Below are 56,932 nucleotides of genomic sequence, written 5' to 3' on the forward strand. Positions count from 1 at the left end.
ACCCACGCCCCACGCAGGTGGCCCGCAGGGCGGCCGTGCATCTGGCTCCGCGCATCGGAACCAACGTGGCACTGCTCAACGCGCTCCTGCACGAGATCATCCGCACCGACCGCGTCGACCACGACTACGTCGCGGCCCGCACCGTCGGTTTCGAGGAACTGGCGTCCCGGGTGAAGGAGTGCACCCCCGAGTGGGCGGCCCGCATCTGTGACGTGCCGGCCGCGCGCATCGGCGAGGCCGCGGAACTGCTCGGCACCGCCGACCGACTGCTGTCGACGGTGCTGCAGGGGGTCTACCAGTCCCACCAGGCCACCGCGGCCGCCGTGCAGGTCAACAACCTGCACCTGATCCGCGGCATGCTGGGGCTGCCCGGCGCCGGTGTGCTGCAGATGAACGGGCAGCCCACCGCGCAGAACACCCGCGAGTGCGGCGCCGACGGGGACCTGCCGGGCTTTCGCAACTGGCAGAACGACAGCCACGTCGCCGACCTGGCGAAGGTGTGGAACGTCGAACCGAAGACCATCCCGCACTACGCCCCGCCGACCCACGCCATGCAGATGTTCCGCTACGCCGAGCAGGGCTCGATCCGCATGCTGTGGATCAGCGGCACCAACCCCGCGGTGTCCCTCCCGGAGCTGTCCCGCATCCGCTCCATCCTCGGACAGGACCGCCTCTTCACCGTCGTGCAGGACCTGTTCCTGACCGAGACCGCGCAGCTCGCCGACGTGGTGCTGCCCGCCGCGACCTGGGGCGAGAAGACCGGCACGTTCACCAACGCCGACCGCACCGTGCACCTGTCCGACAAGGCGGTCGAACCGCCCGGCGAGGCGAGGCCGGACCTGGTCGTCTTCCTCGACTACGCGGCCCGGATGGACTTCCGCGACAAGGACGGCGGTCCCCTGATCACCTGGCACGACCCGGAATCCGCGTTCGAGGCGTGGAAACGGTGCAGCGCCGGCCGGCCCTGCGACTACACCGGCCTCACCTACGACAGGCTGCGCGGCGCGAGCGGAATCCAGTGGCCGTGCAACGAACAGGCCCCTGACGGCACACCACGCCTCTACACGGACGGCGTCAGCTGGGCGCATCCCGACGTCTGCGAGAGCTACGGCAAGGACCTGGTGACCGGCGCGACGGACGACGTCGTCGAGTACCGCTCCCTCAACCCGGACGGCAAGGCCGTGATCAAGGCGGCCGGCTGGCTGCCCCCGCACGAGATGCCCGACGAGCGGCATCCGTTCCAGCTGACCACGGGCCGCACCCTCTACCACTTCCACACCCGCACGAAGACCGCCCGGGCGCCCCAGCTGAACGCGGCGGCCCCCGACGTATGGGTGGAGGCGTCCGCCGCCGACGCGGCCGCACTAGGCCTGCACGAAGGCGACCTGGTCGAGGTCGGCACCCCGCGCGGCGCCCTGCGGGGCCGACTGCGGGTGACCGACATCCGTCCGGGACTGCTGTTCGTCCCCTTCCACTACGGCTACTGGGACACCGAGGCCGGACACGGCCCCGGCGGCGACACGCCCGGCCGGGCCGCGAACGAGACGACCGTCACCGACTGGGACCCCGCCTCCAAACAGCCGCTGTTCAAGACCGCCGCAGCCGCGCTGCGCCTCGTGGAACGGGGAGACGGTAGCCCCGCGCCCGCACCGACCACCACCGCGTCCGCGCCGTCGCGCGCCGACGCCGTACCGCCCACCGAGGGCGGAACGTCCGCGCTCGCGACGCAGACGCGCGCGACGCGGGCGGTCGACGCCGGCCGTGAGGAGGCCGCCGAGTGAACGGCGTCACCCTCACCCTTCGCGCGCTCCACCACGGCGAGCGGCGCCTCGCCCAGCAGCTGACGACGGTGGCCGAACGCCACCGCACCGACCACGAGATCCACCACGTCGCCACCGACCTCGCCGACTGGTCCCGCGAACACGTCCGGCGCCTGGCCGACACCGGTCACGCCCACGGCGTCGACCTCGACGCCTCCATCGCGGAGGCCGGTCCCGGGGTCCTCTCGACGCTGCGCGAGAGAGCCGCCGAAGTTGTCGGCCATCGCCCCGAACCCGGCCTGCTGCTCCTGCGCGACCTGCGCGAGCTCTATCTGGACGCCGCCGAGAACTCCCTCCACTGGGAGATGCTCGCCCAGGCCGCACAGGCCTCCGGGGACGACGGACTCCTCGCCGTGGCCTCCGCGTGCCACCCGCGGACACTCCGGCAGCTGCGCTGGACCAACACCATGATCAAGGTCCTCTCGCCCCAGATCCTCACGAGTTGAGCGACGCAGCGCCTCATACGCCCGGCACGCCCGAAGACCCGCCCGACCCGGTGGGACCTTCCGACCCGGTGTGACCGTCAGCCGACCCGGTAGGGCCGTGCGCGCTCGGCGTCGAGGGCGATGCCCAGGCCGGGCGTACCGTCGGCGCCGGGGGCGAGGGCGCCGCCGGCGGGGGAGAGGACGCCGTCGAAGAGGATGCGTTCGATGCGGACGTGGTCGTGGAACCACTCCTGGTGGCGCAGGTTGGGCACCGCGGCGGCGGCGTGCGCGTGGGCGTGCGGGGCGCAGTGTCCGGAGATCTCGATGCCGTGTGCCTGGGCGAGAGCGGCGGCACGCAGCCACACGGTGATGCCGCCGCAACGGGTGACGTCGGCCTGGAGGCAGTCCACGGCTCCGGCGGCGAGCATGTTCGCGAAGTAGGGCAGGGTGTAGCCGTACTCCCCGGCCGCCACGTCGGGGCCGACCCGGGCGCGGATTTCGGCGAGGGTGGTCAGGTGGTCGGAGGAGACGGGCTCCTCGAACCAGGTGACGCCTTCGTCGGCGAGTGCCCCGGCCACGCGTAGGGCCTGCTTGGCGGCGTAGCCGCCGTTGGCGTCGACGTACACGGCGGTGGTGTCGCCGACGACGGCCCGGGCCCTGGCGACGCGCCGCCGGTCGCGTTCCTCCTCGCGCCCCCACGACTGCGCGATCTTGATCTTCACGCGGGGGATGCCCTCGTCCTCGACCCAGCCGCGCAGTTGGCGTTCCTGCCGGCTGTCGTCGTAGGTGGTGAAGCCGCCGCTGCCGTAGACCGGCACGTCGTCGCGGGCCGCGCCCAGCAGGCGGACGAGGGGCAGGTCGAGCAAGCGGGCCTTGAGGTCCCACAGCGCGATGTCCACGGCCGCGATGGCCTGTGCGGCGACGCCCGGCAGCCCCGCGTTGCGCACCGCACGGTGCATGGCCTCGTTCGTCCGCGGCACGTCGAGGGCCGGCGAACCGGTGACCACGTCGGCGAGCAGGTCCTCCACGACGCGGGCCGCGGCGGCGGGCGAGTAGGTGTAGCCGAGGCCGGTGACGTCCCCGCAGCGGACGGTGGCCAGGACGAGGGTGGTGCTGTCCCAGCCGAGGGTGCCGTCCGCCTCTGGGAAATCGGTGGGCACGGTGAACACGGCGGTGTCCACCCCTGCCACGACCGGGGTGCCGCTCATGTCCCGCTCTCCGTACCGCTCATGTCCCGCCCTCCGTCCCGGGCCGGTCCGTGCGGTGGTGGTGTCCGGGCAGGAACTCCTGCACCTTGGCCTTGAAGCCCTGACGGACCATGCCCGCACGGTCGCTGTCGCCCTTGAGGACCGAGGTCGCGGCGGCCTCGATCTGGTCGAGGGTGGCGTGCGGCGGGATCGGCGGAACGGCCGGATCGGTCACGAAGTCCAGCACACAGGGCCTGTCGGCGGCCAGCGCCGTCTCCCAGGCACCCCGCACGTCCTGCGGCTTCTCGACGCGCAGACCGTCCAGACCGGCCAGGCGCGCGAAGTCGGCGTAGGGGAAGTCGGGCAGCGACTGGGAGGCGTCGAACCGGGGGGCGCCCTCCATGGCGCGCATCTCCCAGGTGACCTGGTTGAGATCCCGGTTGTTGAGGACGGCCACGATCAGCCGCGGGTCCTCCCACTCCCGGTAGTACTTGGCGATGGTGATGAGCTCGGCCATGCCGTTCATCTGCATCGCCCCGTCGCCGACGAGGGCGATCGCCGGCCGGTCGCCGTACGCGAACTTCGCGCCGATCGCGTACGGCACACCGGGCCCCATGGTGGCGAGCGTGCCGGACAGCGAGCCGCGCATGGCGCCGCGCAGCTTCAGGTGCCGGGCGTACCAGTTGGCGGCCGAGCCGGAGTCGGAGGACAGGATCACGTTCTCCGGCAGCAGGTCGTTCAGCGCGTGCACGACGTACTCGGGGTTGACCGGGTCGGCGTCGACCGCGGCGCGCCGCTGCATGACCTCCCACCAGCGGGCGGTGTCCTTCTCGATCTTCTTGCGCCAGCCGGTGTCCTCGGCCGCGTCGAGCAGTGGCAGCAGCCGGGCCAGGGTCTCGCGGGCGTCGCCCACCAGGTTGACCTCGAAGGGGTAGCGCAGACCGACCATGTGCGGGTCGATGTCGATCTGCACGGCCCGCGCCTGCCCGAACCCGGGCAGGAACTGGGTGTACGGGAAGGAGGACCCGATGACGAGGAGCGTGTCGCAGCCGGTCATCAGCTCGTACGACGGCCGGGTGCCCAGCAGGCCGATGGAGCCGGTGACGTACGGCAGGTCGTCGTCGAGGGCGTCCTTGCCGAGCAGCGCCTTCGCCACTCCCGCGCCCAGCCGGTCGGCGAGGGCCATGACCTCCTGGCGGGCTCCGCGCGCCCCCTGCCCGACGAGGATCGCGACCTTCTCGCCGGCGTTCAGGACCTCGGCTGCCCGGGCGAGATCGGCTTCGGCCGGCACGGGCGCGTACTGCGACATGCCGAGGCTGGAGGGCACCATCTTGAAGGCGTGCCCGGGCGGCGAGTAGTCGAGTTCCTGCACGTCGGCCGGGACGATCACGGCCGTGACGGACCGGCGGGCCATGGCCGTGCGCATGGCCCGGTCCAGCACGTTGGGCAGCTGCTCGGGGACGGTGACCATCTCGCAGAAGTCGGAGGCGACGTCCTTGTACAGGCTCAGCAGGTCGACCTCTTGCTGGTAGGAGCCGCCCATGGCGCTGCGGTTGGTCTGGCCCACGATCGCGACGACGGGCACGTGGTCCAGCTTCGCGTCGTACAACCCGTTCAGCAGGTGGATGGCGCCGGGCCCCGAGGTGGCCGCGCACACGCCGACCCGTCCGGAGAACTTGGCGTAGCCGACGGCTTCGAAGGCGGCCATCTCCTCGTGGCGGGCCTGGATGAAGCGGGGGTCGTCCTGCGCCCGGCCCCAGGCCGCGAGCAGCCCGTTGATGCCGTCGCCGGGGTAGGCGAAGACGTGCTCCACTCCCCACTCGCGCAGCCGCTCGAGGATGTGGTCGGAGACCTTCTTCGACATGTTCCAGAACCTTTCCTGGTGGGGTGTGCTCTTCCTGTGGGCGTGCCTTCTCCTGGTGGGCGTGCGATCGGTGACTACGCGCGGCGCAGCGCGCGCAGGGCCCCTCTGCCGGCTGCCGTGGCGGCGCCGGTCGCGGTGACGGCGGCGGCCGCCGTGATCGCCCAGCGGACCGCCCGGGAGGGCCGTGCCGGGCGCGTGGCCGACTGCTCGGGGTGTTCGCCGGGCAGCGGGCCGTCGAGGCCGAGGGCCAGTGCCTCGGCCAGGTGCAGGGCCCTGCGGCCGGTCCCGCCCTGTTCGATCTGGGTGCGGCAGCTGAAGCCGTCGGAGAGGACCAGGCTGTCGGGGGACGCGCCGCGGACGGCGGGCAGGACGCCCAGTTCGGCGACGGCCATGGAGACCTCGTGGTGGCCGCTCTGGAAGCCGAAGTCGCCGGCCAGCCCGCAGCAGCCCTCGTCGAGGACATCGGCGTCGAGGCCTGCGCGGCGCATGAGTTCACGGTCGGCGTCGAACTTCATGACGGCGTGCTGGTGGCAGTGGGTCTGCACGGTCGCGTGCCGGGCGAGCCGGGGCGGATGCCAGCCGTCGGGCGCGTGGTGGACGAGCTGTTCCGCGAAGGTGCGGACCTGCCCGGCCAGCCGCTGCACGTCCTGGTCCTCGGGCATCAGCTCGGGTGCGTCGGACCGGAAGACGGCGGTGCAGGAGGGTTCGAGGCCGATGACCGGGGTGCCGGCCTCCAGGTAGGGGCGCAGCACGTCGAGGGTGTGGCGCAGCACCTTCTGCGCGCGGGGCAGCTGGCCGGTGGAGATCCAGGTCAGGCCGCAGCACACCGGCCGGTCGGGCACGGCGACGCGGAAGCCGGCGTCCTCCAGGACGCGGACGGCCGAGATCGCGATCGCGGGATGGAAGTAGGTGCTGAAGGTGTCGGGCCACAGCACCACCGTGCGCGGGTCGGCCGGATCGGGTTCGTCGACGCCGCGGGCCCGCCACCACTGCACGAAGGACTGCCCGGCGAACACGGGCGCGGCGCGGGCCGCGTCGACGCCGGCCAGGAGTTTGCCCGCGCGGGCCAGTCCCGGCGCGTGCAGCGCCGAGTTGACCAGGTAGGGCGCGATACGGGACAGACGCGCCCATACGGGGAGCCAGCCCATGGAGTAGTGGGCGGCGGGACGCAGCCGGCCCTCGTAGTGGTGGGAGAGGAACTCCGCCTTGAGGGTGGCCATGTCGACCCCGGTCGGGCAGTCGGACTTGCAGCCCTTGCAGGCCAGACACAGATCCAGCGCGTCGCGCACCTCGGTGGAGTGCCAGCCGTCCGTGACGGCCGAGTCGGCGTGGCCGTCGAGCATCTCGAACAGCAGCCGCGCCCGGCCGCGGGTGGAATGTTCCTCCTCCCCGGTGGCCCGGCAGGAGGGACACATGACGCCGCCGGAGTGGCCGCGGCAGTTGCCGATCCCGACGCAGCGCATCACCGCACGGTTGAAGGAGTGGTCGTCCTCGGGGAAGCCGAAGTGCGTCGCGGGAGTCGCCGGGCGCCAGGCGGGGCCGAGGCGCAGCTGCCCGTCGACCGGATGGGGGTGCACGACCTTGCCCGGGTTCATCCGGTTGCCGGGGTCGAACAGCGCCTTAAGTTCGCCGAACGCGGTCACCAGCCGCTCGCCGAACATGCGGGTGAGCAGTTCGCCGCGGGACTGGCCGTCGCCGTGCTCGCCGGACAGGGAGCCGCCGTAGGAGGTCACGAGGTCGGCGGCCCGCTCCACGAAGCGGCGGAAGCCGGCCACGCCCTCGGCGGTCCTGAGCTCGAACGGGATGCGGGTGTGGACGCAGCCCTGCCCGAAGTGGCCGTAGAGGGACGGGTGGTCGTAGCCGAACTCCGTGAACAGTTTCCTCAGGTCCCGCAGATAGTCGCCGAGCCGCTCGGGCGGGACGGCCGAGTCCTCCCAGCCCTCCCACGTCTCCCGGTCGTCCGGCGGGCGGGCCGTGACGCCGAGCCCTGCCTCGCGTGCCCTGAGCATCCGCTGCTCGCGCTCGGGGTCGTCGGAGAACGCGACGTCGGCGTCCTTCTCGGTCCGGCCGACGGCGCGCAGCAGCGCGTAGGCCTGCTCGTCGACCTCCTCCTGGCTGTCGCCGCCGAACTGGAGCATCAGCCAGCTGTCGCCCTCCGGCAGGGCGTCCAGGGACTCCAGGTGGGCGTTCTCCTCGCGCATCAGCTGGGCCATGCGCCCGTCCAGTGCCTCCAGCTGTCCGGGGGCGCAGTGCTCGAGCAGGCGGGTGACGTCGTCGGCGGCCGCGCAGATGTCGTCGTAGCCGAGGACCAGCAGCGACTGATACGCCGGCACGGGCACCAGGCCGAGCTCGGCGTGCAGGACGGTCACCAGCGTGCCCTCGCTGCCGACCAGCGCCCTGGCCACGTCGAAGCCGTTCTCGGGCAGCAGCGAGTCGAGGTTGTAGCCGGAGACCCGGCGCGGGATCTTGGGGTAGCCGCGCCGGATGTCGGCGAGGTATTCGGCCACGAGACGGTCCAGGCCGTCGTACAGCTCGGCGCGCCGGCCGCCCGCCGCGGCGATCCGCGCCCGCTCGGCCCGGGACGTCGGCCCCACCCACATCCGTGTGCCGTCGTAGGTGAGCACCTCCAGGCGGCGCACGTTGTCGACGGTCTTGCCGTACGCCTGCGCGGACGCGCCGCACGAGTTGTTGCCGATCATGCCGCCCAGGGTGCAGTGGCTGTGCGTCGACGGCTTCGGGCCGAACTGCAGGCCGTGGTCGGACAGCCGCCGGTTGAGCTCGTCCAGGACGATGCCCGGCTCGACCACGCAGGTCCGTGCGTCGGGGTCGACGGAGATCAGCCCGTGGCAGTACTTGCTCCAGTCGACCACCACGGCCGTGTTCGTCGACTGTCCCGCGAGGCTCGTGCCACCGCCTCGCGACAGGACAGGGGCGCCGAAACGGGCGCAGACCCGCACGGCACGAGCCCCGGCCTCCACCGAACGGGGCACGACGACGCCGACGGGCATCTGACGGTAGTTCGAGCCGTCGGTGGAGTAGGCCCCCCTGCTGCCCGCGTCGAACCGGACCTCGCCCGCCACGGCCTCACGCAGCGACGCCGCCAACTGGGCCGTATCCGCTCCGGAGGCGTCGAAAGGGGGGTGGGTCATCGGAGCGACCGCCTTCCTGAGCCGTTGACCGTGCGCGACAGCCACTCTCGTCGGCTCTGGCTCTCGCCGCCGCTGCCGCCGCCCCGCCCGGGTACCCGGCCTTGCAGAGTGCAAGAGCGCATCGGGCGGGATTTTCCGGGCCCGGCTCCGAGGCCGCTGTGACCTGCCCGGGTCAGACGGGTCCGTTGCTCTTCGGGCGGCGGCGTCCTCCCTGGGGTGGGTCCGGCGGGGCCGGGTTGAGCGGGTCGTCGATGAGGCCCTGGACGCGACGGACTTCGTCGAGGGGGTCCACGGCCATTTCGTCGGCGGCCAGGGTCAGCGCTCTGAGGGCCGGTACGAGAGCCGCGCGCGCTTCGGCGGGCAGCCGTTGGACGAGGGCGCGGATCTCGGTGCGCCGGTGGGCGAGGACGCGCTCCACCAGGTCCTGCCCGGCGGGCGTGAGGCGCAGGACGACCTCGCGCCGGTTGTCGGGATTGGTCCGGCGGTCCATGTGGCCGGCGGACTCCAGGCGTTCGACCATGCGCAGGGCCGTCGAGGGGTTGACTCCCAGGGTCGCGGCCATGGCGGCGAGCTTGACGGGCCCGCAGGTGTTCAGCACGACCAGGGCGCGCAGCTGGGGCAGGGTCAGGGTGTCGTCGGTGGACGCGAGCGCGCGGGCGGAGATCGCCACGAGCAGCCTGGACGCCGCCATGACGGTGAGTGTGACCTCCTCGGCCTCCTGGTCGAGTTCCGCAGGGGAGGCCGGCGGCTCGGCTGCGGGCTCGAGCCGATGGGGTTCCTGCCGCGTCATCGTGTCCGTTCCGCCTCTCGATCACAATCATTGCAGAGTGCAATGTTAGGCTGGGTGTGACCAGTCTCGAGCCGCGCGGCGCGACGAGTGCGGGACAAGGGCGTGATCACGATGAAGGTCCAGCCGGTGCATGAAGCCTATTCGTTCGTGTGTCTGCGCTGCGGGCACGCCTGGGAGGGCGCCTACGAGATCCGGCACTCGGTCGACTGCCAGGGCCGCGTACGCGCGGACTACTACGTGCACGGCTTCAAGGTCCCGTCACCGCTGACGGCCAACCGGTGCCGCACGTGCCGCGGCTCCCGGATCCGGATCCTCCGGCCCGGGCGGGTGAGCTCGGCCAGCCCGCTGCTGGACTGACGACACCGTCGGGGCAGCCGCACGCGCTGGGTGCCGAGGTCCGGGAAGCACGAGGGCGCCGGGGGCGTGCCACGCACACAAGGCGCTCGTATTCCCAGCGATGCTCAGCCTGCGGCTTCACCACCCCCGGCAGCCGAGAGACCCGAGAGAAATTCGTGTGCAAGAACCCCGACTGCGGCTTCGTCGGTAACGCCGACTGGAACGCGGCCCGGAACATCTTGCGGCTCGACAGGCGAGATACGGCAGCGACGGGCACTCGTCACCTAGAAGCCCGGACGCTATGTGATCGAGCCAGTAGCTCACGACATCGTCACGGGGGTTGTCGTCGTTGCGCGGAATGCCGGTGATCGCGATGCCCCGCAGGAAGATCAGCAGCACGTCGAATGCCATACGGGTCTGCGCCGGGTCCGTCTGTGCGGTGGCTTTCTCGAAGATCTGACGCAGGGCGCGGCCCAGTCGCCGTTCCGGGGGGATCAGTGCGGCACGCAGTTGTGGATCGGTGCGGGCGCTGATCCAACAGTTCAAGCGCGGCCAGAAAGGGAGGCCCGGACATCGCGGATTGGATCACTGAGACCACTTGGGCCAGTGCGTGCGGCCCCGGCTCGATTCCGTCGGCCGCCGACCGCAGCAGTTCCAGGCGCTGATCGGCGATGTGATGGGTGGCGGCGACCGGCAGGTCCGTCTTTGAGGCGAAGTGGTGCGACAGGGCACCCCGGGACAGGTTGACCCGGTCCTGGATCCGCTGGGTTGTCGCGTTGGCCAAGGCCGGAATCATCCCGCCGCGCGCCAAGGGGGACAAAGGACTGGCCATGGGAGGCAGCGCCGAAGGACGGCTTCCACGCCCCGCGGCACACATACGCCTCCATCATGCCGGAGGCCGGAGAATCCGTCGTGACCCTGGCGCGGTGGCTCGGGCATTCCTCGCCGGCGATCACCCTCGGTTACTATGCTCACTTCATGCCGGAGGCCGGAAGCAAGGGGCGGACGGCCATCGACGGACTGCTGGGGAGGCAGGGCGATCTGCATGCCGTTCGAAACTCCCCAGATTCTCCCCAGGGCTGCTGACGGGCGTTTTCCGCTGTTTGAGGCCCCGAAGCCGGTCGTGGATTACAAGGCCGAAGAGGCGGGTGACCTGAGGAAATGTTGAGAGAGGTCGCTGCGACCCACTACATCGAACCCCTGCGCTCCGGCGGCTCCGTTCCCGGCGTCGTCGAGGCCGACGACCTGGGCACGTACGTCGTGAAGTTCACCGGTTCCGCGCAGGGCCGCAAGGCGCTGGTCGCCGAGGTGATCGTCGGCGAGCTGGCGCGGGCGCTCGGGCTGCGCTTCCCCGAGCTGGTCCTGGTGCACTTCGACCCGGCGCTCGCGGCGCACGAACCCCACCAGGAGGTGCGCGGCCCCCTCGACGCCAGCCACGGCGTCAACCTCGGCATGGACCTGCTGCCGGGAGCGAAGGACTTCACCCCGCAGGTCGCCGAGTCCTTCGCCGTGGACCCGTTGGAGGCCGGCCGGATCGTCTGGCTCGACGCGCTGACCGTCAACGTCGACCGGACGGTCCACAGCTCCAACCTGATGCTCTGGCCCACGTTCGGGACGGTGCCGCCGCGGCTGTGGCTGATCGACCACGGGGCCGCCCTCGTCTTCCACCACCGCTGGGACGCGTCCGCGCCGGACAAGGCCTACGACTTCCGCCACCACGCCCTCGGTCACTACGCCCCCGACACCCGCGCGGCCGACGCCGAGCTGGCCCCCCGGGTCACCGAGGAGCTGCTGCGCGCGATCGTGGCGGAGGTCCCGGACGCCTGGCTGACCCTCGAGGAGGGCTTCGCGACGCCGGACGCCGTCCGCGAGGCGTATGTGCGCTACCTCCACGCGCGCGTGAAGGCGTCAGCGGCCTGGCTGCCCACCGGCTTCCCCACCCGGGAGGAACGCGCCGCCGAGGAGGCCCTGCGCGCGGCGAAGACCCGTCAGGGCCGTCCGAACTGGCTCAAGCAGGTTCCCGACCTGCACGGCGAACCGGCGGCGGAACAGGATTGGTCGGTGCACCTCGGATGACCCACGCCGTGCAGATCGAGTACTGCACCCAGTGCCGCTGGCTGCCCCGCGCGGCGTGGCTGGCACAGGAGTTGCTGACGACCTTCGAGGCGGAGCTCACGGAGCTGTCGCTGAAGCCCGGCACGGGCGGCGTGTTCGTCGTCCGCGTCGACGGCGAGGTCGTCTGGGACCGCCGTGAGCAGGGCGTCCCGGAGCCCACGGCGGTGAAGCGGCTGGTACGCGACCGAGTGGCCCCGGGGCGGACCCTGGGCCACTCGGACCGTCCGGACCGTTCATAGCGTCCTCACCGTCCTCACCGTCCTCACCGTCCTGACCGGTCCGGAGGTCAGCCCTTGAGCTGTTCGTAGGCGGGCAGGGTGAGGAAGTCCGCGTAGTCCTCGTCGAGGGCGACCGTCAGCAGCAGGTCGTGCGCCTGCTGCCAGTGGCCGGCCGCGAAGGCCTCCTCGCCGATCTCGGCGCGGATCGCGGCGAGCTCCTCGGCGGCGACCTTGCGGGCCAGCTCGGGGGTGGCCTTCTCGCCGTTCTCGAACTCCACCCCGGCGTTGATCCACTGCCAGATCTGGGAGCGGGAGATCTCGGCGGTCGCAGCGTCCTCCATGAGGTTGAAGATGGCGACCGCGCCCAGGCCGCGCAGCCACGCCTCGATGTAACGGATGCCCACCTGCACGGCGTTGACCAGACCGGGATAGGTCGGCCTGGCGTCGAGCGAGTCGACGGCGATCAGGTCGGCGGCCTCGACGTGGACGTCCTCGCGCAGCCGGCCCTTCTGGTTCGGCCGGTCGCCGAGGACCCGGTCGAAGGACTCCATGGCGATCGGCACCAGGTCGGGGTGGGCCACCCAGGAGCCGTCGAAACCGTCGTTCGCCTCGCGGTCCTTGTCGGCCTTGACCTTCTCGAAGGCGACCTTGTTGACCTCGGCGTCGCGGCGCGACGGGATGAACGCGGCCATGCCGCCGATGGCGTGCGCGCCGCGCTTGTGGCAGGTGCGGACGAGCAGTTCGGTGTAGGCGCGCATGAACGGGGCGGTCATCGTCACAGCGTTGCGGTCCGGCAGGACGAACTTGGCGCCGCCGTCACGGAAGTTCTTGACGATGGAGAACAGGTAGTCCCAGCGGCCCGCGTTCAACCCCGAGGCGTGGTCGCGGAGTTCGTAGAGGATCTCCTCCATCTCGTAGGCGGCCGTGATCGTCTCGATGAGCACGGTGGCGCGGACGGTGCCCTGCGGGATGCCGACGTAATCCTGCGCGAAGACGAACACGTCGTTCCACAGGCGGGCCTCCAGGTGCGACTCCGTCTTCGGCAGGTAGAAGTACGGGCCCTTGCCGAGGTCGAGGAGACGCCGGGCGTTGTGGAAGAAGTAGAGGCCGAAGTCGACGAGTGCGCCGGGCACCGCGCGGCCGTCGGCGTCGACGAGGTGCCGCTCGTCGAGATGCCAGCCACGCGGCCGCATCACGACGGTGGCGAGCTCGCTGTTCTCCTTCAGCGCGTACGACTTGCCGGACGCCGGGTCGGTGAAGTCGATGGCGCGTGTGTAGGCGTCCGCCAGGTTGACCTGACCGAGGACGACGTTCTCCCAGGTCGGCGCGGAGGCGTCCTCGAAGTCGGCGAGCCAGACCCGGGCCCCGGAGTTGAGCGCGTTGATCGTCATCTTGCGGTCGGTGGGGCCGGTGATCTCGACCCGGCGGTCGTCCAGGGCCGCGGGGGAGGGCGCCACCCGCCAGGAGTCGTCCGCGCGGATCGCGGCGGTCTCCGGGAGGAAGCCGAGGGTGGACGTGCGGGCGATCTCGGCGCGGCGCTCCGCGCGGCGGGCGAGGAGTTCGTCGCGGCGCGGCGTGAACCGGTGGTGCAGGGCGGCCACGAAGGCGAGCGCCGCCGGGTTGAGGACCTCCTCCTGCCGCGGCAGGGGCTCGGCGTCGACGATGGCCAGCGGGGACGGCGCTGGTGCGGACATGAGCGGTCACTTCCTTCAGCGGTGGCACCGGGTGCCAGTCGAACCGGGTACGACGAGCGGGGCTCCGGACGAGCCGAGCCCTTCTGGAAAGTGGATACTAGTTTTCTCATGGTGGAAGTTCAATGGTTTGTTGATGTCGAGACTCTCCGGGTCGGGACACGCTGACGCTCGGTGCCAGGGGGTCTCGGTGTCGGCGCGCTCGGTGTCGGGGCGCTCACTCGAGGTGCGCGAGATCCTCTGGCGTGTCGATGTCGAACGGCCGTGCCAGGTCACCGCACTCGACGAGTGTGATCGCCGCCTGGTGCTCGCTCAGATAGGCGCGTGCCCCCCGGTCGCCGGTCGCGGTCGCGGCGACGCCCGCCCAGTGACGGGCGCCGAACAGCACCGGATGGCCGCGCTCGCCGTCGTAGGCGGCGGACACGAGCGAGGACTCGCCCTCGTACGCCGCGAGCACCCGCGCCACCGCCTCCGGCCCGATGCCGGGCTGGTCGACGAGGAGGACCAGCGCCGCCCGCGCGCCGCCCGCCGTGGGGTCGGCCGTGGGGTCGGCCGGCGGTGCGGAACGGGTCAGCGAGGCGAGTCCGGCGCGCAGTGAAGTGCCCATCCCCTGCGCCCAGTCGGGGTTCTCCACCAGCACGCACCCGTCCAGCCGGGCCCGCTCCCGTACGACGTCGGCGGCGGCCCCGAGCACCACGTGCACGCGCGCGCAGCCCGCCGCGCGCAGCGTCCGCACCGCGTGCTCCACCAGGGGGCGTCCCCGGTGTTCGAGCAGCGCCTTGGGCCGCCCGCCGAGCCGCCGGCCCCCGCCCGCCGCGAGGATCAGGCCCACGACCTGGCCCTGCGCGCGGGCCGCGGTCCCGTCTTCCGTGTGTGTCATGCGTCCTGCATACCTGACGCGGCGTCGGACGCGAGGTCTTGGGAGGCTGAATTTCGGTCCGCGCTGTGGCGCACCCGGCACGGGGTGGCGTTTACTGACCCGCGCGTCCCCCGGCGTGCGACCGGCGCCACGGGGAGGCGGGGCGGGACGGCGCGTACTCGTGCTCGGCGGGGTGCGAGGGGGGAGAGCTGTGTTGCGGAGCTTGGGGCAGAGGGCAGTGACCGGCAGCGACGAGGATCCGAGGGTGGCGGAACTGCGGACCGCGGTGTCCCGGCTGCGCCGTGAACTCGCCACGCATCCGGCGGAGTTCCCCGACCGGGTCATCGCCGAGGACGAACTCGCCGCGCTCGCCGCGATGGCGACCCACGGAACTCCGGAGGTCCCCCGGATGCGCCGCTCCCTGCTGCTGATCGCCGGCGCCATCGGCTCGGTGAGCGCACTGGCGCGCGGCCTGTCCGACGTGCGCAGTGCTGTGGAGCTCTTCGGGCAGGCCCCGCGCCGCTGACCCGCTTCCCCCGGTCCGCTCCGGCCTCCGGCGTCCAGTCTTCGGTGTCCGGCCCCCGGCGTCCGGCCCTCCCGCGTCCGGCCTTCGGTGTCCGGCCCTCCCGCGTCCGGCCTTCGGTATGGGGTCAGCCCACTCCGTTGCCGGAGTTGGTCAGTGCTTGCGAGAGTTCCGCCGCCACCTGCTGGAGCACCGGCACGATCCGCTGCGTGGCCTCCTCCGTGACGCGGCCCGCCGGGCCGGAGATGGAGACGGCGGCGGCGGTGGGGGAGTCGGGCACCGACACCGCGAGGCAGCGGACGCCGATCTCCTGTTCGTTGTCGTCGACGGCGAAGCCGGCCCGCCGTACCTCTGCCAGCGCCGCCAGGAAGCCCTCCGGCGTGGTGATCGTCTTGTCCGTGGCGGCGGGCATGCCGGTGCGGGAGAGCAGGGCGCGCACCTCGTCGTCGGGGAAGCCGGCCAGCAGGGCCTTGCCGACGCCCGTGGAGTGCGGCAGCACCCGGCGTCCGACCTCGGTGAACATCCGCATCGAGTGCTTGGACGGCACCTGCGCCACGTACACGATCTCGTCGCCGTCGAGCAGCGCCATGTTCGCCGTCTCGCCGGTCTCCTCGACCAGGCGGGCCAGATAGGGGCGGGCCCAGGTGCCCAGCAGCCGGGAGGCGGACTCGCCGAGCCGGATCAGCCGGGGGCCCAGCGCGTAGCGGCGGTTGGCCTGCTGGCGGACGTAGCCGCAGGCCACCAGGGTGCGCATCAGACGGTGGATGGTGGGCAGCGGCAGACCGCTGCTCGCGGACAGCTCGCTCAGGCCGACCTCGCCCCCCGCGTCCGCCATCCGCTCGAGGAGATCGAAGGCGCGCTCGAGGGACTGGACCCCTCCGCCGGCGGACTTGGCGGAGTCGGTGGTGCTGGCGCTCGACGTCGGCACGGCGCGTCCTTTCGAAACTGGCGGGCGGGGCTGAAGCCTACCCGTCGGTCGGTTGACTCCCGGCTTGTGCGTAGCTACGTTCTGCTGCACGGAATTATCGTTCCGCTTTGTGGAAACGTCCAGAGTAGTGACGGCGGGCACGCTGTGGGGGAGTGTGTCCTTGACGGTGCGGGAGCGGGAGTGAAGACTCCTTCAACAGAACGTTGAATTCTGTCCGGGCCTCCCGTCGCCCACGGGAGTGCACGGTAGAGAGGGGGCCGGGTGTCCGAGGCCGAACTGGTGCTGCGCTCGACACGCGTCATCACTCCCGAGGGGACGCGCCCCGCCGCGGTCGCCGTGGCGGGCGGCACGATCGCGGCCGTCCTGCCCTACGACGCCCCCGTCCCCGAGGGCGCCCGTCTGGAGGACTTCGGCGACGACGTCCTGCTGCCCGGCCTCGTCGACACGCACGTGCATGTCAACGACCCCGGCCGCACGCACTGGGAGGGCTTCTGGACCGCCACCCGCGCGGCGGCGGCCGGCGGCATCACCACCCTCGTCGACATGCCCCTGAACTCCCTGCCGCCGACCACCACGGTCGAACACCTGCGCCTCAAGCGGGAGGTCGCCGCGGACAAGGCGCACATCGACGTCGGCTTCTGGGGCGGCGCCCTGCCCGACAACGGCAAGGACCTGCGCCCCCTGCACGACAGCGGGGTGTTCGGCTTCAAGGCGTTCCTCTCCCCGTCGGGCGTGGACGAGTTCCCGCACCTCGACCAGGACGGCCTGGCCCGGTCCCTGGCCGAGATCGCCGGCTTCGACGGCCTGCTGATCGTGCACGCGGAGGACCCGCACCACCTGGACGCGGCCCCGCAGCGCGGCGGCCCCCGGTATGCCGACTTCCTCGCCAGCCGCCCGCGCGACGCCGAGGACACCGCCGTCGCGCACCTCGTCGCCCAGGCCCGGCGGCTCCACGCGCGCGTGCACGTCCTGCACCTCTCCTCCAGCGACGCGCTCCCGCTGATCGCCGCCGCCAAGGCCGACGGCGTCCGGATCACCGCCGAGACCTGCCCGCACTATCTGACCCTGACCTCCGAGGAAGTGCCCGACGGGGCCAGCGAGTTCAAGTGCTGCCCGCCCATCCGCGAAGCCGCCAACCAGGACCTGCTGTGGCAGGCCCTCGCCGACGGCACGATCGACTGCGTGGTCACGGACCACTCGCCGTCCACGGCCGACCTGAAGACCGACGACTTCGCGACCGCGTGGGGCGGCATCTCCGGCCTGCAGCTCAGTCTCGCGGCGGTCTGGACCGAGGCGCGCAGACGGGGCCACGGCCTCGAGGACGTCGTGCGGTGGATGTCCACGCGCACGGCCGCGCTCGTGGGCCTCGACCGCAAGGGCGCGATCGAGGCGGGCCGGGACGCCGACTTCGCCGTCCTCGCCCCCGACGAGACCTTCACCGTCGACCCGGCGGCGCTCCAGCACCGCAACCGCGTCACGGCGTACGCCGGCAGAACCCTCCACGGCGTCGTGAAGTCCACCTGGCTGCGGGGCGAACGCATCGTCTCCGACGGCGAGTTCACCGAGCCGAGGGGGCGGCTGCTCACCCGCAGCCCCTGACGCCGACGCCCACGCCGACTTCGAGGCAGCGGGACGCCCGCACCCGCGCCCCAGCGCGCTTCCCGCACCCAGCCCGCGCTCCCCGCACCGGCCGACCCCCGAGAGGCAGATCTGATCACCGTGACGGCGACGACGAATTTCACCGGCGACGCGAACCCCTACACAGGCGGCGACCCGTACGCGGACTACCGCGCCGCCGACCTCCCCTTCACCCGGTACGTCGACCTCGCCGACCGGCGGCTCGGCGGCGCGGTCGTCGCCGCCAACGACGAGTTCTTCGCCCAGCGCGAGAACCTTCTCCTGCCCGGACCGGCCGAGTTCGACCCGGAGCGCTTCGGGCACAAGGGCAAGATCATGGACGGCTGGGAGACGCGCCGCCGCCGCGGGGTCTCCGCCGACCAGCCGTGGCCGACCGCCGACGACCACGACTGGGCGCTCGTGCGTCTCGGCGCACCCGGCGTGATCCGGGGCATCGTCGTCGACACGGCCCACTTCCGCGGCAACTACCCGCAGGCGGTGTCGGTCGAGGGCGTGTCGGTGGCGGGCTCGCCGTCGCCCGAGGAGCTCCTCGGGGACGACGTGAAGTGGACGACGCTGGTCCCCCGCACGCCGGTCGGCGGCCACGCGGCGAACGGGTTCGCCGTGGCGACGGAGCAGCGCTTCACGCATCTGCGGGTCAACCAGCACCCCGACGGCGGCATCGCCCGCCTGCGCGTGTACGGCGAGGTCGTCCCCGACCCCGGGTGGCTGGCGGTGCTCGGCGCCTTCGACGTGGCCGCCCTGGAGAACGGCGGCCTGGTCGAGGACGCCTCCGACCTCTTCTACTCGCCTGCGGTCCACACCATCCAGCCGGGCCGCTCCCGCAAGATGGACGACGGCTGGGAGACGCGCCGGCGCCGCGACCGGGGCAACGACTGGATCCGCTACCGGCTGGCCGCCCAGGCTCGGATCCGCGCGCTGGAGATCGACACCGCGTACCTGAAGGGCAACAGCGCCGGCTGGGCCTCGGTGTCGGTCAAGGACGGCGAGGACGGCGCGTGGATCGAGATCCTGCCGCGCACCCGCCTGCAGCCCGACACCGACCACCGCTTCGTCCTGCCTGAGCCCGCGGTCGGGACGCACGCGCGCGTGGACATCTATCCGGACGGCGGCATCTCCCGCCTGCGTCTGTTCGGCTCGCTGACGGAGGAGGGCGCACGCCGCCTCACGGCCCGCCACCAGGAGCTGGGCGGCTGACCCGGGACGGCGTCCGGGGGCACGCGGAGCCGGACGGCCGCAGCGGGACGGCCCCAGCGGGACGGCCGCAGCGGGACGGCCGCAGCCGGGACGCGCCCGGTCAGTCGGACCCCCGGCTCTCCGCAGCGGCGAACAGGGCGAACGCCAGCACGAGCAGGGCGACGCTCACGTACACCTCGTAGCCGTCCAGGAAGCCGATCCGCTGCACGAGGCCCACATGCCAGTGGGCGAACTCGTGCAGCAGCCCCAGGACGCCCTGCACCAGAACGAAGAATCCGAGCAGACCCAGCAGTTCCTTCATGTCGACGACCCTCGCCCCGCCGACCGTCGACGCGCCATCGGCCGCGGGGCGGCGCCCGCGCGACGAAAGACGCGCGACCGGGCGGCCGGCCGGGGCCGAAAGTCGGCGGCGGCGCGACTTCCGTCGACCGTCGTCCGCCGTCGGTAGGGATCACCGTCGGCGGGGAGGTGACCGGGCCGCCTCCTGCGTAGATTTGTCGCCCATGAGGGCAGACGACGACGCCGCGCCGACGGCGCCCGGCTTCACGGGACCCCGATGGCTGTGGCCGTCCGCGGTGGTCGCCGAGCTCGACCCGGACGCCGGGCTGGCGGCCCGCGGCACCGGCGCACCGCACGCGACTGGGCCGTCGACTTCTCCTGCTTCCTCCTGGCCGCAGCCGTCGGCCTGGCGATCGCGGACTCGGTCCCCGGCGAACAGGACCTGCCGTACGCCGTTGCGGTGGCCGACCAGCTGCTGGGCGCCCTCGCCTGCGCGGCGGTGTGGCTGCGCCGCCGGTGGCCGCTCGCCCTGGCCGTCACGCTGGTCCCGCTCGGTTTCCTGTCGACCACCTCGTCCGGCGCCCTCACCGTCGCCCTCTTCACCCTCGCCGTGCACCGGCCGTTCCGGTACGCGGCCTGGGTGGGCGGCGCCGAGCTGGCGCTGATCCCGCTGCTCGTCCGGGTGCGTCCGGACCCCGATCTGGGGTACCTGTCGGCAGTGGTGTGGACCGTGCTGATCACCGTCACGGTCCTCGGCTGGGGCATGTTCGTGCGGTCGAAGCGGCAGCTGATGCCGAGCCTGCGCGACCGGGCGCGGCGCGCCGAGACGGAGGCCCGGCTGCGCGCCGAGACGGAGGCCCGGCTGCGCGCCGAGCAGGCGCAGCGGCCGGCCCGCGAGGCCATCGCCCGCGAGATGCACGACGTGCTCGCGCACCGGCTCACCCTGCTCAGCGTGCACGCGGGCGGCCTGGAGTTCCGCCCCGACGCGCCCCGCGAGGAGATCGCCCGGGCGGCCGGCGTCATCCGGGAGAGCGCCCACAAGGCCCTCCAGGACCTGCGGGAGATCATCGGCGTCCTGCGGGCCGGGGAGCCCGACGACGCGGGCCGGCCCCAGCCCACGCTCGCCGGGCTGGACACGCTGGTCGCCGAGTCGCGCGAGGCCGGCATGAAGGTCACCCTCGACCAGCGGGTCACCGAGGCCGCCGCGGTTCCCGCCTCCGTCGGCCGCACCGCCTACCGCATCGTCCAGGAGGGTCTGACCAACGCCCGCAAGCACGCCCCGGGCACCAAGGTCGCGGTCACCGTCGTCGGCGGCCCCGGCGAGGGCGTCGCGGTGAGCGTGCGCAACCCCGCGCCGGAGGGCGACGTCCCGGCCGTCCCCGGCTCCGGGCAGGGCCTGATCGGCCTGACCGAACGGGCGACGCCGGCCGGCGGACACCTGGGGCACGGGGCGCGCGACGGGAAAGACTATCGGGCACCGGATCAACCCCGTCCCGGATCGGCCCGTCCCGGCTCACTCCGTCCCGAGGGACGCCGGGATCTCCGTGAGGCGTACCGCCCGGCGTTCCCGGCGGGACACCTCGCAGGCCTCGGCGATGCGCAGGGCCTGCAGGGCCTCCCGGCCGTCGCAGGGGTTGGCGCGGTCTCCGCGGACGACGTCCACGAAGGCGTTCAGCTCCGCTGTGTAAGCGGGTTCGAAGCGTTCCAGGAAGCCCGTCCACGGCTTGTCCGCGGCCGGCGGACCGGTGGGCTCGGTGGACGCGATCGGCGTGCGGTCGTCCAGACCCACGACGATCTGGTCCAGCTCCCCGGCCAGCTCCATGCGGACGTCGTAGCCCGCCCCGTTGAGCCGCGTCGCCGTGGCGGTGGCGAGGGCGCCGTCGTCGAGGGTGAGGACCACGGCCGCCGTGTCCACGTCCCCCGCCTCGCGGAACATCGCGGGACCGGCGTCGGACCCGGCCGCGTACACGTCCGCCACCTCGCGCCCGGTCACCCAGCGCAGACAGTCGAAGTCGTGGATGAGCGCGTCCCGGTAGATCCCGCCGGACACCGGCAGCCAGGCGGCCGGCGGCGCGGACTCGTCGGAGGTCAGCGACCGCACCGTGTGCAGCCGTCCGAGGCGTCCCGAGCGCACCGCCTCCCGGGCCCCCGTGTACCCCGCGTCGAAGCGGCGCTGGAAGCCCATCTGGAGGATCGTGCCCGCGCTCTCGACCTCGGCGATCGCCTGTAAGGTCCCCGCCAGGTCCAGGGCGATCGGCTTCTCGCAGAAGACCGGGAGCCCGGAGCGTGCTGCCCGACCGATCAGTTCGGCGTGGGCCGAGGTGGCCGTCGTGATGACCACGGCGTCCACGCCCCAGCGGAAGATCTCGTCCACCCCTGGGGCGGCCGTCTCGCCCAGCCGCAGCGCGAGCTCCTGGGCCCGCGCCTGGTCCGCGTCCGTCAGGATCAGGGATCCGACCTCGCGGTGACGGCTGAGTGTGTTCGCATGAATGGTGCCTATGCGGCCCGTCCCGATGACCCCGATGCGCATGGAACCAAAGTGACCTGGCATTCAGCGCCTGTCAATGCGCATGTCCGGACAATCGGACTACACAACTTCCCGTCAACCGGTCGCGGAGCTACGCTCGGGCCGTGCCGAAACCAGGAGTGGACCCGACCGTGCAGCTGGAACTACGTGTGGACCGCAGTTCTCCGGTGCCGTTGTACTTCCAGCTCGCCCAGCAGCTGGAGGCCGCGATCGAGCACGGCTCGCTCACCCCCGGCAGCCTGCTGGGCAACGAGATCGAGCTCGCCGCACGGCTCGGCCTGTCCCGGCCGACCGTCCGCCAGGCGATCCAGTCCCTCGTCGACAAGGGCCTCCTGGTGCGCCGCCGGGGCGTCGGCACGCAGGTCGTGCACAGCCAGGTCAAACGCCCCCTGGAGCTCAGCAGCCTCTACGACGACCTGGAGGCGGCCGGGCAGCGTCCGGCGACGACGGTCCTGGTCAACACCGTGCTGCCGGCGTCCGCCGAGGTCGCGGCCGCGCTCGGGGTGGCCGAGGGCAGCGACGTCCACCGGGTGGAACGGCTGCGGCTGGCGCACGGCGAGCCGATGGCGTACCTGTGCAACCACCTGCCCTCCGGTCTGCTCGACCTCGACACCGCACAGCTCCAGGCCACCGGCCTGTACCGGCTGATGCGGGCCGCCGGGATCACCCTGCACAGCGCCCGCCAGTCCATCGGCGCCCGCGCCGCCACCGCCGACGAGGCCGAGCGGCTCGCCGAGGAGCGGGGCGCCCCGCTGCTGACCATGCAGCGCACCACCTTCGACGACACCGGCCGCGCGGTCGAGTTCGGCGACCACATCTACCGCCCGACCCGCTACTCCTTCGAGTTCCAGCTGCTCGTGCGCCCCTGAGCGCGATGCCGTGCCCCCCGTCACCCCGGCCCGCCGGCGGCGGGGACGCCGACGAGGACCGTCCCGGCGACCCCGCCACGAGCTGCGGCGTCGCGCGCGTGCCCGTCGCCGCGCCCCCGCGCCCGCCCGGCGTCCGCCGAAGGCGAAGCCCGCGCGCCGTCGTCGCCCGGCTCGGCACCCGAGGTGAGGGTGAGGCAGAATCGGCGACGATGAGCACCTACGGCAACTTCAGCGCCCCGATCGGCTCCCGCCGCGCCCCCGCACTTCGCACGGTGGGCCCCAGGGAGCGCCGCTCGCACCTCACCGCGCCCCGGGTGCCCACGGTGGGCATCGACATCGGCGGCACCAAGGTGATGGCGGGCGTCGTCGACGCCGACGGCAACATCCTGGAGAAGGTCCGCACCGAGACGCCGGACAAGTCGAAGAGCCCCAAGGTCGTCGAGGACACGATCGTCGAGCTGGTCCTGGACCTGTCCGACCGCCACGACGTGCACGCCGTCGGCGTCGGGGCGGCGGGCTGGGTCGACGCCGACCGCAACCGTGTGCTGTTCGCGCCCCATCTGTCCTGGCGCAACGAACCCCTCAGGGACCGCCTCTCCGGCCGCCTCGCGGTGCCCGTCCTCGTCGACAACGACGCCAACACCGCCGCCTGGGCGGAGTGGCGCTTCGGCGCGGGCCGCGGCGAGGACCACCTCGTCATGATCACCCTCGGTACCGGCATCGGCGGCGCGATCCTCGAGGACGGCCAGGTCAAGCGCGGCAAGTACGGCGTCGCCGGCGAGTTCGGCCATATGCAGGTCGTGCCCGGCGGCCACCGCTGCCCGTGCGGCAACCGCGGCTGCTGGGAGCAGTACAGCTCGGGCAACGCGCTGGTCAGGGAGGCCAAGGAACTGGCCGCGGCCGACTCGCCGGTGGCCTACGGCATCATCGAGCACGTCAAGGGGCAGATCGGGGACATCAGCGGCCCCATGATCACCGAGCTGGCCCGCGAGGGCGACGCCATGTGCATCGAGCTGCTCCAGGACATCGGCCAGTGGCTCGGCGTCGGCATCGCCAACCTCGCCGCGGCCCTCGACCCGTCCTGCTTCGTGATCGGCGGCGGCGTCTCGGCCGCCGACGACCTGCTGATCAGCCCCGCGCGGGACGCGTTCAAGCGCCAGCTCACCGGTCGCGGCTACCGCCCCGAGGCCCGGATAGTGCGTGCCCAGCTCGGCCCCGAGGCCGGCATGGTCGGCGCCGCGGACCTGGCCCGTCTGGTGGCCCGCAGGTTCCGGCGCGCCAAGCGCCGCCGCGTGGAGCGCTACGAGCGCTTCGAACGGTTCACGGAGGCGGCCCGCCGCACCCAGGACACGGCTTGACGGCCGTGTCGCCTTCCGCCCGCACACGGCTCGACGGCTGTGTCGCCCTTCGCCCAGGACAGCGCATGACCCCGGTACCGCCACCGCACCGCACGACCTCGGACACCGCATGACTGCTTCGCTGCCCCGCCAGGCCGCGTCCTTTGGCGAGCCGCCCCACCCGCCGGAGGACCGCCGGCACATGATCCGCCGCAGGGCGCTCACCCTGCTGATCATCGTGCTGCTCATCGGCGGCCCGGCCGGCTACCTGGCGATCTCCGCCGGCCAGAGCCGCGACAGCGGCAAGGACAAGGCGGCGAAGTGGTCGGCGACCGGCCTGACCGAGGGCTGGCCGTCGAAGGTGCAGCGCCGCCTGTACCAGGTGCCGGTCCCGCACCCCGCCAACAACGTCGCCTACTACGAGACGAACAACTGGAAGACCAGCCGGCTCTACGTGCAGTTCCAGACCACGCACGCCGGCCTCGACCAGTTCCTCGCGGAGATCGGCGTCAGCCGGGACGACCTGAAGAAGGGCGACATCGCCATCAGCGACCGCGACCAGGAGATCACCGGCTGGAAGTTCTCCGGCCCCGGCTCCCGTCCCGGGGACGACCTCGGCATCGTCGTCGAGCGGAAGAACCCGCAGCCGACGCTGGACATCGTCGTGAACACCGGAAACACGGTCTTCCCGCTCGTGTACGTCGTCTCCCGCACGGTCCCCTGACGCCGCTCCCGGTCCCGCTCCCCGAGGCCCCGCCCCTTGGACGCCCCTCGGTTCCCGCCGGACCCGACGGGGTGGGACGGCGGGCCGGCCGGGACCGATTGTCAGACCCCGCCCGTAGAGTCGAAGACGACTGATCCGACAGGCGGGCGGGAGGTGGACACCCGGCATGAGCGTCATGGCCGAAGGGACGGCGGCTGCCGCCGAGCCCGCTTCCGTCTCCTCGTGCGTGCGGCTCGCCGCCGTCTTCCTGCCCGCCCCCCTCCCGCGCGAGGGCCGCGTCGCCTTCTGGGACCCGGCCGGCGACGCGCTGCCCGCCGCCCCCCAAGGGCAACGCACGGAGCTCACCGTCGTCCGCCGTCACGGCGCCACGATCCGCCGCAGGCAGACCCCGGCCCTGTCCCTGCCGCTCGACACGGCGCTCCCCCTGCTCGTGCGCGCCCGCAGCGACCCCGCCGCCCATCCGGCGACCGCCTGCTGGGGCGCGGCCGCGCTGCACGCGCTGCGGCTCGCCGCCCGCGGCAGGCTCCTGCCCGGCCTCACGCCCGCCGGACACGACGCCTGGCGCGCGGGCCCCCTGGACCAGGAGGACGTCGCACACCTGCGCGCGGTCGCCGCCGCCCTCCCGCCCGAGGGCCACGCCGTGCCTCTCCCCGGCCCCGGCCCGCTCCTGCTGCCCCGGCCCGAACCCCTGATGCGCTCCTTCCTCGACGCGGTCGCGGACATCCTGCCCCGCACCCCGGCCGCGCCGCACGCCTGCGGGAAGCCTTTCGCGGACCGCCGGCCTCAGCGGCTGCCCGGCACACACGACTGGGCCGCGGAGGTCGCCGCCGGCATGGACGCGGGCGTGCGGATCTCGCTCCGCCTCGACCTGTCGGCGTACGACATGTTCGACGCGCCCGGCGACGAGGGGCACGGCGGGGCCCGGGCGCGCAGCGCGGGCGCGGCGATCGTCCAGGTGCACAGCCTCGCCGACCCGACGCTGGTGGCGGACGCGGCGGCGCTGTGGGCGGGCGAGGCCGACGCGGCCTTCGGGGCACGCGCACGCGTGGACGCGGCCCTCGCCGTGCGGCGCGCGGCCCGCGTGTGGCCGCCGCTGGCCCGGCTCGCCGAACAGGACGCGCCGGACGTCCTGGCCCTCTCCGAGGACGAGCTGGGCGACCTGCTGGGCGTGGCCGCCACCCGGCTCGCCGCGGCCGGGGTCGCCGTGCACTGGCCCCGGGACCTCGCACAGGACCTCAGCGCGGCCGCCGTGGTCCGTCCGGCGCCCGGCTCCGCCACCGACGGCGGGGGCTTCTTCGAGGGCGAGGAACTGCTCCAGTTCCGCTGGCAGCTGGCGATCGGCGGCGACCCGCTCAGCGAGGCCGAGATGGACGCGCTGGCGGAGGCCCACCGCCCGGTGGTGCGGCTGCGCGACCAGTGGGTGCTGGTCGATCCGGCGCTGGTGCGCAAGGCCCGCAAACGCGAACTGGGTCTGCTGGACCCGGTCGACGCCCTCTCCGTCGCCCTCTCCGGCGTCGCCGAGGTCGACGGCGAGACCGTCGAGGCGGTACCGGTCGGCGCGCTGGCCGCCCTGCGGGACCGGCTCACCGCCGGGGTGCGGCCCGCGGAGCCGCCCGCCGGCCTGCGCGCGGTCCTGCGCGACTACCAGCTGCGCGGCCTGGCCTGGCTGGACCTCATGACCTCCCTCGGCCTCGGCGGCTGCCTCGCCGACGACATGGGCCTCGGCAAGACGATCACCGTCATCGCCCTGCATCTGAAGCGGGCCCGCACCGAGCCCACCCTGGTGGTGTGCCCGGCCTCCCTGCTGGGCAACTGGCAGCGCGAGATCGAACGCTTCGCGCCCGGGGTGCCCGTCCGCCGCTTCCACGGCCCCGACCGCAGCCTGGCCGGGCTGTCCGGCGGCTTCGTCCTCACCACGTACGGCACGATGCGTTCGGCGGCGCCGACGCTGGCCGGACAGCCCTGGGGCATGGTCGTCGCGGACGAGGCGCAGCATGTGAAGAACCCCTACTCGGCGACGGCGAAGGCCCTGCGCACCATCCCGACCCCCGCCCGCGTGGCCCTGACCGGCACCCCCGTCGAGAACAACCTGTCCGAGCTCTGGGCGCTGCTCGACTGGACGACACCCGGGCTCCTCGGCCCCCTGAAGTCCTTCCGCGCCCGGCACGCGCGCGCGGTGGAGAACGGCGAGGACGACCAGGCGGTGGAGCGCCTCGCCCGGCTGGTCCGCCCGTTTCTCCTGCGCCGCAAGAAGTCCGATCCAGGCATCGTGCCGGAGCTGCCGCCCAAGACGGAGACCGACCACCCGGTCCCGCTCACCCGCGAACAGGCCGCCCTCTACGAGGCGGTGGTCCGCGAGTCCCTGCTGGCCATCGAGACGGCGGACGGCATCGCCCGCCGCGGCCTGGTGCTGAAGCTGCTTGGCGCGCTGAAGCAGATCTGCGACCACCCCGCCCTCTACCTCAAGGAGGCCGGCGCCTCCGCCGGTGACGCACTGGCCGCCCGCTCCGGCAAACTCGCCCTGCTGGACGAACTGTTGGACACCCTCCTCGCGGAGGACGGCTCGGCCCTCGTCTTCACCCAGTACGTCGGCATGGCCCGTCTGATCACCGCCCACCTCACCGCCCGCGCCGTCCCCGTCGACCTGCTGCACGGCGGGACTCCGGTGCCGGAACGGGAACGGATGGTGGACCGCTTCCAGAGCGGCGCCACCCCGGTCCTCGTGCTCTCCCTGAAGGCCGCCGGCACCGGCCTCAACCTGACACGCGCGGGGCACGTCGTGCACTTCGACCGGTGGTGGAACCCGGCGGTGGAGGAACAGGCCACCGACCGCGCCTACCGCATCGGCCAGACCCAGCCGGTCCAGGTGCACCGCCTCATCACCGAGGGCACGGTCGAGGACCGCATCGCCGAGATGCTTCAGGTCAAGCGCGCCCTGGCCGACGCGGTCCTCGGCTCCGGGGAGTCGGCCCTGACCGAGCTCACGGACCGTGAACTGACCGATCTGGTCAGGCTGCGGAGGGAGGCGTGATGAGCGAACCGCACAAGAGCGGCGGGCCGGCCGACGAGGCACGCCGGGCGCTGCGGGCGGCCCGGGAGCGGCAGCAGGAGCAGACGCCGCAGCCCGCGCAGCAGCCCGCGCGGGAGCGGCGAGCGGAACGGCCCGGCCGTCCCGCGGTCCCCGCCGCCCCTCGACCGGCCGACGCCGCCCGCGCGGCCCTCGCACCGCCCGCAGTCGCGGCGCCGGCCCCCGACGCGGAGCAGGCGGCCGACGCCCCTTCCACGTCCGACGAGCCGCCGACGCCGTCCTCCCGCCCCCTCGCGACCGTCCCGAACGGCACCTCCCCACCGGCCGGTCCCGACAAGAGCGCCACGACCTCGGAGACCGGACCCGTCCCCGACGCCACGACCGTCGCGCCCGCGACCGCTCCACGTCCCGGGGACATCGCCCGTGAGGCGCTGCGCGCGGCACGCGCACAGGCACGCCGAGGTCCCGCGGGGACCGAGGCACAGACACCCGCCGACACAGCCGTACCGTCGGCCCGTGAGGCGGCCCGTGAGTCGTCGCGCGAGGCGGCCCGTGAGTCGGTCTCCGGCCGACGGCGTCACCGTCACGGCCCGCGCCCCGCCGCGCAGCCCGCCGTGCGCCCCGCCGACGTCGGGCGACCGGACCGCACGGGGGAGCACACGCGGGGTCGGCTCGCCGAGGAACGCGCCCGCGCCGTACGGGAGTTGCTCGCCGACTCCTTCCGCATGCCGTCGGACGACGCCGCCGAACCCCCACCCCGACAGCCCCTGCCCCCACCCGGACCTGGGCGAGAGCCCGAGCCTGGGCGCCGGCCCGAGCCCGAGCCCGAGCGTGCACTCGACCCAGGGATCCCCCGGAGTCACGCGGAGAACGGCCCCGACGGCCCCGACCACGCCGGCGGCTTCGACGCTCCCGACGGCCGCGAGAGCCATGCGTTTGCCCCGGCGTACGACGACCTTGCACCCCACGCCCCCCGGTCCATGGCCGCCCCCTCCCGCGACGGCGATCACCGCCGCACCTTCCCGGCCTTCCCTCCGCGCACCGGCGGCGCCTTCGCCGGAACCTGGTGGGGCAACGCCTGGGTCGCCGCGCTCGAGGAGGGCGCCCTCGACGTCAAGCGCGTGATCCGCGGGCGCGGTTACGCCGAGCAGGGAAACGTGGACGCGATCACGGTCACGCCGGGACACGTCCTCGCCTATGTGCAGGGCAGCCGCCCCCGCCCGTACCGCGTCCAGGTCCGGCTGCGCACCCTCGGCGAGGAGGACTGGGAGCGCTTCCTGGCCGCCGCCGTCGAGCACCCCGGGCACATCGCCGCGCTGCTCGACAAGGAGATGCCGGAGTCGCTCGCCGAGTGCGGCGTGCCGCTGCTGCCCGGCCCGGGCGACCTGGAACCGCAGTGCAGCTGCCCCGACCGCGGTCACCCCTGCAAGCACGCGGCCGCCCTCTGCTACCAGACCGCCCGGCTGCTCGACGCCGACCCGTTCGTGCTGTTCCTGCTGCGCGGCCGGGGCGAGCGCGAGCTGCTGGACGCGCTGTCCCGTCGCAACGCCGCCCGAGCGGCCCGCGCCGCACAGGAGCGGCAACCGCGGCCACTGCCGGGCGTGCGGGCCGCGGAAGCCCTCGCCGAGCGCCGCCTGCCACCCCTCCCGACCCCGCTGCCCGCGCCCGCGCACCCCGAGCAGCCCCCGGTGTACCCGTCCGCGCCGAACGGCCCCGACTCCTTCGCGCTGGACCACCTCGCGACCGACGCGGCCGCCCGCGCCCACGCCCTGTTGACCACCGGCGATGACGCGATCGGCGCGCTGACCCTCTGGCAGGACGCCGTACGGCTCGCCGCGTCCCGCCCCGGCTCCGGGCTCACCGTCGCCACCCGGGCCCTCTACGCCTCGCTGGCCTGTGCCGCCGGCCGCACCCCGTCCGAACTGGCGCGCGCGGTGGCCGCCTGGCGGCAGGGCGGACCGGACGGGCTCGCCGTCCTGGAGGAGACCTGGGACCCGCCCGCGGGCCGCTTCGACCGGGCCCGCCCCCTCCTCCTGGCCGCCGACCTGCCCGCCTTCCGCCCCCGTCGCAACCATCTCACCCACCCCCACGGCCATGTCCAACTCCGCTTCGGGCGGGACGGGTTGTGGTACGCGTACGAGTCCGAACCCGGCCGTGACGACTGGTGGCCGCGCGGCACCCCCGACCCGGACCCGGTGGGCGCCCTCACCGGGCTGGGCGGCTCGGGCGAGTTGTGAAGCCGCCCGGCGCGCGCACCGGACGGGCCGCGGCAGCCGGAGTCCCGGGAGGGCCGATGCCGGAGGTCCCGAATACGGTCCGACCATGGATGACCAGCGGTCCTCTCCTCCTCCGGGATCGGGCGCGAGCGCGATGCCGGCGCACGGGGCGGAAGACGTACGACAGGCGTGGGGCCGGGTGACCGGCCGGCTCGAACAGCATGCCCCTGCCGTTTTCGCCCGGCTCGGCGGCCCGGGCTCCCCGGCGGCCGTCAGCGCGGCCGAGGAACGCATGGGCCTCAGACTGAACGGATACCTCGTCAACGACAAGGGACGCATACCCGCCGCCATCCGTGTGGCGTACGACGCATCGCGGTGAGCACACCGCCGGATCCGTGCCCTGGGGGACGAGGAAGGCAGAGGTGTCCTGTTATCACCCTTCCGCGTTAAATGCGTGGACCGGTGGCGTCCTCGGACGGGAGACTTCCGACTTCCGAACCACCGGGAGTGTGATGGGAACAACAGATGCGCGAGGATCGACGCCGGGCAGGAGCGCGGTCGTTCTGGCGCTGCGCCGCTACGGCCTGGAACTGCTGCGACTAAGACGACTGGCCCTGCCCGCGCTGCTGCTGCCGGCCGTGGGCAACATCGGCATCCGCTACGTCGCCCCCCTGCTGATCGCCAAACTGGCCGGACAGGCCGCCGGCGAGAGCGGTCTCACCCTCGGCTCGGCGCTGCCGTACGTGCTGGGCTTCGGTGTGACGCTGCTGCTCGCCGAGGCGGTGTGGCGGGTCGCGCAGCACTGCCTGAACCGTGTCGACGCCCTCGGCATGGAGCACCTGTACGTGAGCGGCATGGACGAACTCCTCGCCCAGGACGCGGCGTTCTTCCACGACAACTTCGCGGGCTCCCTCACCAAACGGGTGCTGAGCTTCGGCAAGCGCTTCGAGGACTTCGTCGACACGGTGACGTACCGGATCGTGGGCAGTCTCGTCCCCCTGGTGTTCGGCGCCGTGGTGCTGTGGACCTACGAGCCGATGCTCGTCGTCGGCCTTCTCGTGATGATCGCGCTGACCGTGGTGGCCGCGACACCGCTGATCCGCCGGCGGCAGAGGCTCGTCCACGACCGTGAGGCGGCGATCGCCAGGGTCTCCGGACATGTCGCCGACAGTCTCGGGAACATGGAGACCATCCGGGCGTTCGCGGCCGAGTGGCGGGAGGCCGACGAACACCGCAGCCGTGTCGCGGAATCCCGGCGCCTGACGCTCAGGTCGTGGGACTACGGCAACCTGCGCGTCGACATCCTGATCGCCCCGATGTCCGTGCTGACCAATGTGCTGGGCCTGGTGGTCGCCATCGTCTTCGGCGGTCCGGGCCAGGGAGTGGAGGAGGTCGTCATCGCCTTCACCTACTACTCCAACGCCACCCAGATCATGTTCGAGTTCAACCAGATCTACCGGCGTCTGGAGAGCTCGATGACCGAGGCCGCGCAGTTCACGGAGCTGCTGCTGGATCCGCCCACCGTGCTCGACCCTGCGGAACCCGAACCGCTCGCGGCGCGGGACACCGGCGTCCGCTTCGAGGCGGTGACCTTCGCCCACGCGGGCGCGAAGCCGATCTTCCAGGGTCTCGACCTGGACGTGCCGCCGGGCGCCCGGATCGGCCTGGTCGGCAGATCGGGCGGCGGCAAGACCACACTCACCCGGCTCCTGCTGCGGATGTCGGACATCGACGACGGGCGCATCCTGGTCGGCGGTCAGGACATCAGCCGGCTGCGCCAGAGCGACCTGCGCTCCCTGATCGCCTACGTCCCGCAGGAACCCGCCATGTTCCACCGCAGTCTGCGCGACAACATCGCCTTCGCCCGGCCCGGCGCCACCGACGAGGAGATCCGCGCCGCGGCCGCGGCCGCGCACGTCACGGAGTTCGCCGACCAACTCCCGGACGGCTTCGGCACCCTGGTCGGGGAGCGCGGGGTGAAACTCTCGGGCGGCCAGCGCCAGCGCGTCGCCCTCGCCCGGGCCATCCTGCGCGACGCGCCGATCCTGCTGCTGGACGAGGCGACCAGCGCGCTGGACTCGGAGAGCGAGCTCCTCGTCCAGGACGCCCTGTGGCGGTTGATGGACGGACGCACGGCGCTCGTGGTCGCCCACCGGCTGAGCACCGTCGCCGGCATGGACCGTCTCGTCGTCCTCGACCGCGGAAGCGTCGTCGAGCAGGGCTCCCACGAGGAACTGCTCGCGGTGGACGGCGCCTACGCCAAGCTGTGGCAGCACCAGTCGGGCGGCTTCCTCGGCGAGAGCGCCGAGCCGGCCCCGGCACGAGACCAGGGCAAGGATCCGGACCACGGCCCGGACCAGGGCCCGGACCAGGGCCCGGACCAGGGCCCGGACCAGGGCCCGGGCCAGGGAGCCGGCGCCGGCGCGCTGCCGGGACCGGCCGACCCGGCGCCGGAGGAGGACGCCAGAGAGTCGTCGTCGCCCGTTCGTACGAGCACCGGGTCCACCTGACCGGCATCGGCGGCCGCTCCTTCCGGCACCCGCCGAAGTCGTCGGCGTCCGGCATCAAGGAGCCGTGAAGACTGCCGGAACACGGCAATGTGCCGCACGGCATCGGCAGTTCAAGATGGAGCCGCAGAAACAAGGGGAGCGGTTTTGGCGCTCTGCTCTGGCGACAGGGCAGGCGCCGGGACCCGGGAGCTCGGCACGGGGGCGGGGACATGGAACAGATCGTGGACGCCGCTGTGCGCTTTCCCACCGTCACCGTCACCCCGGCCCTGGTCGTCGCTCTCGGCTTCTGGCTGCTGGTCCTGCTGGGGCGGACCGATGTGCGCGCCTTCGACGCCGATGCCCCCTCGCTGACCAGGTCGCTCGGTGGGACGCCGGTCGCCGTCGCGGTCTCCGTCGTGATCGTGAGCGACTGGCTGGTCAGCCTCACCGGAACGCTGCTGATGGAGCCGGCGTCCCCGAGCGGTCCCGGCGGTGCCGCGGCCCGGGTCGCCCTGCTCGTCCTGGCCGCACTGGTCGCGCTGGTCGCCCGGCCGGTGACACGACGGTGTGCGGCGCCGCTCGACAGGCTCTTCCCGGGCGGCCCGGGGGTGTACCGGCGCGCTGCCGCGCTCAGCGCTCCCTACGACCCCGGCAGTCCCCACCCCGGCGGCTGAGCCGCCCACGGGCCCCGCGGCCGGACCGCGCGCACCTCTGCCCGACGCGCGCCCCACGCACGCGCCCGACGTACGCCCGGCGCTCACCCGATGCAACGTCTGACGCGCGCCCCGCGTCTCTGCCCGCACGGAACGGTCCACCCGGCCTCGCCGTCGAGGCCGCCAACTCCTCGCAGACCCGAAGCTCGAAGGATGACGTATGAATGCCATCACCGCGGGCGCCGGCGTGCTCATCGCCGCCGGCCTGCTCGTCACCGTCGCCGCACTGTTCGTCGTCTCCCGGCTGTTCCGCAAGGTGGAGCAGGGCAAGGCGCTGATCGTCTCCAAGACGCGCAAGGTCGACGTGACCTTCACCGGTCAGGTGGTCCTGCCGGTACTGCACAAGGCCGAGGTGATGGACATCTCGGTGAAGACGATCGAGATCACCCGGGCCGGCAAGGAGGGGCTGATCTGCCGGGACAACATCCGCGCGGACATCCGGATCTCGTTCTTCGTGAAGGTCAACAAGACCGTCGAGGACGTCATCAAGGTCGCCCAGGCCGTCGGCACGGTGCGGGCGAGCGACCAGAGGACGCTGCAGGAGCTGTTCCACGCGAAGTTCTCCGAGGCGCTGAAGACCGTCGGCAAGCAGATGGACTTCACCGACCTGTACACCAAGCGCGAGGAACTCCGTTACCAGATCATCGAGTTGATCGGTGTCGACCTCAACGGCTACCACCTCGAGGACGCGGCGATCGACTACCTGGAGCAGACGCCGCTCACCCAGCTGGACCCGGCGAACGTCCTGGACGCCCAGGGCATCCGGAAGATCACCGAGCTGACGGCCGTGGAGCACGTGCGCACCAACGAGGCCCAGCGCACGGAGGAGAAGGAGATCACCCGGCAGAACGTCGACGCCCGCGAGGCCATCCTGGAGCTGGAGCGCCGGCAGGCCGACGCCGAGATCAGGCAGCGCCGCGAGATCGAGACCGTACGCGCCCGTGAGGAGGCCGAGACGGCGCGGGTGGTGGAGGAGGAGCGGCTGCGCGCGCAGTCCGCCTTCCTGCAGACCGAGGAGCAGCTCGGCGTGCAGCGGGAGAACCAGGCCCGCGAGGTCGCCGTCGCGCAGAAGAACCGCGAGCGGGTCATCGCGATCGAGAACGAGCGCATCGAGAAGGACCGTCTCCTCGAGGTGATCGCCCGGGAACGGGAGACCCAGCTGACGCAGATCGCCGCTTCCAAGGAGGTCGAGGCGGAGAAGCGGGACATCGCCGAGGTCATCCGTGAGCGGGTCGCCGTGGACCGCACCGTGGCCGAGCAGGAGGAGGCCATCAAGAAGCTGCGGGCCGTGGAGGAGGCGGAGCGCGGCCGGCAGAGCGTGATCATCGCCGCCGAGGCCGAGGCGCAGGAGAAACTCGTCAAGGACATCAAGGCTGCCGAGGCCGCCGAACAGGCCGCCGTCCACCGCGCGGCCGAGGAACTCACCCTCGCCGAGGCCCGGTTGAAGAGGGCCGACCTCGACGCGCAGGCCAAGCTGCGCCTCGCCGAGGGCGTCCGGGCCGAGCAGGCCGCCGAAGGCCTCGCGGCCGTCCAGGTGCGCGACAAGGAAGCGGAGGTGACGGAGAAGGCCGGCCGTGCGGAGGCCGTGGCGGCCGAGGCGCGGATGCGGGCCGAGGCGGAGGGCGTCCGGGCCAAGGCGCTCGCCGAGGCCGAGGGCATCGGCGAGAAGCTGAAGGCGGAGGCGGCCGGCCTGACCGAGAAGGCGGCGGCGATGGCCGCGCTCGACGAGGCGTCCCGCGGTCACGAGGAGTACCGGCTGCGGTTGCAGGCGGAGAAGGAGATCCGGCTCGCCGGGCTCGATGTGCAGAAGCAGGTCGCCGAGGCGCAGGCCACGGTCCTCGCCACCGGTCTGGAGAACGCCGACATCAACATCGTCGGCGGGGACTCGGTCTTCTTCGACCGGCTCGTCTCCTCGATCGCGCTCGGCAGAGGCGTCGACGGGTTCGTCCAGAACTCCGAGACGGCCCAGGCGCTCGCGGGGCCCTGGCTGGACGGCTCGTCGAGCTTCACCGACGACCTCGGCCGCGTCCTCGGCCAGGTCTCCACGGCGGACGTGCAGAACCTGACCGTGTCCGCCCTGCTGATGAAGCTGATGAGGACGGGCGCAGCCGACTCGGGCGCTCTGGAGCAACTGCTCGGCAAGGCCGCCGAACTGGGTGTCGCCGACACGTCGCTGGCGGCGCTGAACGGCAGCGCCAAGGTCTGACAGGCCGCGGTCCGGAGCTGCCGCACAGGGGACGGCAGCTCCGGACCGCTTCTTCTTGCGACTTTTCTTGAGAGGGAACCATGACCAACGGCCTGGACACCGGCACGTACGAGGTGCTGCGCGACCGCCTCATCGCGCAGGCCGCCGAACTCGCCCGCCGCGCCGAGGCGCTCAATGCCCGCCGCACCGCGGAGTTCGGCTCCACCCGGCTGCGGCTCGCCGGCACCGGGCAGCTGCGCACCGACCACGCGGCCGTGCCCCGGGACGTCGTCGCCGTCGGCGACGTCCTGCTCTTCGGCCACGACGCCGGCTCCGGCCGGGGACCCGAGCCGGCCGTCGGCGACGTCTTCGCGCTGCACAGCCGCGACCGCGACCGTGATCTCGACCGGTTGCCGACGGACGCCGTGCCCGGGCTGCTCGACGACCCGGCCTTCGTCCGCGAGTTCGCCGCCCTCCACCGCTACTACCGCCAGGCCCGGCTGCTCCGGCTGCGCCGGGTCGACGGCAAGTTGCTCGCCGTCTTCCGGACCGGGGAGAAGGCGGCGGACATCCGCGTCCTGCGCTGGGCGGTGACCGACGACGGCCGGGCGTCCTTCCTCGACGCGCGCGGCGACCGCGACCACGTCTTCCCGGCCTCCCACGACGTCGAGTGGACGCCGACGTCCCGCGACGACCACGTCCTCGGCCGCCACCCGCACGTCAGTGTCGGGGGCGAGGTCTTCGTCGCCACCGTCGGCGGAACCCTCACCGTCAAGGTCGACGACGACACCGAATCCGGCGAGGGCGTGCACGCCGAACCGGTCGAGGACCCCCTGCAGTCCCTCGCCGACGCGGACATCGCGTACGCGCGCGTGGGCCCGCTGATCCTGCTGCGGATCCGCCCCTACAAGGAGGACGCCGACCGCCACCTGGTGTTCAACACCCTCACCCGGACGGTCGTCCGGCTGGACGGCATCGGGCAGGCGTGCCGACGGCTGCCCGAGGACCAGGGCATCGTCTTCCCCGGCGGCTACTGCCTGGCCACCGGCACGCACAAGACCTTCGACGGCGTCGCCGCCCCCGCGACCACGGGCGCCCTGGAATTCGAGCGGACGGTCCGCTCGCCGGGCGGCGAGGACGTGCTGTTCGTCTTCCACGCGCGCGCGCAGGGGCGCAGCCTGCTGCTGCCGTACAACATGATCCGCAAGGAGGTCGCCACCCCGCTGTCCTGCCGCGGCTGGGCCCTCTTCGACGACGGCGCCCTCGTCGTGCTGCGCGCGGACGGCGAGGAACCGCAGAGCGTCCACCCCGTCCAGCTCTGGGAGTCGCCCTTCGTCTCCGACACCCACGCCGCCGCCCGGCCCGCGGGCGCCGGCCCGCTCGCCCGCGTCGGCAACGCCGACCTCGTGCGCGGCATCTCCGACTGCCTCTCCCTCAGCCGCACCGTCACCGACACCACGTCGACGAGCGAGGGATACGCGGCACTGGCCGCCGGCTGCGTCCGCGCCGCCGACTCCTACCACTGGCTGACCGACCCCGAACTCGGCGCTCTGCACGAGCCGCTCGCGCAGATGCGGGCCACCGCCGAACAGGTACGGGCCGAGTTCGCGACCGTGCAGGCTCTCACCCGGCAGGCCGCGGACGCGCTCACCGACGCGGCGGAGCGCGTCGCCGCCGCCGTACGCCGGCTGCGCGGCGAGGCCCCGCGCTCCGCCGCCGCCTGGGTGTCCGGGCTGACCGAACTCCGGCACGCCCAGGGCCATCTGCTCACCCTCAAGGACCAGCGGTACGTCGACGCCGACCGCGTCGACGAACTCGCCGCCGGCGCCGAGGGCGACCTCGCCGCCTTCGGGCGGCGGGCCGCCGCCCACCTCGCGCGCGAGGACGCCTTCGCCGGCCACCAGGCCGACGTCGAGCGCCTCGTCGCCGACGCCGAGGCGATCACCACCGTCGCCGAAGCCGCGCCCGTCGCCGCCCGTCTCGACGAACTCACCGGCGGGCTGCGCACGGTGACCGAGATCGTGGCCGGACTCGACATCGCCGACGCGAGAGTCCGGACGTCCGTCCTGCAACGGATCGCCGACGTCCTCGGCGGCGCCAACCGGGCCCGCGCCCTCCTCGAGGGCCGCCGCCGCGCCCTCCGCGACCGTGAGGGACGGTCGGAGTTCGCGGCCGAGTTCGCCCTGCTGGGCCAGTCGGTCACCCAGGCGCTCGCCGCCGCCGACACCCCGAAGGCGTGCGACGAGCAGCTCGCCCTCCTGCTGGTGCAGCTGGAGAACCTGGAGTCCCGGTTCGCCGAGTTCGACGACTTCCTCGGCGTCCTCGCCGACAAGCGCGACGAGGTCCACGAGGCGTTCTCCGCACGCGAACAGACCCTCGTCGACGCCCGCGCCCGCCATGCCGAACGCCTCGCCGACTCGGCGGCACGCGTCCTGCGGACCGTCACCCGCCGCGGCGCCGCGCTCGCGGACACCGACGCCGTCACCACGTACTTCACCTCGGACCCCATGGTCGTCAAGGTCCGCCGTCTCTCCGGGGAACTGCGCGAACTCGGCGACCAGGTGCGGGCGGAGGAGCTCGACGGCCGCCTCAAGGCCGCCCGCCAGGAGGCCCTGCGGTCCCTGCGCGACCGCAGCGACCTGTACACCGACGACGGCCGCACCCTGCTCCTCGGGACGCACCGCTTCGCCGTCCACACCCAGCCGCTCGACCTCACCCTTGTTCCGCACGGCGAGGGGCTGTCCTTCGCCCTGACCGGCACCGACTACCGCTCCCCGGTCACCGCCCCCGACGTCGCCGCGGCCCGCCCCTACTGGGGCCGGCCGCTGCCGTCGGAGTCACCCGAGGTCTACCGCGCCGAACACCTCGCCGCCCGGCTCCTGCACGAACACGGCCCGGCCGCCCTGGAGGAGGCCGACCTGCCGGGCCTCGTCCGGCAAGCCGCGGAAACCGCTTACGACGAGGGGTACGAGCGCGGCGTCCACGACCACGACGCGACCCTGATCCTCACCACCGTCCTGCGGCTGTACGCGAACGCCGGCCCCCTGCGCCACGAGCCCGCCGCGCGTGCCGCCGCCCAGCTGTTCTGGGCCCACGAGGCGACCGCCGAGGCCCGCCAGGACTGGCGGCGGCGCGCGGTCTCCCTGGCCCGCGCACGGGACACGTTCGGCCTGACGCCCGCGATCGACGATCTACGGAGGGAACTGGCGGACGCGATCGGAAGGACCGAGACCGGAACGAACGCGACCGGCACGGCCGTGACCGCCACGGAGGCGGCGGCCGCCTACCTCTTCGAAGAGCTGACCGGCGGCCCCGAGGGCTTCGTCCTGGGCGCCGGCTGCCGCACCCTGCTGGAGAAGTTCCGCCGCTCGGTGGGCTCGTCGGCCTACGACGACGACCTCGCCGCCCTCGGCGGACCGGCCGCACGCCGGCAGATCGTCGAGGCGTGGCTGTCCTCCTACGCCGCCTCGACCGGCGCCGACACCACCCCGGGCGACCTGGCCGAGGCGGTCGCCGCCGAACTCTGCCCCGGCCTGACCCGCTACGACCGCGACGCGCGGCTGACCGCGACGGTCGACGGGCTGCTCGGGGTCCACCCCCGCATCGTCGCCGGGGCCCTGCCCGTCCGCGTCGACGAGTTCCTCGCCCGCACGCACGCGTTCCGCACCCACGACGTCCCCGGCCACCGCGCCTACCAGCGCCGCCGCACCGAGCTGGTGGCGGCCGAACACGCCCGGCTCCGCCTGGACGAGTACCGGCCGCGGATCATGTCCGCGTTCGTCCGCAGCAGGCTCATCGACGAGGTCTACCTCCCGCTGATCGGGGACAGCCTGGCCAAGCAGCTCGGCGCCACCGGCGCGGCCAAGCGCACCGACACCGGCGGCCTGCTCCTGCTCGTCTCCCCGCCCGGCTACGGCAAGACGACCCTCATGGAGTACGTCGCCGACCGCCTCGGCCTGATGCTGGTGAAGATCAACGGCCCCGCCCTCGGCCGGTCCGTCACCTCGCTCGACCCGGCCGAGGCGCCGAACGCCACCGCCCGCCAGGAGGTCGAGAAGATCAACTTCGCGCTGGCGGCGGGCAACAACACCCTGCTGCACCTGGACGACATCCAGCACACGTCGCCCGAACTGCTGCAGAAGTTCATCCCGTTGTGCGACGCCACCCGCCGCGTCGAGGGCGTCCTCAACGGTGAGCCCCGCACCTACGACCTCCGCGGCAAACGCTTCGCCGTCTGCATGGCCGGCAACCCCTACACCGAGTCCGGCGCGCGCTTCCGAGTCCCCGACATGCTCGCCAACCGAGCCGACGTCCGTAACCTCGGCGAGGTCCTCACCGACAAGCAGGACCACTTCGCGTTCAGCTTCGTCGAGAACGCCCTCACCTCGAACCCGGTCCTGGCCCCGCTCGCCGGCCGTGACCGCGCCGACCTGGAGCTGCTGGTGCGCCTGGCGGGCGGTGACTCCACGGCCCGCGCCGACCGGCTCATCCACCCGTACGCCCCGGCCGAGCTGGAGCGGATCCTGGCCGTCCTGCGCCACCTGCTCACCGCCCGCGACACCGTCCTGGCGGTGAACCACGCCTACATCGCCTCGGCGGCGCAGTCCGACGACGCCCGCACCGAACCGCCCTTCCGGCTCCAGGGCTCGTACCGCGACATGAACAAGATCGCCCAGCGGGTCCAGCCGGTCATGAACGACGCCGAACTGGCCGCGCTGATCGAGGACCACTACACGACCGAGGCCCGGACCCTCACCACGGGCGCCGAGGCGAACCTGCTCAAACTGGCCGAACTGCGCGGCGCGCTCACCCCCGAACAGGCCGCCCGCTGGGCGGACGTCAAGGCCGCGTGCGTGCGCACCCGAACGCTCGGCGGACCGCAGGACGACCAGCTCACGCGCGCGATCGCGGTCCTCGGCCTCCTCGCGGACCGGATCGCCGCCGTCGAGTCCGCCATCACCCGAGCCGCCGGGACCTGACCGACGGCCGTCCCGTCACCCGACCCGCGGCGACGCCCGAAGGGCTCACTGAGCCCAGTAGTCGCGGGTGGGCAGTTCTACCCACAGATCGGGAGGTCCGACGACGCCGCGCGGGTCGGCCGGACGCAGTCCCGCGAAGGCGCAGGAGTACGCCACGGGGTTGAGGCGGTAGAGGTACGAGGCCAGCACGTCCTCGGCGCTGTCGTTCTCCCGGGGTCCGCCGCCCGGGTGCAGGTCCCAGCCTTCGACGGCGCCGTGACGGGCGATGCTGCCCTGGTTGCCGCTCTTGGGATTGGCGTACAGGCCGTAACAGACCGTGCCGGCGGACAACCGGGTCAGCACGCCGGGCATCTGCGGCGCGTGCCCCCAGGGCTGGGTCACGACGCAGCCGCCCGGCACGGACGTCACGCCGACGATGTGCAGGCTCTCGTCCATGTCGAACGCCAACGGGTCTTCGAGCAGCTCCTCGACGAGGTCGCCGTCCGCCGGCGCGGCCTCGAGACGGCGCACCGCCTCGGCCGCGTCGATACCGGCCACGCATGCCAGCCCCAGGCCGTCGTAGGAGAACGTGCCCAGGGCCGTGGTGAGCCGGGCGGCCTCGTCGGACGCCGTACGCTCCGTGTCGGTCAGGCGCACCCCCTGCGGCGCCGGGAACAGGTCCGGCGTCGGTCCGGCCAGGCTCAGCCGCCCGGGGGACCAGCCGCCGATCGACGGCCGCCAGGGATCGGCGCCGGCATCGGCGAGGGCGCGTGCGTGGTCCGGGTTCCTGGACACGACGGCTTCCCAGAGCGCCGTCACCCCGTTCTCCAGCGCGTCCACGTCCGCGATCCGGCCGGCCAACTCGGCCACGACCTCAGGGGATCCGAACACCGCCGCGCGATGCAGCGGCCGGCCGCCGCTCCACTGCTCCGGGTCGGCGCCCTCGTCGAGGCGCCGGCGGATGTCGTCGACGTCCGTCCAGTCCCAGCCCATGCCGGCCCAGCCGTCACCCGCTGTCATCGATCCCCCTCGATCCGAGCCCCGGACAGGGCATACGCGGCTCGTGCCAGCGTAGTCGAGGGGTTTCGAGCGGCGTTTCGCAGGCGGTCGGGCGGGCGGTGTCCGAGGCGGGCGGGACGGCGTCGGCCGTGGCGGCGGTGTTCTCACACCGCGGCGATGCCCTCCATGCCGGACTCGGCGAAGGGGGGCAGTCCGGTGACCGTGGTGACCTTGGTGAGGGAGCCGTTCGCGCCGATGCGGAAGCCGTCGACGGTGCCGGAGGTGCCGTTCTGCACGTACAGGAACTTCTCGTCCTGAGTCACCGCCAGGTCGATGACGCCCTGGGACATGGCCGACGGCGGTGTGGCGATGCCGATCTCGTTGGTGAGGGCGAGCCTGCCGTGCCGGTCGGTGCGGTAGCCGGTGACGGTCGAGTTGCCGGTGTTGCCGCCGTAGAAGAAGTCACCGGCGCGCTCCAGCCAGCACAGGGTGTTCTGACCGTTGGGCAACGGCTCCTGGACGACCTTGAGGCCGCCGTCGGCGAGCACCTTGTACGTGCTGACCGTCGACTTCTCGGCTTCGGCGACCAGCATCCGGCCCGCCTTGTCGAAGGTGATCGCGAACGGCACGCCGCCGGCCGAGCGGTTGACCTTCGCCCGGTGTGCGGGGCGTCCGTCACGGTGTATCGGGAACACCTCGATGGTGTTGGCCGACTTCGTGGTGACGACCAACTCCCGGCCGCCCGGCGTGAACGCGACCTGGCCGGGCGAGCTGCTGAACAACGGCACCTTGTCGTTCTTCAGTCCCAGGGAGCGGTAGGAACCGCTCAGCGGGACGAGTCCGCCCGCGGTGATCCTGAAGCCCTGGACGCTGCCCGCGCCGCCCGCGTTCATGACGTAGGCGAGGTTGCCGGACACCGCGACGGACGACGGGAAGTCACCGCCGGAGCGCACCACCCGACGGTTCGTCAGTTTCTGTCCCTCGACCCGGAACGAGGTCACGGTTCCGCTGCCCGCGTTGACCGCCAGCAGCAGGTGCGAGCCGCGGTCGTAGACCAGTGAGCCCTGGGAGGCGAGGGAGTCGGTGGGCGCGTCGACCTGGTCGCCGCCCTTGCCGCCGGTCGCGTAACTGCCCGCGGCGGTGAGCTTTCCGTCGTCGCCGCGCCGGAACACGCGGATGGTGTTCCCGGCGAGTTCGTTGCCCTGCACGAAGACGGCGTGGTCGGCTCCCGCCCGGGCGCTCTTCGTCGTCGCGGTCGCGCCTTCGTGTGTGCGGGGGGCTTCGCCCGCCGAGGCGATGGCCACCGTGGTCGCGACGGCCGCCGATGCGAGGATGCCGGCCCCGGCGACGGTCATCCGGACCTGCGACTTCGACCTGCGCCTGGTGTGCCTGCTCACGTCTGACTCCTCGTCACCCCGCCGCCACCGCCGGTCGGTGACGTGCAGAGCCAGAGTCGCCTGTGGGGCGGGTGGGCCGCGCGTGTTCCGGCTCCGCGTCAGCTTCTCGTAAGAACTTCCGTTTCCCGGGAGCGGCTGGTCGGTCCGGCAAGCGTCCTTGACCGTCGTGGCGGTTATGGCCGGAAAGCGTCCAGAAAACGGGAACATTGAAGTTTCACGTACGCGGGCCGCCGTGCCTGCCACTGCCGGGCGTATCGACGGCAGTGGTACGTACGCGAGTCGTCCCAAAACCCCGCGCTCGTCGGATCGCTCCGATTGCCGCACAGTGGAGCCCGTGCCGTACCGATGACCTGGCAGGACGGCTGCTGAGGGCGATCGGCCCCCGACCGCCGCACTCCTGTCGGGCCGCGCCACCGTCGACCGAGAGAGTGGGCATGTCCACCGAACCCCCGGATCGCCCACGGTCTGATACTCGGTATCAAACTGAGTCTTTGCTGTAGCCTTCAGGTATGTCCGAGAGCGCCCGCACCGCCGACAAGTCCGCATCCAAGCCGCCCGGTCTGCGCGAGCGTATGCGTGCGACGGTCCGGGCCGAGGTGGTCGAGGTGGCCCACCGGCTCTTCACCGAGCAGGGGTTCGACCGGACGACCGTCGACCAGATCGCCACCGAGGTGGGTCTCTCCCGAGCCAGCCTGTTCCGCTACTTCGGCACCAAGGAAGACATCGTCCTGGTGCGCCTGGGGGAATCCGGCCGTCAGATCGCCGAGGCGCTGGCGGCCCGCCCCGGCGACGAGCAGCCCTGGGAGGCGCTGCGCCGGTCCTTCGACGCCCTCGGACAGGGGAACGACACGACGCCCGAGCAGGTGCTCGCCTATCTGCGCATGCTGCAGGAGACGCCGTCGCTGCGCGCCCGGCACTACGAGAAGCAGCTGGGCTGGCAGGAGCTGCTGGTGCCGGAGGTGGCCCGGCGGCTGGGCGCCGACCCCGGTGACCGGGAGGACACCCGGTCGAACGCCCTGGCCGCCGCCGCGCTCGCCTGCCTGGACGCGGCCGCCACCGCCTGGGTGGCGTGCGACGGCACGGTGCCGTTGCCCACGCTGCTCGACCGGGCCATGGACGCGCTGAAGTAACCGCTGAAGGTAGGTCTCCCACTGTCGCCCGAGGGCGGCGTCCCTTCGCCGGGATGCCGCCCTCGGGGGTGTCTGTGCCGTCGACTGTCGGCCCTGGTGGGTGGCCGCCGAAGACGACGAGCTCGGTCGCGTCCGGGTACTTGCAGCCCGACGGGCCGTCGTCCTGCGCGCAGTCCACGCCGTCCAGCTCGGCGACCTGGCGCGCCGTGCCGGTGGCCGGGTCCAGCTCCAGCACGCCCTGCGGGCCGAGCCGGTCCCGCAGCCGTCGTACGCCGGGCCGCAGTTCGGCCGGGGTCGCCCGGGCATCGCGCCGCACCAGCGTCTGCTGAGAGGGCACGGGCGGCACACCGCCGGCCGCCGGTGAGTCGGCGCCGAGCCGGGGCTGGTCCGCGGGGCCGTCCGGGGCCGCGCCCGCTGTGCCGGGCAGAAGGGTGACGGTCAGCGCAAGGCCGGCCGTCGCCGTGAATTATGGTCGCGCGCGTACTGCGCGACGAGGCTCTCGCCATTTCCTTCGTGCCTCATGGGGGGGAGGATGCCAACGACTGTGTGACGCAGTCGAGTTGTGTGCCGTCAACCTGTCGGCGCCGCCTGCCCGGAAACGTGTAACGGGGCCGGGGGTGAGGACCTGCCGACGGCCGGTGTGCCGTTCCGTGCCGCATCAACCGTGTCAGCTTCACTCCTGAGCGCCGGAACGGCGACCGGCCGTCGACTCGGCCCCGAGATAATCATTGCACAATGCAAAATAGGAGTGCCAGTCCGTCAGGCACTCTTGACGCAGTGTCAGGGGAGGCTTCGCCGGCGCCGAGGCGGACGAACGGCACGGTCCGGCCCGATCGGGCAGCGGCCGCCCGGGGCGTCGGCGGTGGAGCGGCACTTGCTGATGTCGGCAATTCGTGAGGTCGTCGCGGCTGGAGTCGGCGACTCGGTTTCTCGACGCGGGTTCAGGGGCGCCGGTGTCGCACGGGAGGATGGGTCGCATGGTCTCGACGAGTGGGTGGATGCGGTGCGCCGAGGCCCGGCCGGCACGGCATCGTCCAGCTCGTCCTGAGCCACCGCCACGGCATACGCGTCCACGGCCTCCAGTGCCGCTTCGAGAGCCGCTCGCGCCTGAAGCACCCGCTCCGGCAGCGCCTCGGCGAACACCGACCCGCCCGTCCGGGCCTTCTCCCGACAGTCGCGCTGCACGGCAACCGGTGAATTGAAGAACTCTTCAAGACCGGAAGCCGAGGCCCTCCTCGTGGCCCGCTCGTCGATGGAGGCCGCGTGGCCGGTAGGGGGCGCGCACGCGCCCTGGGCTGCCGCGTGCGGCGACCTGCGTCATGTCGCGTGAGCCGCGAGAACCGGCCTCACTTCTGGGCGTCGTGACGCTCACGCGCCGCCTGCACCTCGGCGATGTGCTTCTCCGCCCAAAGGCCCAGTGCCTGGAGCGGGGTGTGCAGGGTGTGTCCCAGCGCGGTCAACTCGTATTCGACCCTGGGCGGCACCTCGGCGTACACGTGGCGGGTGACGAGTCCGTCGCGTTCCAGCTCCCGGAGTGTCTCGGTGAGGACTTTCGCGCTGATGCCGTCGACGGTGTCGCGCAGGTCGCGGAAGCGCAGGCGTCCGGGACTGAGGGCGATGACCACCATGGCCGTCCACTTGTTGGCGATACGGGCGAGTGAGGTGCGGGACGGGCAGGTGGCCGTCATGACATCGAAGGCCGGATGCTGCGGCATGCGCCACATCCCCTCATCGGTCACGTCGAGGCGACTGGTTGCTGATGGTGAGCTCTCCGTGCGCCGCCGGCAGAGGCCGGCAGGGGCCCGGCAGGTGTTCTCTGGGGTCGCCGCGCTCAGCCTAGAGGTATCCATTCCATGGAAGCAACTTCTTGGGATTCATGTTCTGTGTATGCTGTTCGGCGGACGCTGGGAAGAACACTCGTCCGCTCCGGAGGACGAAGCCCCTCGGACGACACGCTGAGGAGGGAGAAGCGATGGCGCACGACGAGGTGACGGGCGGGGAGCCGTCGGCCGGGGTTCCGGGCGCACGAGGTGCTGACGCGGCGGAGCCGCCCCTGTCCGTCCAGGTGCACGGGGCGAAGGTCCACAACCTGAAGAACATCGACGTGACGGTGCCGCTGCGCCGACTCGTCGCGGTGGCGGGGGTGTCCGGCTCCGGGAAGTCGTCGCTGGCGATGGGAGTGCTGTACGCGGAGGGCTCACGGCGCTACATCGAGGCGCTGTCCACATACACCCGCCGGCGTATGGCGCAGGCCCCGCGTGCGGCGGTGGACAGCGTCGAGCACGTGCCCGCGGCCCTCGCCCTGCGGCAGCGGCCCGGCGTGCCCGGGGTGCGCAGCACGTTCGGCACCTCGACCGAACTGCTCAACGTGCTGCGTCTGCTGTTCTCCCGACTGGGATCACACCTGTGCCCCAAGGGTCACCGGCAGGACCCGACGATCGACGTGGCCGCCGGACTGGACCTGACCTGCCCGGTGTGCGAGGTGACGTTCTACCCGCCCGGCGCTCAGTCGCTGGCCTTCAACTCCGACGGCGCGTGCCCGCGGTGCACCGGTACCGGCACGGTCCGGGAAGTCGACGAAGCGGCTCTCGTCCCCGATCCGCGACGCACCATCGCCGAGGGGGCGGTGGCCCCGTGGTCGATGTTCGGGCTGACGGTGATGCCGCAGGTCGTCGCCGAGCTCGGGGTGCGCACCGATGTGCCGTACGCGGAACTGACCGCACGCGAGCGGGAGATCGTCCTGCACGGCCCCGCGGAGCAGCGGCACATCAGCGTCCGGTCCAAGAACGGCAAGTTCTTCGAGCTGGACTTCACCTACCGCAACGCCCGCCGCGCCGTCGAGGAGGCTCTGAACAACGCCACCACCGAACGCGGACTGAACCGGGTGAACAGGTTCGTCAGCGCCCAGGTGTGCCCGACCTGCCACGGCGCCCGGCTCAGCGAGCAGGCCCGCGCCACCCTCGTCGACGGAGTCGACCTCGCCGAAGCCACCGCGAAGACCCTCGACGAACTCACCGCCTGGGCCCCCACCCTCGTGGACGCCCTGCCGTCCGAGATGCACCCCATGGCGCGGAACATCGTCGCCACCCTGCTGGAGACCGCTCGCCGCCTGGTCGAACTCGGCCTCGGCTACCTCGCGCTGGACCGGGCGAGCTCGACCCTGTCGACGGGCGAGCGCCAACGCGTTCAACTGGCCCGCGCCGTACGCAACCGGACCACCGGCGTGCTCTACGTCCTCGACGAGCCCTCCATCGGCCTGCATCCCTCGAACGTGGACGGCCTGCTGGGCGTCATGCGCGATCTGCTCCGCGACGGCAACTCCGTGGTCCTCGTCGACCACGACGTCCAGGTCCTGCGCGAAGCCGACTGGCTCATCGAGATCGGCCCCGGCTCCGGCACCGAAGGCGGCACGGTCCTGGCAACCGGCGACGTCACGGCTCTCGGCGAGAACCCCGACTCCGTGATCGGTGGATTCCTCACCGGCCGCGAACCCGTCCTGGTCCGCCGACGGGCCGAACGCGACGTGATGTTCGACCAAGGCCGCATCCACCTGTCCACCCGACCCCTGCATACCGTGCACGCCCTGGACGTCGACATCCCCCAGGGCCGCCTGACCGCCGTGACCGGCGTGTCCGGATCGGGCAAGACCACGCTGATCCTCGAAAGCCTGATCCCCGCGCTGCGGGCGAAAGCCGCGGGCAGCGCGCTGCCCGACCACGTGAGGGCGGTGGACGCCCGGACGATCACCCGGGTGAACACGGTCGACGCCACCCCCATCGGCGTCAACGTCCGCTCCACCGTCGCCACCTACAGCGGCATCCTCGACGACCTGCGCCGCGCCTACGCCGCCACCGACGCGGCCGGGCAGCGGGGGCTCACCGCCGCGGACTTCTCCTACAACACCGGCTCCCTGCGCTGCCCCCGGTGCGAAGGCACCGGCCAGGTCTCCCTCGACGTCCAGTTCCTGCCCGACGTCGACATCGCCTGCCCCGCGTGCGACGGCGCCCGGTACGCCCCCGCGGCCGCCGACATCCGCCGCCCGGCCCCCGAGAACCCCGACGACGGGCTGTCGTTGCCGGAACTGCTCGCCCTCACCGTCGGGCAGGCGATCGAGCAGGTCGGTGACATCCGCCGGGTGAGGACCCGGCTCCAAGCCCTCATCGACCTCGGGCTCGGATATCTCACCCTCGGCGAAGACACCCCCGCCCTGTCCGGCGGCGAGGCACAGCGGCTGAAGCTCGCCACCGAGCTGACCCGCGACCAGTCCGACACCCTCTTCGTCCTGGACGAACCCAGCGTCGGCCTCCACCCCCTCGACATCCGCACACTCCTGGACGTCCTCCAGCGGCTGGGCGACAACGGCGCCACCGTCATCGTCATCGAACACGACCTGGACATGATCGCCAACGCCGACTACGTCATCGACATGGGCCCCGGAGGCGGCGCCGCCGGCGGCACCGTCGTCGCCACGGGAACACCCGACGACCTCGCACATGACCCGCACAGCGTCACCGCCCGCTACCTCAGCCGCCATCTGCACCCGACGAAGCCGTGAACCGACCCGGCAGGGCAGCGGGACCTTCACGACGGACCCCCTTCTAGAATCTTCGGCATGGCGACACGACTCGTGCAGATCAACATGAAGGCCCTGGACGACCTGCTGCTCGGCCGGTTCTGGGCGGAGGCACTCGGGTGGGGTGTCGACAGTGAGGGACCCGGCGTGACCAACCTCGAACCCGTGGGCTTCGCCTACCCCGCCCCCGCGGCCGTCTGCATCGACCTCGTCGCCCGACCGGAACCCAAAACGGTGAAGAACCGGGTCCACGTCGATCTGGCCACCACCTCGACCGCACATCAGACGGAGTTGGTCGCGCGCCTGAGGGATCTCGGCGCGAGGCCCGCCGACGTGGGTCAGGGCGAGGTCCCCTGGACGGTGATGGCCGATCCGGAGGGCAACGAGTTCTGCGTCCTGGAGCCCCGTCCCCGCTACCGGGACACCGGGCCGATCGCCGCGGTGGTGGTGGACTGCACCGACCCACGGGAGATGGCCCGGTTCTGGGGCGAGGCGATGGACTGGACGCTGCACGAGGTCACCGACGACCACGCGTCCATGCGCTCCGCCGAAGGCGTCGGGCCCTACCTTGAGTTCGTGCGCACCCCCGACACCAAAAAGGTGTGGAACCGCGTCCACCTCGACGTCTGCCCCTACCCCGGTGACGACCCGGCAGCAGAGGAAGCCCGACTGTGCGCCCTGGGCGCCACCGACCCCGGCGTCGACCGGTCCGCGATCCACTGGACGGTTCTGGCCGATCCGGAGAACAACGAGTTCTGCCTCCTTTCCCCTCGCTGACCTGGAGCAACCGCTCGGACACTCGCAGTGTCCGTCGCGTCGGCAGGCCGCGAACCGGCCGCGAACCGGCTTGTCGGCCGAAATTCCCGCCGAAGTCAGCGACCCGAACCGCGCACGGGAGTCGAGTTCCGGGTAGCCGGCCGGCGGCAGGACGCGCTCCGGTGTGCGGGCGGCGCCGTCCAGCCAACTCGTCGTCCACCCCGGGCCGGCCGGGACGCCGACCGTCCGTGGTCCGTCAGCCTGCCAGCCACTCGGCCAGAACCGCCGCCTGGCTGTGATCCACGTCCTTGGTCGCCGTCAGCAGTGTCAGCCGGTCGTGGGCGGCGAGGTCCCGCAGGCGCCCGGCTGCCTCGCGGTGTCCCGCATCGCGCAACTCGGCGCGGTAGCGGCGGCGGAACTCGGTGAAACGATCCGGTTCGTGGCTGTACCAGCGGCGCAGTTCGGTGGACGGGGCGACATCGCGCAGCCACTCGTCCAGGTGCGCGTCCTCCTTGCGCATGCCCCGCGGCCAGATGCGGTCGACGAGCACCCGCTTGCCGTCCTGCGGCGAGGTCTCTTCGTAAACCCTGCGGTAGGTGATCTGTTCGGCCATGACAGCACCCTCCCGATCGATCGGTCCGCATCCGGCGCGGAGCCGGACGACAGCGGCGACTTCATCTGTGGGAACGGGGCAATTCGGATGATCCCCATTCTACCGTCGGGTGATCCGGTCGACTCCGACGCGAGCGCGGGTCCGTGACGTTGTCGGCGCACTCGGGGACTCGGGTCGGTCCTTGAGCCCGTCGCAGACGAGCATGAGCACGTCGTCCAGGCCGCGGTTCTTCAGCTCGGTGAACACGTGCAGCCAGTACTCGGCGCCCTCGCCGCCGTCGCCGGCCCGGATGCCGACGGGTACGGTACGGCCGGCAGGGAAGCGGCGCAGCGCAGAGTTCATGGTCACGTGGGAGGCTATGAAGCCGGGCGAGCAGTTTCCACTCCCTGGGCGTGTGACGCTCGTGGCTCTTCCTCGACAGCTGCCGGACCCGACGTTCGCCGCCACGGTGATCTGCTGTTCGCGCTCACACCGCTCGGCTTCCTTGTACGGGCCGCATGCTCCCGTTGCACGGGTTGAAGACCGAACTTAGGTCTGCAGGCGTACCAGGCGTACGTCGCAGGTCCGTTACGTCCGGTCGTCGCGGTCGCTAGCGTCGGGATCATGGACACCACCGGGACCCTCGACGAAGCTCTCCAGCGACTGCACGACTACGGCCCTGAACGCGACGGTTGGTTGTCCAACCACGGTCCGATGGCGGTGGAGGCGTTGGTCCGCAACGGTCACGCGACCACGGTGCACCGCTGGCTGGACTACTACCGCGACAAGCTGGAGGACCTGCCCCGTGCCACCGATCCGATCACCGCGGACGGATGGCAGGAGGCGTTGGGTGATCCCCGCCGGATCGGCGACTGGACGGCGCACTTCGTTCGTCAGACCGCCGACCGGCCGTGGCGCGAGGTGCTGGTGGAGTGGTGGCCACGCCTGCTTCCGGGCATCGCCGCCGGTGCCACCCATCCGGTGATCCGTGTCGGCCATGCCGTCCGCACCCTCCTGGACGACGAACACGGCAACGACGCGGGTGCCGGGTCGAGCGCCGACCCGCGTACCGCAGAACTGGCCCATGGCCTCGCCTACTGGGCGGCCCGGAGCCTGCCGACGCCCGGCGCCGCTGCGCCGGGCGGCACCGTCGGCCCGGGCAAGGCGCTGGACGGCATCCCGTTGATCGCGGACAGGGACGGGGGCTTCCGTGACGGCATCGCGCAGCTGGCCGGAACGCCCGGCTGGACGGCGGCGACCGCCGCGCTCAGCCCGGCGGTGACGCCTGAGGACTCCCGCGACGTGCTGGCCGAGCTCGTCCGGGCAGCCGCGTACCGCTACGCCACGCACGGCCACCTCAGCCCCATCATGCTGGTGCACGCCGCCACCGCGCCCAACGCCGTGCTGCGCACCCTGCCCGCGCTGCCGCCCCTGCTGTGGGCACCGAGTCTGAACGCCGCCTGGACGGCGAGCGCCGCGGTGACCGCGCTGTACTCAGCAGCGACCCCGGTGCCGGCGTCCGAACTACCGAAGGTCCCTACCGGATCGGTGGCGGACGCCGCACAGGAAGTCTTCGCACGCGCGGCTGAGCACGGTGACGAGCACGTGGTGAAGTTCGCCGACACCGCGCTGGACGTAGCCGCCACCACTGGTAGCACCGGCGCGCTGGTGGCCGCAGCGCGGGCCTGCGAGCTGATTGGCCCGATTCCGTAGCGGAAACGAGCAACTGAACCGTTCCGGGTTCGGTAGGGACTCGATCATTTGAGAGGACCGAGTCATGGCACGTCCTTCCCAGTACGTCCGACTCCCACGACTGGATGATCAATTCCAAGGGGTGTCTTGTGACTGAGCATCACAGCTGAGTGCGCGGTCGCTGTCGAGGTGTTGAGGGGCGCCAGGTGATCCCGGCCGTGGCGTGCTCAGCTGACGGCAGGGAGTTGGCCGGCGAAGCGGCGGACGGCATCAGTGAAGGCATCGGGGTCGTCGAAGTTCGCGAGGTGTCGTGCCCGCGGGATCAATTCGACGCGAGCGTGCGGATGCGCGCGGGCGAAGTCCGCCTCCCCGGCGCGGAAGACGGCGTCCTTCTCGCCGTTCAGGATGAGGACCGGAGCCTTCACGAAACGCATCGCACCCGCGTCGAAGCGTCCGAGCACTTCGTCCCAGGCCGCTGGCAAGGTATGGAAGGCGTAGCCGGCACGGATGGTCGCCTCCACCACTTCCCGTGGGTAGAGCCGTCGTAGCAACCGGTCGTTCCACCGGGCCAGGCGATCCGCCGGCATGCGAGGGACCAGCCTGGCGACCCACCGGTAGGGCGCTGCCCGCAGGCCGCGGGTGGAGGCGCTGGCTCCCGCAAGGATGAGCCCGCGCAGTTGTTCCGGACGGCGCCGCGCGAACTCCAGCGAGGCATATCCGCCGAGCGAGTGCCCGACGACCAGAGCCGGCCCGCGGTTGAGCGAGTCCACCGCGGAAGCGATGATCTCCGTCGCAGTGCTCAGGCTCCAGTGCTGAGCCGAGCGTTCTCCGTGGCCAGGCAGGTCGACGGCGATTACCGGGAATTCGTCCCGGAGCGCGGCAAGCTGCATGCTCCACTGTCCCGCGCTGAAGCGTGTCCCGTGAACGAAGACTATGGGCACCGCATCCGCTGCTGTCATCAGTCCCCCCAGGTGACGCCGTCCTCAAGCCGACTCTACCGGCGGGATCTTTCTCGTGATCAAGGGAGATGCCAGAAGGTGTTCAACCGGCCAACTGTGTGGCGCTCAGTCACGTGCCTGCGGACACGAGAACGAGGGTGTCCAAGATTGTTGTGTGACGAACAACCTGGACACCCTCGCGACAGCACTTCATGCGACAAGAGACGATCTGCTGAAGGAGCGTCCGGACTTGGCGCCGTGGCGGCCGTCCATGGGAATCGCGCCGCAACTCACCGGGATGGGCGCAGTACGGCTACTGCGCCAGCCCCGGCGACCGGCGGCAGGCCGGCCACCCCCGCGTACGCGGGATCGGGGGATTCCTCGTCGGGTCCGTCGGCACGGCAGTGATCGCGCACACGGAGACCCCTGTCATTCTGGTACGGGCCGGGGAGCAGGCCGCAGATGAGCACGAGGCGGATCCGGCGGGCATCCCGTCCGCCGCCACCGCGTACCGGCCCGTGGTCCTCGGCCTCGACACCGGCCACCCCGACGACGCGGTGATCGCTTTCGCCTCGGCGGCTGGACCAAGACCTTCACCGATCCTCGCCTCTGCGCGGCCATCGTCGACCGCCTCACCTTCAACGGCACCATCATCGAGACCGGCACCGACTCCTACCGCCTCGCCACCACGCGAGCACGCGCTGAGGAACCGGCCAAGGCTGGCTGACACCTGCCCTCCCACGCCGAGAGGTGGAGTCACCTACTCACCGGCGTGGGCCACGAGCAGCGGCTGGAAAAAGCCCGTCTCCTGCGGCATCCGCCACTCGGGGTCGACAAACCCGGCCTCGGCTGCGAGGCCGGCCAGCCGGTCCCGGCCGAGTGCCCAGTAAGTAGTACGGCGGACCTGGACGCGCCATTCGCCGCCCGCCGGAAGCAGTTGGAAGTGCTCCAGGTCGTAGTGCTCGCCGTCGTCGTGCCAGTGCCAGAGCTGGAAGGTGACGGTCCGTTCTTCGCCCTCGTCGCAGTCGACGTTCCTGTGGACTTGAGGAGGCGTCGAAGCCGGGCGGTCGCGCAGCAGGTCGTCGTAGTGGCGTGTGCTGACCAGCAGCAGGCCCTCGGGACGCAGCACACGGCGCATCTCTGCCAGGGCGGAGTGCACATCCTGCTCAGTCAGCAGGTGAGGCAGCGAGTTGTCGGCGCAGACGACCGTGTCGAACCGGCCATCAGGAAACGGGAGGCGTCGCATGTCAGCAGCGGCCGTGCGCAGGCTCAGGCTCCGGCGGGCGGCCTCACGGGCAGCGCGGGCGGCGGCGCGGGGGCTGAGATCGGTCCCGGTGACCCTGTGCCCGCGCAGCGCCAGGCCGATGGCCTGCGTGCCGACGCCGCACGAACAGTCGAGGACCGCCGTGCGATCTTGGCCGATCAGGGCGTCCAGGGCGCCCCCCTGCCGACGGATGCTCGCGTCCCAGTCTGAATAGATCAGATGGTAGTCGTCAGCCAGTTCGTCGTAGAAGCGCGCCACCGATGTCTCGGGCATGGCCCGAGATTACCGTGCCTGCTTCCCCGGAGGTGCCGGTAATCCCCGTGATCGGCGCGAACGCCGCCACTGACGGCAGCACCGTCATTTCCCGTGAACATCTGCGAGCGCGTTGATCGCCAACTGCTGTCGAGACTCATCGACGAACGCTGCTGCTGAACGTGAACGAAGCCACCCTTCAGTGCTGGTCATACACCAGGAGGCCGTCGTCACGCAGCCGGGCACCAGGCGTCGGCCGGTGTTCGGTCAGCCGCCCGTCACGGGACAGGTGCAGCACCGAGGTTCCGCGCGCGAGTACCGCGAAATCGGCGATGATCCGCCGGTGGCAGCGCCACCACACCGCCTCCGCGCACATGACCGTGGTGCGTACCGTCGCGGCCTGCGTGAGCAGCTCGTCCATTGCCGCCACGAACTGCGGGTCCCGTGTGTACCCGGCGTATCCGCGGAAGGAGGCGTTCTGCCAGAACGTGTCGGGTGAGTCCGGCGCGGTCCTGCGGAAGCCCCCGAGTCGGGGTTCCCACCGGTAGGCGATCCCCTGACGCGGCATCCACTGCTCCAGCGCTCCTCGGTTCGTGTCCGGGTTGTGGCGGCTTCCCGGCGCAGTGCGGACGTCGACCACCGCCAGCACCTCGGCGCCGTCGAGGAGGGCGGCCATCTGTTCTCTGGTGGCGGTGCTGTGCCCGAAGGTGAGCAGCTGTCCGCGTCTTTGGTCTGTGCGGTTCACACGTCAGCCGGGTTTGGCGACGGTGAGAAGCACGGCTGCGTCGTCGATCGCCTGGAGGGCGTGGCGGGCTGGGGGGATGACGATCAGGTCGCCGCTGCGCCCCTCCCAGGTGGTCTCGCCGCTGGTGAGCCGCACGCGTCCGCGCAGCACGAGCAGGGTTGCCTCTCCGGGGCTCTCGTGCTCGGCCAGCGACGTTCCGGCGGTCAGGGCGAGGACGGTCTGGCGCAGGGTGTGCTCGTGGCCGCCGTAGACGGTGGTTGCGCTGCGCCCGCTGGAGGTGGAGGCGGCCCGTTCCAGTTGCTCGCGGGCCTGGGCGTCCAGGGAGATCTTCTGCATGTGTGCGGTCTCCAGGTATGTGTGGCGGCATTCATCCGCCGGTATGCCGTTCGAACAGTCCCACATGGCTGGACGCACCGACTGGCACCGACACCTACCCCCTCGCCGGATCGGTGGGGTGTCCCTGTCGGCTACGGCGGCCGTATGGCGTATTGCCCATATTTCACACAGTGTGGATATACGTGAGAGCAGAAGGGGCGAATTTCATGGGTGGACGGGACTCGGCCTCGAACGTCGTGGTGGGTGTCGATGGCTCGCCTTCGTCGCATGCCGCGCTGCGGTGGGCGGTCCAGTATGCCGAGCTGATCGGCGGTGATGTGGTGGCAGGCTGCCTGGGAGCTGCCGTGGGCGTACGGGTGGCCCGCGCCCGCGGTGGATCCCACGTTCGACCGAACGACCGGGGAGCAGGGCCTCGTCAACCAGGTGCACCAGGTTCTCGGCGAGTCGGGCGCCGCCGAGGTGCGAAAGCGTCTGGTCAAGGGCAATCCCGTCGAGGTGCTGCTCGGTGAGGCGGAAGGGGCCAAGGCCCTCGTGGTGGGCAGCCGGGGCATGCACTTCTACCTGACCACCGTCACCGAGCCGCTGCTCGCCTTCCGCGCCGACATCAACGCGCAACTCGGCGAACCCGGCCCCCGCATCAGCGTCACCGACCTGCTCGTCAAAGCCTGCGCGACAGCTCTTCGCACCCACCCGCAGGCCAACTCCTCCCGGGACAGCACCCGCAGGCCAACTCCTCCCGGGACAGCACCCGCATCCTGCGCCACCGCCGCATCCACATCGGCATCGCCGTCGCCCTCGAAGACGGACTGACCGTGCCCGTAGTACACGACGCCGACCGCAAGACCCTGACCCAGATCGCCCGCGAGGCCCACGCCCTGGCCGACAACGCCCGCGCCGGCCGCCTGGCCTTGCAGGACCTCAGTGGCGGCACCTTCACCATCAGCAACCTGGGCCCCTACGGCGTCGACCACGTCGCCGCCGTCATCAACCCGCCCGAGGCCGCGATCCTCGCCGTCGGCGCCGCGCAGACCCAGCCCGTCATCCGCGACGGTGAACTCGCTGTCGGCACCACCATGGCGCTGACCTTGTCCATCGACCACGGCGTCCTGGACGGCGCTACCGCCGCCGCCTTCCTTGCCGGCCTCAAAACGCTCCTCGAACACCCCCTGGGCATCGTGCTGTAGCCGATGACGACGCTGCCCGATCACGCGTCCGCAGGCCGCCTGGGCGGCCTGCCTGCGCCACCCGTCGGCACAGCGAGGTGCACGACGAACCCGGCCCACCACGGCATCCGGTCCTCTGCACCGCCCGCCTTGACCAGCCAAGCCGCCCGGAGGTGCCGCAACAGACCAGCCGCAGTCAGGGCCACGGCCCGATCGTCCGCGACCGTCACTGACTGCCGGAGGCCCGCCATGATCACCCATCCTGCGTACGCCGTTGAACCGTGGTGCCTGCGCGAGAGCGAGCTCGACCTGGACGTGCGGAGCAGAGCGAGTCGGTGTTCGCCCTGGCCAACGGTCATATCGGCTGGCGCGGCAACCTGGACGAGGGCGAGCCCCACGGGCTGCCGGAGACCTACCTCAACGGCGTGTTCGAGTTCCGTCCGCTGCCGTACGCGGAGGCCGGACAAGACGCACTGTCCTTCGCCCCGCGACTGCCCGAGCAGATCAGTCGGCTGGTTTTCGCCGTGCAGTTCCGCCAGCGCTGCGTGCGCGTGGACATCTCCCATCAACAGGCCACGTACACCTTGCTGGCGGGCACCGAACTCGAAGTACACCACCATGGCAGCCCGTTGAAGGTGACCAGGGACGTCCCTTGCAGCGGGCCGATACCCGCTGTCCCTGACCTGCCTGAACCGCAGCAGCCGCCCGGCCGTGGTCCAGCCCACCGCAGATGGACGGGGCGCAACGAGTGAGTCCACACCCGAAAACGAGGGGGTCCACATCCGAACAGCATTCCTCGCCCCCAACAGACGATACAGAGAGGCGACATGCCACCGTCGCTCCTTGGATGCGTCAGGAGGAGGCGCCGCGGGAGTCGGCCGGAACGACGACGACGGGCAGGTGAGCGTGGTGCACGACCTCGGTGCTGGTCGATCCGAGTGTGAGGCGCCCCCAGGCGCCCGAACCGCGGGTGCCGACCACCAGCAGAGAGGCGTCCTTGCTCGCGTCCAGCAGGACCTGCGCCGGGCGT

46 protein-coding genes and 6 pseudogenes (2 of these 52 running past the window's edge) are annotated in these 56,932 nt (G+C 72.2%); 32 read left to right on the top strand and 20 right to left on the bottom strand.

Annotated elements, in window-relative coordinates:
• Together QA802_RS33870 and QA802_RS33875 are read left to right on the top strand one after the other, a co-directional pair.
• Nucleotides 1-1,781, top strand: the 3' portion of a protein-coding gene (locus QA802_RS33870; RefSeq protein WP_334530861.1) for a molybdopterin oxidoreductase family protein. Its footprint begins 715 nt before the window's first position; 1,781 of the gene's 2,496 nt are visible here — the last part of the coding sequence; the start codon falls outside the window, past its left edge; the stop codon is at nucleotides 1,779-1,781.
• Nucleotides 1,778-2,266, top strand: a complete 489-nt coding sequence (locus QA802_RS33875; RefSeq protein WP_334530864.1) for a hypothetical protein — start codon at nucleotides 1,778-1,780, stop codon at nucleotides 2,264-2,266. The genes QA802_RS33870 and QA802_RS33875 overlap by 4 nt, the downstream gene beginning before the upstream one ends.
• Nucleotides 2,267-2,343: 77 nt before the next feature.
• Here QA802_RS33875 and QA802_RS33880 read toward each other — a convergent pair whose 3' ends face one another.
• The 4 genes from QA802_RS33880 to QA802_RS33895 form a co-directional block, all read right to left on the bottom strand.
• Nucleotides 2,344-3,453: an enolase C-terminal domain-like protein gene (locus tag QA802_RS33880; RefSeq protein WP_334530867.1), complete on the bottom strand. Its 1,110-nt coding sequence runs from the start codon at nucleotides 3,451-3,453 to the stop codon at nucleotides 2,344-2,346.
• A gap of 19 nt (nucleotides 3,454-3,472) precedes the next feature.
• Nucleotides 3,473-5,296: a thiamine pyrophosphate-requiring protein gene (locus QA802_RS33885; RefSeq protein WP_334530870.1), complete on the bottom strand. Its 1,824-nt coding sequence runs from the start codon at nucleotides 5,294-5,296 to the stop codon at nucleotides 3,473-3,475.
• Nucleotides 5,297-5,370: 74 nt separating this feature from the next.
• A complete protein-coding gene (locus tag QA802_RS33890; RefSeq protein ID WP_334530873.1) occupies nucleotides 5,371-8,445 on the bottom strand; it encodes an FAD-binding and (Fe-S)-binding domain-containing protein in 3,075 nt (1,024 codons plus the stop codon).
• 172 nt (nucleotides 8,446-8,617) lie between these two features.
• Nucleotides 8,618-9,235, bottom strand: coding sequence for a MarR family winged helix-turn-helix transcriptional regulator (locus QA802_RS33895; RefSeq protein ID WP_334530876.1), 618 nt, complete (start codon nucleotides 9,233-9,235; stop codon nucleotides 8,618-8,620).
• Between the two features lie 126 nt (nucleotides 9,236-9,361).
• Here QA802_RS33895 and QA802_RS33900 point away from each other — a divergent pair, with 126 nt between their 5' ends.
• On the top strand, nucleotides 9,362-9,592 hold the full coding sequence (locus tag QA802_RS33900; RefSeq protein WP_334530879.1) for a hypothetical protein: 231 nt from the start codon (nucleotides 9,362-9,364) through the stop codon (nucleotides 9,590-9,592).
• Nucleotides 9,523-9,939, top strand: coding sequence for a zinc ribbon domain-containing protein (locus QA802_RS41910; protein WP_503461614.1), 417 nt, complete (start codon nucleotides 9,523-9,525; stop codon nucleotides 9,937-9,939). Before QA802_RS33900 ends, QA802_RS41910 begins: the two co-directional genes overlap by 70 nt.
• Here the strand turns inward: QA802_RS41910 and QA802_RS41755 are convergent.
• The gene (locus tag QA802_RS41755) at nucleotides 9,903-10,448 is read right to left on the bottom strand and encodes a TetR/AcrR family transcriptional regulator (RefSeq protein ID WP_443042215.1); all 546 of its coding nucleotides are present in this window, start codon (nucleotides 10,446-10,448) and stop codon (nucleotides 9,903-9,905) included. The two genes, QA802_RS41910 and QA802_RS41755, sit on opposite strands and share 37 nt — an antisense overlap.
• Nucleotides 10,449-10,732: 284 nt before the next feature.
• Between QA802_RS41755 and QA802_RS33910 the strand changes: the two genes are divergently transcribed.
• Together QA802_RS33910 and QA802_RS33915 are read left to right on the top strand one after the other, a co-directional pair.
• Nucleotides 10,733-11,647 (top strand): HipA family kinase, encoded by a 915-nt coding sequence (locus tag QA802_RS33910; RefSeq protein WP_334530882.1) that lies wholly within the window; start codon nucleotides 10,733-10,735, stop codon nucleotides 11,645-11,647.
• A complete protein-coding gene (locus QA802_RS33915; protein ID WP_334530885.1) occupies nucleotides 11,644-11,925 on the top strand; it encodes an Rdx family protein in 282 nt (93 codons plus the stop codon). The genes QA802_RS33910 and QA802_RS33915 overlap by 4 nt, the downstream gene beginning before the upstream one ends.
• A gap of 47 nt (nucleotides 11,926-11,972) precedes the next feature.
• Here the strand turns inward: QA802_RS33915 and aceB are convergent, their stop codons facing one another.
• Nucleotides 11,973-13,598 carry a malate synthase A gene (aceB, locus tag QA802_RS33920; protein WP_334530888.1) on the bottom strand — a complete coding sequence of 542 codons (1,626 nt, stop codon included), beginning with the start codon at nucleotides 13,596-13,598 and terminating at the stop codon, nucleotides 11,973-11,975.
• A gap of 214 nt (nucleotides 13,599-13,812) precedes the next feature.
• Entirely contained in the window at nucleotides 13,813-14,475 is a 663-nt protein-coding gene (locus tag QA802_RS33925) for a nucleotidyltransferase family protein (RefSeq protein ID WP_334530890.1), read from the bottom strand.
• A gap of 190 nt (nucleotides 14,476-14,665) precedes the next feature.
• Here QA802_RS33925 and QA802_RS33930 point away from each other — a divergent pair, with 190 nt between their 5' ends.
• Entirely contained in the window at nucleotides 14,666-14,980 is a 315-nt protein-coding gene (locus tag QA802_RS33930; RefSeq protein WP_334530893.1) for a DUF5955 family protein, read from the top strand.
• 124 nt (nucleotides 14,981-15,104) lie between these two features.
• Here QA802_RS33930 and QA802_RS33935 read toward each other — a convergent pair whose 3' ends face one another.
• Nucleotides 15,105-15,905, bottom strand: coding sequence for an IclR family transcriptional regulator (locus tag QA802_RS33935; RefSeq protein WP_334530896.1), 801 nt, complete (start codon nucleotides 15,903-15,905; stop codon nucleotides 15,105-15,107).
• A gap of 261 nt (nucleotides 15,906-16,166) precedes the next feature.
• Between QA802_RS33935 and allB the strand changes: the two genes are divergently transcribed.
• Both allB and alc read left to right on the top strand, forming a co-directional pair.
• Entirely contained in the window at nucleotides 16,167-17,504 is a 1,338-nt protein-coding gene (gene allB / locus QA802_RS33940) for an allantoinase AllB (protein ID WP_334530899.1), read from the top strand.
• 120 nt (nucleotides 17,505-17,624) lie between these two features.
• Nucleotides 17,625-18,740, top strand: a complete 1,116-nt coding sequence (gene alc, locus QA802_RS33945) for an allantoicase (RefSeq protein ID WP_334530902.1) — start codon at nucleotides 17,625-17,627, stop codon at nucleotides 18,738-18,740.
• Nucleotides 18,741-18,840: 100 nt separating this feature from the next.
• On the opposite strand, the gene QA802_RS33950 is transcribed toward alc, so the two are convergent.
• A complete protein-coding gene (locus QA802_RS33950) occupies nucleotides 18,841-19,041 on the bottom strand; it encodes a hypothetical protein (RefSeq protein WP_319168657.1) in 201 nt (66 codons plus the stop codon).
• 202 nt (nucleotides 19,042-19,243) lie between these two features.
• Between QA802_RS33950 and QA802_RS33955 the strand changes: the two are divergent.
• A pseudogene (locus QA802_RS33955) lies at nucleotides 19,244-20,481 on the top strand (sensor histidine kinase); the annotation flags it as partial.
• A 51-nt stretch (nucleotides 20,482-20,532) separates the two neighbouring features.
• Here the strand turns inward: QA802_RS33955 and QA802_RS33960 are convergent.
• A complete protein-coding gene (locus tag QA802_RS33960) occupies nucleotides 20,533-21,549 on the bottom strand; it encodes a Gfo/Idh/MocA family protein (RefSeq protein ID WP_334535041.1) in 1,017 nt (338 codons plus the stop codon).
• A 128-nt stretch (nucleotides 21,550-21,677) separates the two neighbouring features.
• Between QA802_RS33960 and QA802_RS33965 the strand changes: the two genes are divergently transcribed.
• From QA802_RS33965 to QA802_RS34010, 10 genes are all read left to right on the top strand, one after another.
• Entirely contained in the window at nucleotides 21,678-22,415 is a 738-nt protein-coding gene (locus QA802_RS33965; protein ID WP_334535043.1) for a GntR family transcriptional regulator, read from the top strand.
• Nucleotides 22,416-22,624: 209 nt separating this feature from the next.
• A complete protein-coding gene (locus tag QA802_RS33970; RefSeq protein ID WP_319168653.1) occupies nucleotides 22,625-23,773 on the top strand; it encodes an ROK family glucokinase in 1,149 nt (382 codons plus the stop codon).
• Nucleotides 23,774-23,882: 109 nt separating this feature from the next.
• Nucleotides 23,883-24,476, top strand: coding sequence for a sugar kinase (locus QA802_RS33975; protein ID WP_334530908.1), 594 nt, complete (start codon nucleotides 23,883-23,885; stop codon nucleotides 24,474-24,476).
• A 175-nt stretch (nucleotides 24,477-24,651) separates the two neighbouring features.
• Entirely contained in the window at nucleotides 24,652-27,507 is a 2,856-nt protein-coding gene (locus QA802_RS33980; RefSeq protein WP_334535045.1) for an SCO1167/SCO6262 family helicase, read from the top strand.
• The gene (locus QA802_RS33985) at nucleotides 27,507-29,741 is read left to right on the top strand and encodes an SWIM zinc finger family protein (protein ID WP_334530911.1); all 2,235 of its coding nucleotides are present in this window, start codon (nucleotides 27,507-27,509) and stop codon (nucleotides 29,739-29,741) included. Before QA802_RS33980 ends, QA802_RS33985 begins: the two co-directional genes overlap by 1 nt.
• A gap of 85 nt (nucleotides 29,742-29,826) precedes the next feature.
• Nucleotides 29,827-30,099: an SMI1/KNR4 family protein gene (locus QA802_RS33990; RefSeq protein WP_334530914.1), complete on the top strand. Its 273-nt coding sequence runs from the start codon at nucleotides 29,827-29,829 to the stop codon at nucleotides 30,097-30,099.
• A gap of 133 nt (nucleotides 30,100-30,232) precedes the next feature.
• Nucleotides 30,233-32,230 carry an ABC transporter ATP-binding protein gene (locus QA802_RS33995; protein WP_334530917.1) on the top strand — a complete coding sequence of 666 codons (1,998 nt, stop codon included), beginning with the start codon at nucleotides 30,233-30,235 and terminating at the stop codon, nucleotides 32,228-32,230.
• A gap of 209 nt (nucleotides 32,231-32,439) precedes the next feature.
• The gene (locus tag QA802_RS34000) at nucleotides 32,440-32,883 is read left to right on the top strand and encodes a hypothetical protein (RefSeq protein WP_334530920.1); all 444 of its coding nucleotides are present in this window, start codon (nucleotides 32,440-32,442) and stop codon (nucleotides 32,881-32,883) included.
• A gap of 199 nt (nucleotides 32,884-33,082) precedes the next feature.
• On the top strand, nucleotides 33,083-35,128 hold the full coding sequence (locus QA802_RS34005) for a flotillin family protein (RefSeq protein WP_334530923.1): 2,046 nt from the start codon (nucleotides 33,083-33,085) through the stop codon (nucleotides 35,126-35,128).
• An 80-nt stretch (nucleotides 35,129-35,208) separates the two neighbouring features.
• Nucleotides 35,209-40,086 carry a DNA repair ATPase gene (locus QA802_RS34010; RefSeq protein WP_334530926.1) on the top strand — a complete coding sequence of 1,626 codons (4,878 nt, stop codon included), beginning with the start codon at nucleotides 35,209-35,211 and terminating at the stop codon, nucleotides 40,084-40,086.
• Between the two features lie 45 nt (nucleotides 40,087-40,131).
• Here the strand turns inward: QA802_RS34010 and QA802_RS34015 are convergent, their stop codons facing one another.
• A complete protein-coding gene (locus QA802_RS34015; RefSeq protein WP_334530929.1) occupies nucleotides 40,132-41,085 on the bottom strand; it encodes an ankyrin repeat domain-containing protein in 954 nt (317 codons plus the stop codon).
• Between the two features lie 143 nt (nucleotides 41,086-41,228).
• Nucleotides 41,229-42,461, bottom strand: a complete 1,233-nt coding sequence (locus tag QA802_RS34020) for a lactonase family protein (RefSeq protein WP_334530932.1) — start codon at nucleotides 42,459-42,461, stop codon at nucleotides 41,229-41,231.
• 509 nt (nucleotides 42,462-42,970) lie between these two features.
• On the opposite strand from QA802_RS34020, the gene QA802_RS34025 reads away from it, so the two are divergent.
• Both QA802_RS34025 and QA802_RS34030 read left to right on the top strand, forming a co-directional pair.
• The gene (locus QA802_RS34025; protein ID WP_334530935.1) at nucleotides 42,971-43,591 is read left to right on the top strand and encodes a TetR family transcriptional regulator; all 621 of its coding nucleotides are present in this window, start codon (nucleotides 42,971-42,973) and stop codon (nucleotides 43,589-43,591) included.
• Nucleotides 43,592-43,691: 100 nt separating this feature from the next.
• Complete coding sequence (locus QA802_RS34030; RefSeq protein WP_334530938.1) at nucleotides 43,692-43,955, top strand: hypothetical protein; 264 nt, start codon at nucleotides 43,692-43,694, stop codon at nucleotides 43,953-43,955.
• 982 nt (nucleotides 43,956-44,937) lie between these two features.
• Here the strand turns inward: QA802_RS34030 and QA802_RS34035 are convergent.
• Nucleotides 44,938-45,306 carry a winged helix-turn-helix transcriptional regulator gene (locus tag QA802_RS34035; protein WP_334530941.1) on the bottom strand — a complete coding sequence of 123 codons (369 nt, stop codon included), beginning with the start codon at nucleotides 45,304-45,306 and terminating at the stop codon, nucleotides 44,938-44,940.
• 257 nt (nucleotides 45,307-45,563) lie between these two features.
• On the opposite strand from QA802_RS34035, the gene QA802_RS34040 reads away from it, so the two are divergent.
• Together QA802_RS34040 and QA802_RS34045 are read left to right on the top strand one after the other, a co-directional pair.
• The gene (locus QA802_RS34040) at nucleotides 45,564-48,146 is read left to right on the top strand and encodes an excinuclease ABC subunit UvrA (RefSeq protein ID WP_334530944.1); all 2,583 of its coding nucleotides are present in this window, start codon (nucleotides 45,564-45,566) and stop codon (nucleotides 48,144-48,146) included.
• Between the two features lie 57 nt (nucleotides 48,147-48,203).
• Complete coding sequence (locus tag QA802_RS34045; RefSeq protein WP_334530947.1) at nucleotides 48,204-48,941, top strand: VOC family protein; 738 nt, start codon at nucleotides 48,204-48,206, stop codon at nucleotides 48,939-48,941.
• A 235-nt stretch (nucleotides 48,942-49,176) separates the two neighbouring features.
• Here the strand turns inward: QA802_RS34045 and QA802_RS34050 are convergent, their stop codons facing one another.
• The gene (locus QA802_RS34050) at nucleotides 49,177-49,533 is read right to left on the bottom strand and encodes a DUF488 domain-containing protein (protein ID WP_334530950.1); all 357 of its coding nucleotides are present in this window, start codon (nucleotides 49,531-49,533) and stop codon (nucleotides 49,177-49,179) included.
• Between the two features lie 165 nt (nucleotides 49,534-49,698).
• Nucleotides 49,699-49,827, bottom strand: a pseudogene (locus QA802_RS34055) (transposase); the annotation flags it as partial.
• 309 nt (nucleotides 49,828-50,136) lie between these two features.
• On the opposite strand from QA802_RS34055, the gene QA802_RS34060 reads away from it, so the two are divergent.
• Complete coding sequence (locus QA802_RS34060; protein WP_334530953.1) at nucleotides 50,137-51,225, top strand: questin oxidase family protein; 1,089 nt, start codon at nucleotides 50,137-50,139, stop codon at nucleotides 51,223-51,225.
• Nucleotides 51,226-51,431: 206 nt separating this feature from the next.
• Here the strand turns inward: QA802_RS34060 and QA802_RS34065 are convergent, their stop codons facing one another.
• Nucleotides 51,432-52,163 carry an alpha/beta fold hydrolase gene (locus QA802_RS34065; RefSeq protein WP_334530956.1) on the bottom strand — a complete coding sequence of 244 codons (732 nt, stop codon included), beginning with the start codon at nucleotides 52,161-52,163 and terminating at the stop codon, nucleotides 51,432-51,434.
• A 154-nt stretch (nucleotides 52,164-52,317) separates the two neighbouring features.
• Between QA802_RS34065 and QA802_RS34070 the strand changes: the two are divergent.
• The 3 pseudogenes from QA802_RS34070 to QA802_RS34080 form a co-directional block, all read left to right on the top strand.
• A pseudogene (locus QA802_RS34070) lies at nucleotides 52,318-52,458 on the top strand (IS982 family transposase); the annotation flags it as partial.
• A 49-nt stretch (nucleotides 52,459-52,507) separates the two neighbouring features.
• A pseudogene (locus tag QA802_RS34075) lies at nucleotides 52,508-52,718 on the top strand (universal stress protein); the annotation flags it as partial.
• A gap of 1 nt (nucleotide 52,719) precedes the next feature.
• Nucleotides 52,720-52,869: pseudogene (locus tag QA802_RS34080) on the top strand (ATP-binding protein); the annotation flags it as partial.
• A gap of 33 nt (nucleotides 52,870-52,902) precedes the next feature.
• On the opposite strand, the gene QA802_RS34085 reads toward QA802_RS34080, so the two are convergent.
• From QA802_RS34085 to QA802_RS34095, 3 genes are all read right to left on the bottom strand, one after another.
• Nucleotides 52,903-53,679, bottom strand: a complete 777-nt coding sequence (locus QA802_RS34085; protein ID WP_334530959.1) for a class I SAM-dependent methyltransferase — start codon at nucleotides 53,677-53,679, stop codon at nucleotides 52,903-52,905.
• Nucleotides 53,680-53,857: 178 nt separating this feature from the next.
• Complete coding sequence (locus tag QA802_RS34090; protein WP_334535047.1) at nucleotides 53,858-54,334, bottom strand: DUF488 domain-containing protein; 477 nt, start codon at nucleotides 54,332-54,334, stop codon at nucleotides 53,858-53,860.
• A 72-nt stretch (nucleotides 54,335-54,406) separates the two neighbouring features.
• Complete coding sequence (locus QA802_RS34095) at nucleotides 54,407-54,739, bottom strand: cupin domain-containing protein (protein WP_329446312.1); 333 nt, start codon at nucleotides 54,737-54,739, stop codon at nucleotides 54,407-54,409.
• A 315-nt stretch (nucleotides 54,740-55,054) separates the two neighbouring features.
• Between QA802_RS34095 and QA802_RS34100 the strand changes: the two genes are divergently transcribed.
• From QA802_RS34100 to QA802_RS34115, 4 genes and pseudogenes are all read left to right on the top strand, one after another.
• Nucleotides 55,055-55,549: a 2-oxo acid dehydrogenase subunit E2 gene (locus tag QA802_RS34100; RefSeq protein WP_334530968.1), complete on the top strand. Its 495-nt coding sequence runs from the start codon at nucleotides 55,055-55,057 to the stop codon at nucleotides 55,547-55,549.
• Nucleotides 55,510-55,923, top strand: coding sequence for a 2-oxo acid dehydrogenase subunit E2 (locus QA802_RS34105; protein ID WP_334535049.1), 414 nt, complete (start codon nucleotides 55,510-55,512; stop codon nucleotides 55,921-55,923). Before QA802_RS34100 ends, QA802_RS34105 begins: the two co-directional genes overlap by 40 nt.
• Nucleotides 55,924-56,151: 228 nt before the next feature.
• Nucleotides 56,152-56,366 (top strand): annotated as a pseudogene (locus QA802_RS34110) (hypothetical protein); the annotation flags it as partial.
• A complete protein-coding gene (locus QA802_RS34115; RefSeq protein ID WP_443042310.1) occupies nucleotides 56,346-56,654 on the top strand; it encodes a glycosyl hydrolase family 65 domain-containing protein in 309 nt (102 codons plus the stop codon). The pseudogene QA802_RS34110 and the gene QA802_RS34115, both read left to right, overlap by 21 nt.
• 100 nt (nucleotides 56,655-56,754) lie before the next feature.
• Here the strand turns inward: QA802_RS34115 and QA802_RS34120 are convergent, their stop codons facing one another.
• Nucleotides 56,755-56,932 carry the 3' portion of a universal stress protein gene (locus tag QA802_RS34120; RefSeq protein ID WP_334530971.1) on the bottom strand. It continues 317 nt past the right edge of the window, so 178 of the gene's 495 nt are visible here — the last part of the coding sequence; its start codon lies off the right edge, out of view; the stop codon is at nucleotides 56,755-56,757.

Origin of the sequence: Streptomyces sp. B21-105 (assembly GCF_036898465.1) — a bacterium.
Lineage (GTDB): Bacteria > Actinomycetota > Actinomycetes > Streptomycetales > Streptomycetaceae > Streptomyces.

Bases quoted from the DNA above. Each gene is read 5' to 3' on its own strand.
- QA802_RS33880 (WP_334530867.1), bottom strand. From the start codon at position 3,453: ATGAGCGGCACCCCGGTCGTGGCAGGGGTGGACACCGCCGTGTTCACC.
- QA802_RS33885 (WP_334530870.1), bottom strand. From the start codon at position 5,296: ATGTCGAAGAAGGTCTCCGACCACATCCTCGAGCGGCTGCGCGAGTGG.
- QA802_RS33890 (WP_334530873.1), bottom strand. From the start codon at position 8,445: ATGACCCACCCCCCTTTCGACGCCTCCGGAGCGGATACGGCCCAGTTG.
- QA802_RS33895 (WP_334530876.1), bottom strand. From the start codon at position 9,235: ATGACGCGGCAGGAACCCCATCGGCTCGAGCCCGCAGCCGAGCCGCCG.
- QA802_RS41755 (WP_443042215.1), bottom strand. From the start codon at position 10,448: ATGTGTGCCGCGGGGCGTGGAAGCCGTCCTTCGGCGCTGCCTCCCATG.
- QA802_RS33910 (WP_334530882.1), top strand. From the start codon at position 10,733: ATGTTGAGAGAGGTCGCTGCGACCCACTACATCGAACCCCTGCGCTCC.
- QA802_RS33915 (WP_334530885.1), top strand. From the start codon at position 11,644: ATGACCCACGCCGTGCAGATCGAGTACTGCACCCAGTGCCGCTGGCTG.
- aceB (WP_334530888.1), bottom strand. From the start codon at position 13,598: ATGTCCGCACCAGCGCCGTCCCCGCTGGCCATCGTCGACGCCGAGCCC.
- QA802_RS33925 (WP_334530890.1), bottom strand. From the start codon at position 14,475: ATGACACACACGGAAGACGGGACCGCGGCCCGCGCGCAGGGCCAGGTC.
- QA802_RS33950 (WP_319168657.1), bottom strand. From the start codon at position 19,041: ATGAAGGAACTGCTGGGTCTGCTCGGATTCTTCGTTCTGGTGCAGGGC.
- QA802_RS33960 (WP_334535041.1), bottom strand. From the start codon at position 21,549: ATGCGCATCGGGGTCATCGGGACGGGCCGCATAGGCACCATTCATGCG.
- QA802_RS33970 (WP_319168653.1), top strand. From the start codon at position 22,625: ATGAGCACCTACGGCAACTTCAGCGCCCCGATCGGCTCCCGCCGCGCC.
- QA802_RS33975 (WP_334530908.1), top strand. From the start codon at position 23,883: ATGACTGCTTCGCTGCCCCGCCAGGCCGCGTCCTTTGGCGAGCCGCCC.
- QA802_RS33980 (WP_334535045.1), top strand. From the start codon at position 24,652: ATGGCCGAAGGGACGGCGGCTGCCGCCGAGCCCGCTTCCGTCTCCTCG.
- QA802_RS33985 (WP_334530911.1), top strand. From the start codon at position 27,507: ATGAGCGAACCGCACAAGAGCGGCGGGCCGGCCGACGAGGCACGCCGG.
- QA802_RS33990 (WP_334530914.1), top strand. From the start codon at position 29,827: ATGGATGACCAGCGGTCCTCTCCTCCTCCGGGATCGGGCGCGAGCGCG.
- QA802_RS33995 (WP_334530917.1), top strand. From the start codon at position 30,233: ATGGGAACAACAGATGCGCGAGGATCGACGCCGGGCAGGAGCGCGGTC.
- QA802_RS34000 (WP_334530920.1), top strand. From the start codon at position 32,440: ATGGAACAGATCGTGGACGCCGCTGTGCGCTTTCCCACCGTCACCGTC.
- QA802_RS34005 (WP_334530923.1), top strand. From the start codon at position 33,083: ATGAATGCCATCACCGCGGGCGCCGGCGTGCTCATCGCCGCCGGCCTG.
- QA802_RS34010 (WP_334530926.1), top strand. From the start codon at position 35,209: ATGACCAACGGCCTGGACACCGGCACGTACGAGGTGCTGCGCGACCGC.
- QA802_RS34015 (WP_334530929.1), bottom strand. From the start codon at position 41,085: ATGACAGCGGGTGACGGCTGGGCCGGCATGGGCTGGGACTGGACGGAC.
- QA802_RS34025 (WP_334530935.1), top strand. From the start codon at position 42,971: ATGTCCGAGAGCGCCCGCACCGCCGACAAGTCCGCATCCAAGCCGCCC.
- QA802_RS34035 (WP_334530941.1), bottom strand. From the start codon at position 45,306: ATGCCGCAGCATCCGGCCTTCGATGTCATGACGGCCACCTGCCCGTCC.
- QA802_RS34040 (WP_334530944.1), top strand. From the start codon at position 45,564: ATGGCGCACGACGAGGTGACGGGCGGGGAGCCGTCGGCCGGGGTTCCG.
- QA802_RS34045 (WP_334530947.1), top strand. From the start codon at position 48,204: ATGGCGACACGACTCGTGCAGATCAACATGAAGGCCCTGGACGACCTG.
- QA802_RS34050 (WP_334530950.1), bottom strand. From the start codon at position 49,533: ATGGCCGAACAGATCACCTACCGCAGGGTTTACGAAGAGACCTCGCCG.
- QA802_RS34060 (WP_334530953.1), top strand. From the start codon at position 50,137: ATGGACACCACCGGGACCCTCGACGAAGCTCTCCAGCGACTGCACGAC.
- QA802_RS34065 (WP_334530956.1), bottom strand. From the start codon at position 52,163: ATGACAGCAGCGGATGCGGTGCCCATAGTCTTCGTTCACGGGACACGC.
- QA802_RS34085 (WP_334530959.1), bottom strand. From the start codon at position 53,679: ATGCCCGAGACATCGGTGGCGCGCTTCTACGACGAACTGGCTGACGAC.
- QA802_RS34090 (WP_334535047.1), bottom strand. From the start codon at position 54,334: ATGGCCGCCCTCCTCGACGGCGCCGAGGTGCTGGCGGTGGTCGACGTC.
- QA802_RS34095 (WP_329446312.1), bottom strand. From the start codon at position 54,739: ATGCAGAAGATCTCCCTGGACGCCCAGGCCCGCGAGCAACTGGAACGG.
- QA802_RS34100 (WP_334530968.1), top strand. From the start codon at position 55,055: ATGTGGTGGCAGGCTGCCTGGGAGCTGCCGTGGGCGTACGGGTGGCCC.